The sequence below is a fragment of the Allobosea sp. LjRoot90 genome, from assembly GCF_964254315.1.
Classification (GTDB): domain Bacteria; phylum Pseudomonadota; class Alphaproteobacteria; order Rhizobiales; family Beijerinckiaceae; genus Allobosea.
On sequence record NZ_CAXUTF020000005.1, the window covers coordinates 56,216 to 111,852 of the forward strand.

Consider the following 55,637-nt stretch of genomic DNA (forward strand, 5'->3'; position numbering starts at 1 on the left):
GCCATGAAGGCAACGACGATGCCGTCGAAGCCGTAGCCGGCGCTGAACAGATGGAAGAGCCGGTATTTCAGGCCGATGATCTCGAGCCCGCCGGCGAGGCCGGCGAGGCCGCCCCCAAGCGCCATGGCGACAACGATCTGGCGCTCGACCGCGATGCCGGCATAGCGCGCCGCGCGAGGGTTGCGGCCGACCATGTCGAGCGCGAGGCCGTGGGTAGTGCGGTTGAAATGGACGTGCAGCGCAAGTGCCAGCACGAGGCCGAAGAGCGCACCGAGATGGGCGTCGGTCTGTGGCAGCAGCAGCGGCAGATGCAGGTTGGCCGGCAACTGCTCCGAGAACGGATAAGGTGCGCCTTCCGCCAAAAGCGGGCCGCTCACCGCGTAGCTGACGATGTGGATGGCGACGAAGTTGAGCAGCAAGGTCACGATGACCTCGTTGACGCCGCGATAAGCCTTCAGCGCTCCGGCGATCGCGGCCCAGGCCGCCCCGCCGACCGCGGCGCTGGCCAGGACAAGCGGGATGCCGAGCCAGGGCGAGCAGTCCGGCAGACTAAGCCCGGTCAGCGTGGCGCAGAGGCCGCCGATATAGATCTGGCCTTCTCCGCCGATGTTGTAGAGGCCGGCGCGATAGGGCAGGCAGACGGCGAGTGCCGCGAGCACGATCGGGCTCGTCTTCACCAAGGTGTTGGCGAAGCCCCAATAATCCGCAAAGCCTTCTCGAAAGAGCACGGCATAGGCCGTGAGCGGATCGTGACCGGCGATCCAGATCAACAACGCGCCGAGCAGCAATGCTACCAGCGTTGCCCACAGGCTGCGCAGGCGGATGACGATATCGAGGATCGTGCTCATGCCGCACGCTCCGCGGTGACGCCGGCCATCAGCAGGCCGATGCGCTCGGCACTGGCTTCCTGGGGCGTCAATTCGCCGGTGATGCGGCCTGCGCAGATCACGCCGATGCGATCGGCGACCTCCATGACGTGCTCCAGTTCTGTCGAGATGTAGAGGATGGCGACGCCCTTCTCGCGCTGCGCCAGGATCTGGCGCTGGACGAAGGCGATGGCGCCGAGATCGAGTCCCTTGGTCGCCTGGGCGATGACGAGGATGCGCGGTGCTGCCTCGATCTCGCGCGCCAGGATGATCTTCTGCTGGTTGCCGCCGGAGAGGTCGCGCGCGGGCTGCCGCGGCGAGCGCAGGCGGATGTCGTATTCCGCCGCCAGCCGCTTGCCGATTACCGCGATCACGCTCCGGTCGAGCAGGCCATGACGCGAGACGGGCGCGAGATCGAAGGAACGCAGGATCAGATTGGTCTCGACCGAATGGTCGAGGACGAGGCCGGTACCATGCCGGTCCTCGGGCACGAAGCCGATCCTGGCCTCGCGCTGGCGCGCGCGCGCGTCGAGCGGGCCAAGATTGCAGCCGTCTGCCGCGATGTGGCCGGAGACAAGCGGCCGCAGCCCGGTGATCACCTCGGCGAGCTCGCGCTGGCCGTTGCCGTCGATGCCAACGATGCCCAGCACCTCGCCGGCGCGGACGCTGAGCGAGAGCTCGTCCAGCGCCCGCCCGCCGCGATCATTGCGGGCGACGAGGTCGCGCAGTACCAGCCGTTCAACGCCGGTCTTCGTCGTCCGCGGCGTCGGTTCGACCGAGAGCTCGCGCCCGATCATCAGGCGCGATAGCTCCTGCGGCGATGTCTTGGCGATCGGCCGCCGCGCCACGACCTTGCCGGCGCGCATCACCGAGGCCTCGTCGGCGACCGCCATCACCTCGTCGAGCTTGTGGGTGACGAAGAGGATGGTGGTGCCGTCGGCGCGCAGACGCCGCAGGCTGGCGAGGAAGCCGTCGATCTCGCTCGGTGCCAGCACCGAGGTCGGCTCGTCGAGGACGAGGATGTCCGCGCCGCGATAGAGCGCCTTCAGGATCTCGACACGCTGGCGCATGCCCATCGGCAGGCGCCAGACCTCGGCGGCAGGATCGACCTCGAAGCCGATCTGCCGGCTCATCTCGGCAATGCGCGCCGCGTGATCGGCCAGCCGCAGCCGCGCCAGCGGCCGGCCGAGGCCGAGCATGATGTTCTCGGTGACGGTGAGCGCCTCGGCGAGGTGGAAATGCTGGTGGATCATGCCGATGCGATGGCGGATCGCATCGGCCGGGGAATGCAGCGTGATCGGGTGTCCGGCGATGCGGATCTCGCCCTGGTCCGGCCGGTAGAGGCCGTAAAGCACATTCATCAGGCTGGTCTTGCCGGCGCCGTTCTCGCCGAGAACGGCATGGATGCTGGCCTTCGCGACAGTGAGGTCGACGCCGTCCAGCGCCCGGAAGCGTCCGAACGCCTTCGAGACGCCGTCGACGACGAGATAGCCCTGATCTGGCTCGGCCATGAAATCCTCCCTCGCCGGCCGTCGCACTCTTTCGGCGCGTCCGGCCTTAGCCTTGCTTTGGGTTCAGACGGGCTGGACGGCGAGCTGGCCGGACTTCATCCGCTCGACCAGCGCCGCGATCTCGGCGACGGTCTCGGGCGGAACCTTCGGGCCGAAACGGCCGAGGCGGACCGCCTGCGGCATGGTGATGTCGAACTTGTAGTTCTTGCCGGCGAGCCCCTCGGCCTTCGCCCTGGTCAGCATCGCGAGCAGCAGGCCGCGTACGTCGAGAATGGCCGATTGCAGCATGATGTCCGGCCATCTGGTGATGGCGTCGTAGTAGAGGCCGAAGGCCATCGCGCCCTTCTCGCGCACCGCCTGCAGGCTGCCGGCGGTGGCGCTGTCCATGGTCGGCCAGACGATGTCGATGCCCTGGGAGAGCTGGTTGACCGCCGCCTCCTTGCCTTTGGCTACGTCGTCCCAGTCGCCGGTCCAGGTAGTGACGACCTGGCCGTCGCTGCGCGCGGCGCGAAAGCCCGCCTCGAAGCCGGCGACGCTGTCATTTGTGAACTTGAACTTCTGCGCTGCGATGATCCCGACCTTGCCAGTCTTGCTCATCCGTGCCGCCAGGAAACCGAGCAGATAGGCCGGCTGCGAGAAATGGAAATCCGCCGTGGCGACGTTCGCCGAGGCTCGCAGGCCGTTTGTGACGAGGAAGCTCGTCTTGGGGAAGCGGCCGGCGACGCGATCGACCGCGTCCTGGAACTCGCCGCCATGGCCGATCACCAGATTGTAGCCCCGCCTGGCATAGTCGGAGAGCACCTCGACCTGCTGCGGCTGGTGCACCTTCTCGCTGTAGGCAGTCTCGGCCTGCAGCTCGGTGCGAGCCTGAGCCAGCACCTCGAAGGCCGCCTGGCTCCAGCCGCCATCGGCGATGCTGCCCGGCAGCGCGATCGCCACCTTGAGCGGCTCGCCGGCGGCCTTCGCCGATCGTGGCAGGGCTGCGACACCGACACTCGCCGCAAGTGCGCCGACCATGTCCCTTCGGGTCAAATTCATGCTGATCTCCCGCCTCTGGAAAGGAATGGGCTCCCCTTGGATCGTTCTTGCCCATCTCACGCGATAGCAGCAGTGCTCCTTCCGGCTCGAAAGTGAGATTTGCTCAACCCGGCTTGAGAGATTCTTGGAGACCGGCGCGAAGCCGTCATTTCCCCGTTCTTTCAACGACAGGAGAGCCGCTGCGGCGTGACATGAAAATCTCTCCAGCGCCCTGAAGAAAAACTCGTTGGCACTACCAAGAGCGGCAACACATCTTCCTCGCAACCGACGGGACCAAGCGGTTCCGTGACTTCACGAGGACTTCCAATGACGACGCTTCTCCATCTTGACGCCAGCGCCCGCGGCGAGCGCTCGCTCAGCCGAGCCCTGTCCAGGTCCTTCGTCGACGCCTGGTTGGCGCGCGAGCCCGATGCGAGCGTGATCGCCCGCGATGTCGGGCGCGACCCGCCGCCTTTCCTCAATGAAGCCTGGGTCGCGGCGGCCTTCACGCCGGAGGAGGCTCGCACGCCCGCACAGAAGGCGGAGCTCGCTCTGTCCGACGAACTGATCGGCGAGCTCGCCGCCGCCGATGTCATCGTGATGGGCACGCCGATGTACAATTACGGCATGCCGGCGCAGCTCAAATCCTGGTTCGACAAGATCATCCGGATCGGGAAGACCTTCAGCTTCGATCTGGCGCGCGGTGATTTTCCGCTCGAGCCGATCCTCAGCGGCAAGACTTTGGTGGTGCTGAGTTCGCGCGGCGAGTTCGGCTTCGGGCCGGGGGGCGTGCGCGCCGACATGAACCAGCTCGACCCGCATATCCGGACCTGCTCGCACTATCTCGGCGTCGAGGCGATCCATACGATTGCGATCGACTATCAGGAATTCGGCGACGCCAGGCACAAGCGCTCGATCGCCGAGGCGCATGCCGCGGTGCCTGGGCTGGTCGACGAACTCATCGCCGGCCGCCGCGCCGAAGCGGCATAGAAGCGGGGGAGCGAACGCCTTGATCCAGAATCCGATCCCCTGGCCGAACGGCGCGCGCTGCGCCTGCGCCATCACCTTCGACGTCGATGCCGACAGCCTGATCCATATCGCCAGGCCGAAGGACAGCTGGAACCGGCTCTACCCGATTACCATGGGGCGCTACGGCCCGACCGTCGGCGTGCCGCGCATCCTCGAGACCTATCGCCGGCTGGGATTGAAGCAGTCCTTCTTCATTCCGGGCTGGACGATGGAACGCTACCCCGAGGCCGTCGAGGCGATCCTGAAGGGCGGTCACGAGATCGGCCATCACGGCTATCTGCACGAGGACCCGACCGAGATCTCACCGGAGGCCGAGCGCCGCGCCTTCGAGAAGGCCCTGGCCGTCCACCAGCGGATGACGGGCGGCAAGCCGCGCGGTTATCGCGCACCCGTCTACAATGCGACGCAAGCGACCATCGACCTGCTGATCGAGCACGGCTTCTCCTATGATTCCTCGCTGATGGCCGACGACATCCCCTATCGGATGCGCTCGGGCGGCAAGTATCTCTACGAGGTGCCGCCGCATTGGGGCTCTGACGACTGGCCGCCCTTCGCCCATTATGCCGAGATCGGCTATATGATGCCGGTCCAGCCACCGGAGCAGGGTCTTGCCGCCTCCTTCGCCGAATTCGAAGCGCAGTACGAGGCCGGCGGCTTCTGGATGGGGATCTGGCACCCGTTCCTGACCGGGCGGCTGGCGCGCTGGGCCGTGGTCGAGCGCTGGCTCGAACAGGTGCTGGCGACACGCAAGGTCTGGTTCGCGCCGCTGGAAGAGATCGTCGCTTATGTCGAGCAGCTGGTCGCTGCCGGCGAATATCAGGTTCGGACCGAGGAACTGCCCTATTTCACGCAGCCTGTGGCAGGGTGAGCTCGGGCGCCTCGCGCCGGCGGAAGGCGGCCGCCTCGGCGCGCAGCCAATCGCGGAACAGCACCGTCGAGCGCTTGCGCGGCGTCGCGCCCTCGACCAGGCGGAAGGCGAAACCGGGCAGGCTGCCGCCGTCGAGGCGCACCAGGCTGCCGTCGCGCAGCGCGTCATCGATGAGGACATCGCTGCACAGGAGCGGACCGAGCCCGCGGTCTGCTGCGTGCAGCGCCAGCGTCTCCTCGCTGAACCAGGACTGGCGAAAGTCCGGCGCCGTTCCCGGCAGCGCCTGCGCCAGCCAGGCTGGCCAATCAGGCGCTTCGAGCGAGCGGTTCTTCCAGCGATAGCCGATCAGCGGGCGGCCCAGCATGTCGGCGATGCCGGGGTTGTGGCCGGCCGGACAGAGGCTGCCGGACGCGACGGCGATGTAGCTGTCCTCCAGCAGAACGTTCTGACGCTGGTCGGCCGGCACGGCGCCGTAGCGGATGGCAAGGTCGATGCCCTCGGCGCGCAGGTCCATGACCTCTTCGGAGGCGTCGATGTGGACCATGATCGCCGGGTGGGCGGCGTGGAATGCGCGCAGCCGTGGCATCAGCCAGCGCTCGGCAAAGGCTCGCGTGGTCGAGACGGTGACGGCGTCGGCCGAGCGCGAATCGTCGAGCAGGGCGAAGGCGTCGGCGAGCCGGTCGAAGCCGTCGCGCAGCATCGGAAACAGCGTCTCGCCCGAAGCGGTCAGCGCGAGCGCCCGCGCCTGGCGTTCGAACAGCTTGAGGCCGAGCACGGCTTCCAGATGACGAACCTGGTGGCTGACCGCCGTCACCGTGACGCAGAGCTCGTTGGCGGCCTGGGTGAAGCTGAGATGGCGTGCGGTCGCCTCGAAGGCGCGCACGGCGTTCAGTGAAGGCAGTTTGCGCATGGCCAGCCCCTTCGGGCGATCTGATAGTGTGCGTCGGTCGGATGCATGGCGTTGACCGGGACCATATCCTGCGGGCAGGCCGAGAAGACGACGATCAGGTCCATTTCGGCCCGCAGGGCGATGTGCTGGCCCGGCTCGCTGACCGGTGCCTCGAAGGCGAGGCTGCCATCGGCACGTACCGGCACGTTCATGAACAGGTTGAGCGGGCTCGGCGTCAGCGGCACCGCTATGCCGAGCGTCGCGAGCGCGGCCTTGAGGTTGTCGGTGCAGCTGTCGTGATGGCCGTGAGCGCCGAGCTGGCGATAGCGGTGCTCGTCGCAGGCGGCGATCAGCATGTCGTGGATGCCGGGGGTGGTGTCTTCGACCACGGTCAGCATCGGATTGCGTCGGTTGCTGACCAGCATGTCGCCAATCGCCGGCATCAGCTTCAGGATCGCGGCCCGGCTGTGCTCCATCGACAGATGCTCGTCGACATCGGCGGCATTGAAGGCCCAGGTGTCGACCACCTGCTTGCCATGGGTATTGACGATACGAACGCTCTGGCCGCGCTTGACCCTTGCGGCGACGCCGCTGCGGGCCGGGATCAGTTCGAGCGCCGGCTGGAGCGCTCCGACCTGCTTGTTCATGGCGATCTCCTCACTGGCTCATGCGCTATGCCGGCAAGGAAACGTCAGCTTGTTATGCAAATCCAATAATTTGATTTGGCCTCGTTATTATAAAAACATATGAAGTGATATGCGCCTGCGCCAGCTCGAATGCTTCCGCGCCCTGATGATCCACGGCACGATGACGCGTGTCGCCGAACTGCTCGGCATTTCGCAGCCCGGCGTCAGCACGATGATCGCGGCGCTGGAGCATGATTTCGGCGTGGCGCTGTTCGTACGGCGCGGCACGCGGCTGCAGCCGACGCCGGAGGCGCATCTGATCTATGCCGAAGCGAGCCGGGCGCTCGAGGCGGTCGAGAACACGATGCGGGTCGCGGGCGAGATCCGTGCCGGCCGGCGCGGGCACCTCGCCATCGCCGCCTATCCGAGCATCTCGATCGCCCTGCTGCCGCGGTTGCTCTCCGTCTTCGCCGCCGAGCGGCCCGACCTCCAGATGAAGATCATCACGCGGAATTCCCAGAGCGTGAAGGAGTTGATGTCGACGCGGACCTTCGACTTCGCAATCGCCGAATTGCCGCTCGACTACCCAACCGCGCAGATGGAGGTCTTCAGCTATCAGTGCCAGTGCATGCTGCCGATCGGCCATCCCCTGGCCGATCGCGACGAGATCACCCCGGCTGATCTCGACGGCGTGCCCTTCGTCACCCTGTTCCGCGGCGACCCGGTCTATCAGAAGCTCGCTGCCGCCTTCTCGGAATATGGTGCGCGCTGGAACGTGGTCGCCGAGACGGAGTTCTTCTCCTCAGCCTGTGAGCTCGTCGCCGCCGGCGTCGGCGTCGGGATCGTCGACCCGGTCGTCAGCGCGCCTTTCACGGCCGACGTGGTTCGCCGGCCGTTCCGGCCGGCAATCTCCTACGAGATCGCCATCCTGCACCCGCTGCACGAGGAGCTGTCGCAGCTCGCGCACGAGTTCATGGTGTCGCTGCGCCAGGCACTGACGACCTGACCTCGACGAAACGGCCAGCGGTGCCGAGTTTCTCTCGGATGGATTTATTGCCAGGGCGCGTTCTGATCTGCGAGCCCGCCAAACTCACGAGCCTGCGGACGTCGCTCACCCCCGTTACGCCGATCGAGCCGATTGCGTCGGCAACGGGGGATCGCCTTCAGGTAGAAACTCCCCCTATTTGACCTGCCCAGATTTCCCGAAGCGGCTCTCCTGTCGCCCAGGTCATCCAGGCGTCATCCGCGGCGGATAGCTCGGCCCGACTTCAAGAGGCCAAGCATGACTCGCAAAAACGTTCTTCTGATCGTCGTCGACCAGTGGCGCGCCGATTTCGTACCGCACCTGCTGCGGGCCCGCGGCCAGGAGCCTTTCCTCAAGACCCCGAACCTCGACAGGCTCTGCGCGGAAGGGGTGACCTTCGCCAACCATGTCACCGCCTGCGTGCCCTGTGGCCCGGCCCGCGCCAGCCTGCTGACCGGCCTTTATCTGATGAACCACCGTGCCGTTCAGAACACTGTCCCGCTCGACCAGCGGCATTTCAACCTCGGCAAAGCGCTGCGCGCCATCGGCTACGACCCGGCGCTGATCGGCTACACCACGACGACGCCGGATCCGCGCTCGACCGCGAAGCAGGACCCGCGCTTCCTCGTGCTCGGCGACCTGATGGACGGTTTCCGTTCGGTCGGCGCCTTCGAGCCGAACATGGACGGCTATTTCGGCTGGGTCGCCCAGAACGGCTTCGAGCTGCCGCCCAACCGCGAGGACATCTGGCTGCCCGAGGGCGAGGATGCCGTGCCCGGCGCCACCGAGCGGCCGGCGCGCATCCCCAAGGAACTGTCCGACTCGTCCTTCTTCACCGAGCGCGCGCTGACCTATCTCAAGGGCCGCGCCGGCAAGCCGTTCTTCCTGCATCTCGGCTATTACCGGCCCCATCCCCCCTTCGTCGCGCCGGCGCCCTATCACGAGATGTATCGGGCGCAGGACATGCCGGCGCCGATCCGGGCTGAATCGCCCGAGATCGAGGGCGCCCAGCATCCGCTGGTCAAATATTATGTCGACGCGATCAAGCGCGGCTCGTTCTTCCACGGCGCGGAAGGTTCTGGCGCGACGCTCGACGAGGCGGAGATCCGCCAGATGCGCGCGACCTATTGCGGGCTGATCAGCGAGATCGACGACTGCCTCGGCGAGGTCTTCGCCTATCTCGACGAGACCGGGCAGTGGGACGATACGCTGGTTGTCTTCACCAGCGACCATGGTGAGCAGCTCGGCGACCATCATTTGCTCGGCAAGATCGGCTTCCACGACGAGAGCTTCCGCATTCCGCTCGTCGTCAAGGACCCGCAAGGCGCCGCGGGCCGGCGCGGCGCGATCGAGGAGGCCTTCACCGAGAGCGTCGACGTGATGCCGACGATCCTCGATTGGCTCGGCGGCGAAGCGCCGCGCGCCTGCGACGGGCACTCGGTGATGCCGTTCACGCAAGGGATTCATCCGGCGGACTGGCGCACCGAGCTGCACTACGAATACGATTTCCGCGACGTGCATTATTCCGAGCCGGAGAAAGTGCTCGGGCTCGGCATGGATGAATCCAGCCTCTGCGTCGTGCAGGACGAAAACTACAAGTACGTCCATTTCGCCGCATTGCCGGCGCTGTTCTTCGACCTGCGCAGCGACCCCAACCAGTTCGTCAACCTGGCGGACGATCCGGCTTATGCGGCGCTCGTGCGCGACTACGCCCAGAAGGCGCTGTCCTGGCGGCTGACCCATGCCGACCGGACACTGACGCATTTCCGCTCCAGCCCGCGCGGGCTGGAGGAGCGCAATCCCAATGCAACCGAAACAGGAGACCAGTCATGGTCGGCTCCCTCACTCGCCGCAGCGCAATAGCGCTCGGCGGTTCCGCCCTCATCCTGCCCTCGCGCTTCGCGATCGCGCAGGCCGACAACCGGCCCTCGATCACCATCGCGGTTCAGAAGATCTCGAACACGAACCTGCTCGACGTGCTGCGCGAACAGTCCAATGTCGGCGAGCGCATCTTCTTTTCTTCGATCTGGGAGGGCCTGATCGGCAAGAACTGGACCGGCAGTTTCGAGCCGGTGCCCGGCCTCGCGACCGAATGGAAGCGCATCGACGACAAAACCGTCGAGCTCAAGCTGCGCCGGGGCGTGAAGTTCCACAATGGCGATGAGCTGACCGCCGAGGACATCGTTTTTTCCTTCGGTAAGGAGCGCATGTTCGGCGACACCAAGCCGAGCGCCGGCAAGACGATCTCGGCCGATTTCACCGTCGGCGGCGGTCGTGCCTCAAAGGAACTGCCTGCGGAAGTTCCGGCCGTGGCGCGCCGCGCCTGGCCGGCCCTGCTCGGTATCGAAGTCGTCGATAAATACACCGTGCGTTTCGTCAATGGCACGCCCGACGTCACGCTGGAAGGCCGCATCTCGCGTTTCGGTAGCGAGATCATGAACCGTCGCGCCTTCGAGGAAGCCAAGACCTATAGCGACTGGGCCTCGAAGCCCGTCACGACCGGTCCCTATCGCGTCGCTGAATACCGCGCAGACGTGTCGCTGCTGCTCGAAGCCCATGACGAGTATTGGGGCGGCCGTCCGCCGCTGAAGTCGATCCGCTTCGTCGAAGTGCCGGAGACGGCCTCGCGCATCAACGGGTTGCTGTCGGGGCAGTATCAGTTCGCCTGCGACATCCCGCCGGACCAGATCGCCCAGATCGAGAAGAACCCCGCCTTCGAGGTCCAGGGCGGCACGATCCTGAACCACCGCCTGACAGTGTTCGACAAGAACCACCCACAGCTCGCCAACCCGCTGGTGCGCCGCGCGATGACGCATTCGATCGATCGACAGGCCATCGTCGACTCGCTCTGGGCAGGCCGGACCTCGATCCCGAAGGGGCTGCAGTGGCCATATTACGGTGACATGTTCATCGCCGACTGGTCGGTACCGGCCTTCGACCTCAAGGTTGCCAAGGATCTCGTGAAGCAATCGGGCTACAAGGGCGACCCGATTCCCTACCGGCTGCTCAACAACTACTACACCAACCAGACCGCCACCGCGCAGATCCTGGTCGAGATGTGGAAGGAAGCCGGGCTGAACGTCGAGATCCAGGTCAAGGAAAACTGGCAGCAGATCCTCGAGCGGACCCCGACACGGGCGGTGCGCGACTGGTCGAATTCGGCGCCCTTCAACGATCCGGTTTCTTCCCTGGTCAGTCAGCACGGCCCCAACGGCCAGCAGCAGCAAGTCGGCGAATGGACCAATGATGAACTGAACAAGCTCTCCGTCGAGCTGGAAACCTCGACGGACCGGGCCCGCCGCAAGGCAGCCTTCCGCCGGATGCTGGAAATCGCCGAGCGCGAAGATCCGGCCTATACGGTGCTGCACCAGAACGCGACCTTCACGGCCAAGCCGAAAGCGCTCGCCTGGAAAGCCTCGCCCGCCTTCGCCATGGACTTCCGCGCCGAGAACTGGGGCGGACGCAGCTGACGCCGACATCATCGACGGCGCGACCTCACAGGTCGCGCCGTTTTCTTTTTGGATGTTCGAGGAGGTCGCCATGACCGGTCTCACCACCCGTGAGACGAGCCCGCTCGTCGCCATTCGCGACCTTGCGGTCTCGTTCGACGGCGTCAAGGTGCTGCACGGCATCGACCTCACCGTCCATCGCGGCGAGGCTGTCGGCCTCGTCGGCGAGTCCGGCTGCGGCAAGTCCGTGACCTGGCTCGCGGCCCTGGGCCTGTTGCCGAAGAAGGCGACGATCACCGGCAGCGTCATGCTCGATCGGCGCGAGCTGATCGGCGCGGCGCCGGCCATGCTCGACAGCGTGCGTGGCGGGAAAATCGCCATGATCTTTCAGGACCCGGCCAGCGCTCTGAACCCGGTGATCAAGCTCGGCAAGCAGGTCGGCGAGGCGCTGGCGCTGCATGGCGGGCTTTCAGGCAAGGCGATCCGAGCCGAGGCGAAACGCCTCTTCGATCTCGTCGGCATTCCCGACGCTGCCCGCCGGCTCGACGCCTTCCCGCACGAATTGTCCGGCGGCCAGAACCAGCGCGTGATGATCGCGATGGCGCTGGCCGGCAAGCCTGACATCCTGGTCGCCGACGAACCGACGACGGCACTCGATGCGACGATCCAGGCGCAGATCCTCGAATTGCTGACCAGGATCAGGCGCGAAACCAACATGTCGCTGGTCCTGATCAGCCATGATCTCGGCGTGATCTCCAAGACCTGCGACCGCGTCTGCGTGATGTATGCCGGCCGTATCATCGAGACGGCGACATCCGAGGCGCTCTTTGCGCAGCCGCTGCACCCTTACACGCAAGGGCTGCTCGCGGCCCTGCCGCCGCTCGAAGGCGTGCGCCGGCGGCTCCTCCCCGTCGAGGGCAACGTTCCCGAGCCCTGGAACCTGCCGCCCGGCTGCTCCTTTGCGCCTCGCTGTCCGCGCCGGATCGACGCCTGCGACATGCGCGTGCCGTCGCTGGACCCGAAAGCGCCGGATCGGCGGGCCGCCTGCATCATGACGCCGCCTCTGGCGCAGCCGCAGCGCCAGCCGGAGCCCGTCTACGCATGAGCAGTGCCCCTTTGCTTCAGGCGCGCGGCGTTGCCCGCCGCTATGCCATGCGACAGGGGCTGTTCGGCCGCTCGGTCGATGTCCGCGCCGTCGACGGTGTTTCGCTGACGGTGGAGCGCGGCCGGACGCTCGGCCTCGTCGGCGAATCCGGCTCGGGCAAATCGACGACCGGGCGGCTGGCGCTCGGGCTGGAGCCGCCCGACGACGGCGACGTTCTGTTCAAGGGCGCGCCGATCCCACCGGCGGGCACGCTGGCCTGGCGCCAGATGCGTGCCTGCATGCAGATGATCTACCAGGATCCGCTCGGCGCGCTCGACCGGCGCCTGTCCATCCTGGAACAGGTCCGCGAACCCTGCGATGTCCATGGCCTCGGCGAGGCCAAGGAGCGCGATACCATGGCGCTCGCCTTGCTCCAGTCCGTCGGCCTGCGGGCCGATCAGGGCCGGCGCTATCCGCATGAGCTGTCGGGCGGCCAGCGCCAGCGCGCGGTGATCGCGCGGGCGCTCGCAACCAAGCCGGACCTGTTGGTCTGCGACGAGCCGGTCTCGGCGCTCGACGTCTCAATCCAGGCGCAAGTGGTCAACCTGCTGGTCGACATCCAGCAGGAGCTCGGCCTCGGCATGCTGTTCATCAGCCATGATCTCAAGGTGATCCGCCAGGTCAGCCACCGCGTCGCGGTGATGTATCTCGGACGCATCGTCGAGGAAGGCGATGCCGACCTCCTGCTCGCCAGCCCGTCCCACCCCTATACCGAAGCGCTGGTCTCGGCTTCGCCGGTGCCCGGCCGCCGTGCCCGCCCGCGCATCGTGCTGCAGGGCGATCCGCCCAACCCGGCAGCGCGGCCTTCCGGCTGCGCCTTCCATCCACGCTGCCATGCGGTTCGCGAGCGCTGCAAGGTCGAAAGCCCGGCCTTGATGCCGCTACCGGACGGGCGCCTGACGGCCTGCCATGTCGCCCACGACCAGGCCAGCTTCCTGAAGGCGGCAAGCTGATGCTGCGCTTCCTGTTCATACGGCTGTGCCGCGCTGCGCTGACGGTCGCGCTCGTCGTCACCTTCGCCTTCATCGTGCTCAGGATGTCGGGCGATCCGGCGCTGATCATCATGAGCGTCGATGCGCCCCCCGAGGCCATCGCCGCCTTCCGCAAGGCCTGGGGCCTCGATGATCCGATCTGGCTGCAATATCTGCGCTATTTCTCCGCGATCGGCCAAGGCGAGCTCGGCCAATCGATGCGCGATGGGCGCCCGGCGATGCAGCTCGTCCTCGAACGCATCCCGGCCACCCTGGCGCTGACCCTGCCGGCGCTGGCCCTCAAACTCGGCATCGGCATTCCGGCCGGCATCTATGCCGCGCTTCATCGCGACAGCCTGATGGATCGCGTCGTGATGGTGACGGCGGTCGCGGGCTTCACGGTTCCCAGCTTCGTGCTCGGTCTGGTCCTGGTGCTGGTCTTCTCGGTCCAGCTCGGCTGGCTGCCCTCGGGCGGGCAGGAGAGCTGGCGCCACGCCATCTTGCCGGTGCTGACGCTCGGCATCGGCGGCGCAGCCGTGCTGGCGCGCTTCACGCGCAGCGCCATGCTCGAGGTGCTCGGCCAGTCCTATATCCGCACCGCCAGCGCCAAGGGCGTGCCCTGGCCCCGCGTCGTGCGCGGCCACGCCTTGCCCAACGCAGCCGTGCCGACGGTCACGGTCGTCGGCTTCATGGTCGGCAGCCTGATCGCCGGCGCGGTCGTGGTCGAGAGCGTGTTCTCCTGGCCCGGCGTCGGGCGGTTGCTCGTCGTTGCCGTAGCCAACCGCGATCTCGCCGTCGTGCAATGCATCCTGCTGCTGGTCGCCATGACCATGGTCAGCGCCAATCTCATCGTCGACCTGCTCTATGGCGTGCTCGATCCGCGGCTGCGCAGCGGCGCCAAGGCCGGAGGGCACTAAAGATGGCCGATGTCACCGTGACCGCCATGCCCGCCGCCGACGCGGACAGGCCGAAACCGAAGCACCGCATCCCGCTCCTAGTCTGGTGCGGGCTGATCTGGATCGCCTTCATCATCATCGTCGCGCTCTTCGCCGACTGGCTCACGCCCTACCGTTTCACCGCCTACGACCTGCGCAACAGATTGGCCTTGCCCTTCCATCCGCTGCACTGGCTCGGCACCGACGAGCTCGGCCGAGACGTGCTGTCGCGACTGATCATTTCGGTGCGGATCTCGCTGCTGGTGGCGTTCGGCGCGACCATCATCTCGGCCGTGCTGGGAACCTTGATGGGTTTCCTCGCCGCGCATTTTCGCGGGCTCGTCGAGCAACTTGTGCTGATGCTGGCGGACTTCCAGGCGGCAATGCCCTTCCTGATCCTGGCGCTGTCGGTGCTCGCCTTCTTCGGCAATGCGCTGCCGCTCTTCATCGGCCTGATGGGGCTCTATGGCTGGGAGCGCTATGCCCGTATCGCGCGCGGCCTCGCCATATCCGCCGGCGCACAGGGCTATGCCGGCGCGGTGCGCCAGATCGGAGCGTCGCCGGCGCGCGTCTATCTCAAACACATCCTGCCCAACATCGCCTCGACCCTGATCGTCTCGATGACGCTGACCTTCCCGGAAGTGATCCTGCTCGAAAGCGGCCTCTCCTTCCTTGGCCTCGGGGTGCAGCCACCAATGACGAGCCTCGGTAACATGGTGGGCTATGGCCGCGAATACCTGACGCGTGCACCCTGGATCATGCTGGCGCCGGCCTGTACGATCGTGCTGACGACGCTTGCCGTCAGCCTCGTCGGCGACTGGCTGCGCGACAGGCTCGACCCCACGCTGCGCTGAGCGGGCAAGCGACAGGAACGCCGTAGCGGGAGCGCACTAGCGCGTTTCCTATGGTGCCAAGCGTATCTGTAACCACGGGCTTTCGGAGCCGTTCAGAATTTGTCCCGAACCTCCGAGGCCAGAAAAGCAAAAAGCGCCGGAAAATCCGACACTTACTTGCTTCCCAAGCCTTGAAAACATCTGGAGCGGGTGAAGGGACTCGAACCCTCGACCTCAACCTTGGCAAGCGATTTATCGAGGTGTTTCAGCAGCATACCTGTGTTCACATCAATCGCTCGGCGACGAGCTAGTGCATTCCTAAGCAGCCTGAACTGCAGCGATGGACCTGGAGCTGGGCGACAGCTGTGAACGGCCGCGGACAGTGGAGGCTGCAACCACGAAGTACCCGCATTAGCCGAGATTGACCGAGCCCTCCGGTGTCACAAAGAGACCGCCATGGGCGCTCTAGAGCCCGCCAAGTGAAGTTCGTCAGCCTTCGCTACAAATCGCGGAATATGGATTGTGCTCTCCTTATAGGTTGGATATCTCTCGTCAGGGTTGTGATGGGGATGCTGAAGTCCGTGACGCGCCGGGCACCGACAGCATACCGCTCTGGAGCCTCAGCCACGACGACTTCAGCAATTTCTGAACATTCCCAACTGGTGCCGGGCTTTGAGCAGCTGCTTCGCCCGGCGCCTTGTTTGCTCCTGAGCTGTGAGTTCCCGCGTTGAGCCGTCCGGCTTCGTCCTCCGCTTCGGCCTCGATCGTGTCGTTGGCGCTGGCGTCGTGCCGCGGCTCGTTCGTGGTCGTCGGCGTCTTCTCCGGCGTCATCAACCTTCTGATGCTGGGCGGCTCGTTCTACATGCTCCAGGTCTATGACCGGGTGCTGAGCTCGCGCAGCGTCCAGACCCTGATAGGCCTGTCGCTGCTCCTGCTCGCCGCCTATGTGCTGCAAGGCTTCCTCGACGGCATCCGCGTCCGGTTGCTCGCCCGGATCGGCGCGCGCTTCGACGAAGTGGTGTCGCCGGCTGCCTTTGCCGCTGGTCAGAAGCTGCCGCTGCTCGGCTTTCGGCCGGAACAGGCGCTGCAGCCGGTCCGCGATCTCGACCAGGTCCGCGGCTTTTTATCCTCGCTCGGCCCGACCGCGCTGCTCGACATGCCCTGGCTGCCGCTGTTCCTGGCCGGTGCCTTCTTCCTGCATCCCTGGCTCGGCTGGCTGGTCGTCGCCGGCGGCCTCGTCATCGTCGTCCTGACCTGGCTGACTGAGTTGAAGAGCCGCGAGGCGACCAAGGCGCTACTGGCGAGCGGCTCGGCCCGACAGGCGATCGCGGAGGCGAGCCGCCGCAATGCCGAGGCGCTGACCGCGATGGGCATGGCACCCGCCTTCCAGCGCAAATGGCACGAGCTCAATTTGCGCCATGTCCGCGACTGGCTCGCCGGTTCGGATGCGACCAGCGGCATCGGCGCCTTCGCCAAAGTCTTCCGCATGGTGCTGCAATCCGCCGTGCTGGGACTCGGCGCCTATCTTGCCATGCACAACGAGATCTCGGGCGGGGCCATGATCGCAGCCTCGATCATGGCCTCGCGTGCGCTGGCGCCGATCGAGATCGCCGTCGCCCACTGGAAAGGCTTCGTCGGGGCACGCCAGGGCCTGAAGCGGTTGCGGCAGGTGCTGGACTCGCCCGCCTTCGCGATAGCTGAGCGCACAGCCCTGCCGGCACCGCGCCATGAACTTACCGCCGACGGGCTGATCGTCGCCGCGCCCGGTAAGCAGGCTCCGATCCTGCAAGGCGTCTCGCTGTCGCTCAAGGCCGGCCAGGGCCTCGGCATCGTCGGGCCGAGCGCGTCCGGCAAGTCGACGCTGGTCAGGGCGCTGGTCGGGGTCTGGCGCCCGCTCAAGGGCGAGGTCCGGTTGGATGGCGCTGCGCTCGGGCAATGGGAGCCGAGCGAGCTTGGCCGCCATATCGGCTATCTGCCACAGGACATCGAGCTGTTCGAAGGCACGGTCGCGCAAAACATCGGCCGCTTCGACGAGGATGCCAAGGACGAGGCGATCGTCGCGGCGGCGATGGCCGCCGGCGCGCATGAGCTGATCCTGCGGCTCGAGCAAGGCTACGACACCCGCATCGGCGAAGCCGGCATGACCCTGTCGGGCGGCCAGCGCCAGCGCATCGGCCTGGCGCGAGCGCTCTATGGCGAGCCCTTCCTGGTCGTGCTCGACGAGCCAAACTCCAATCTCGACCGTGATGGCGACGAGGCGCTGACCCAGGCGATCCGCAAGACCCGGGAGCGCGGCGGCATCGTCATCGTCGTCACCCACCGTCAGACAGCGATCGCCGGCGTCGACCATGTCGCGATGATGGCGGATGGCCGCATCCAAGCCGTCGGTCCCAAGGAGGAGATCCTGCAGAAGGTGCTGAAGCAGCGCGGCCTGCCAAACGTCCAGCGCCAGCCGATGACAGCGTCATGAGCGAGACGGCCACGACCTCGGACCATCAGGGCTTCGGACGCTCCTTGCGCCGGCTTGCACTCGCCGGCTGCGTCGGGGTGACCTTGTTCGCCGGCACGGTCGGGGTCTGGGCGGTGGCGACGACCTTGTCGGGCGCGGTCATCGCCAGCGGCCAGTTCGTCGTCGACGGCAACGTCAAGAAGGTTCAGCACGCGACCGGCGGCATCGTCGGCGAGCTCAGGGTCCGCGAGGGCGACCGCGTCGAGCAGGACCAGGTGGTGATCCGGCTCGACGATATCGTCACCCGCGCCAACCTCCAGATGGTGGTGAAGCAGCTCGACGAGCTTACCGTCCGGCGCGGCCGGGTCGAAGCCGAGCGCGCGGGCAAGGACGCGATCACCTTCGCCGCCGAACTGCTCACCCGCCGGTCCGAGCCGGAGATCGCCGAGCTGATCGGCGCCGAGCGGAGCCTGTTCGAGGCCAGGCGTGCGGCGCGCGACGGCCAGAAGGCTCAGCTTTCCGCGCGCATCGCCCAGCTCGGCGACGAGATCGCCGGGCTGAAGGCCCAGCAGACGGCGCGCGAACTGCAGGCGGAGCTGATCGAGGAAGAGCTCACGGGTATCCGCTCGCTCTATGCCAAAAACCTGGTCTCGCTCAACCGCAAGACCGCGCTCGAGCGCGAGTCGGCGAATCTGGGAGGCCAACGCGGCCAGCTCATCGCCTTGCTCGCGCAGGCGGAAGGCAAGATCGCCGAGACGCGGCTGCAGATCATCCAGATCGACGCTGCCCTGCGCGAGGAGGCGATGAAGGAGCTGCGCGAGATCCAGGGCAAGAGCGCCGAGCTGGTCGAGCGCCGCGTCGCGGCCGAGGACCAGCTGAAGCGGGTCGAGATCCGCAGCCCGAGCTCAGGCTTCGTGCATCAGCTCGCCGTGCACACGGTCGGCGGCGTGATCACCCCGGCCGAGCCGGTCATGCTGGTCGTGCCGGCCGAGGACGCCCTCCAGGTCGAGGCGCGGATCAACCCGCCCGACATCGATCAGATCGCGCTTGGCCAGGAGGCACGGGTCAAGATCCACGCCTTCAACCAGCGCACCACGCCCGAGCTTGCCGGCAAGATCACGCGTATCTCGGCCGACACCAGCCGCGACCAGCAGACTGGCGCGACCTTCTACACCGTCCGCGTCTCGATGCCGGCCGCCGAGTTCGCCCGCCTCGGCCAAAACCGCGTCAGCGCCGGCATGCAGGCCGAGGTGTTCGTGCGCACCGAAGACCGAACCCCCCTCGAATACATCGTCAAGCCCCTCAAGGATCAGATCGCAAGGGCGTTCCGGGAACGGTGAAGGTGCGCGCCCAGATCGATACGATAGTTAAGCTCGCGCAATGCGAGTGAGTTGCCTGGATTTAAAGCTGTATAGACGGCGACCACCGTTGCTTCTGATGGTGACGCGCACTTAGAAAAGACGATGTCTGTTCTAGGGGCGGAAGCATAATGTCCAAAGATTCAACGGAATTGCTCGAATTGTCGACAATGATCGTCGCGGCTTTCGTTCGCCATAACCGTCTTCCCCAGGCCGAGCTTGCCGGTCTCATTGACCAAACCCACGCGGCGCTGAGCCGCCTCGGCCAGAAGCCCGCAGCCCCGCCGGCCGAAAAGCCTGTCCCGGCGGTCCCGATCAGGAAATCCGTGACGCCCGACGCCATCTACAGCCTCGAAGACGGCAAGCCGTTCAAGTCCCTGAAGCGCCACCTGCGCACGGCCTACGACATGTCGCCGGAGGACTACCGCGCCAAATGGGACCTGCCCGCCGATTATCCGATGGTGGCCCCGAACTACGCCGAAGCGCGCTCGCAGATGGCCAAGAGCCTCGGGCTTGGTCGCAAGAAGGGGCAGGTCGCCCCGCAAAAGCGAAACAGGAAGAGCTGACCTAAGTTCCTGCGACGGCAGCGCCCGCGTCCGAGCCATGACTTCAATGCGGACGTGACCGCGTCCTCTCTAGCTGACATCCCGCCAGCTCACGCGGATCTTCCGCTTTGCCTCCTCGATGTCGTGACAACGGCCGAACTCGGCTACCGACCGGCGTTTGCCCTTTGACATCGCCCAATGCCATCGCAGCGAGCCGTGCGGAGCGTATTTGTAGTGGGTGATGACGGCGATTTTATCACCGGTCTCGTCTTCGACATGGAAGAGATGATCGATGTCCGGCCACGTCCGCCGAACCCAAATTCGCGCCGCCATTGCGTGCCTCCCGCCAATCAGATGTTCTTATTTTGTTCTGGCGTACGGAATCAAGGCATAATCTCGCAAAGCTCCGGGCACTATCGCGGTGTGCGGGGCGCCATCGGCGTAGTGGATATTGTCAGGACGACGGCCTCCCCCCTCAGTCGCTGACGAGCTTGCGTGCCTTCAGCAGCGCGAGCAGCCCTTCATCGCGGCGCCGTTCCAGTTCGGCGATGGAGCGGCCGGCGGCCTCTTCCGCTACGCCCGAGACGATCTTGGCTTGAACCTCCGCATCGAGTGAAGGGCTGCCCAGTGATTGCCAGCGCCGCACCTGGCTCGGCCCGAGATGGGTGAGATAGCCGGCGATACCGCCTTCGCCGCCACCGAGGTGGTAGGTCATGTGCGGCCCCATCAGCGCCCAGCGCAGGCCGGGGCCGTTGCAGAGCGCCGCATCGATATCGGCGACGCTCGCAACACCCTGCTCGACGAGGTGGACCGCCTCGCGATAGAGCGCCGAGGCCAGCCGATTGGCGATGTGCCCGGGCATTTCGCGGTTGAGCACCACCGGGCGCCTGCCGAGCGAGCGATAGAATGCCGCGGTCCGCGCCACGATCTCGGTGTCGGCACCGACGATCTCGACCAGTGGCACGAGATGTGGCGGGTTGAAGGGATGGGCCACGACGATGCGTTCCGGCCGGGCGCAATCGGCGACGATGGCGCTGCGGACGAGCGCCGAGGTCGAGCTGGCGATGATCGCCTCCGGCGCAGATAGCCCGTCGATCTCGGCGAGGAGCTTGCGCTTGACCACCTCGTTCTCCGGCCCGTTCTCCTGGACGAAGCCGGCGCCATCCAGGGCTCTTTCGAGGTCGGTGGAGAAGCTGACCTCAGCAGTGCCCTCTAGACCTAGTTCCGCGAGCTGGTGCCGTGAGCGCGCCACATGGTCGAGGAAACGCTGTTCGGCTTCCGGATTGGGATCGTAGGCACTGACTGGCAGGCCATGGGCGCAGGCGAGCGCGGCCCAGCTCGCACCAATCAGGCCAGCGCCCACAATCGCGAGACGTTCGATTTCCATCGTCACCATCCAAACCGGCTTGCGAGCAGCGTCATTCGGCCTTCAGGCCGGCGGCCCTGATCAGGTCGCCCCACTTCGTGATCTCGCTGTCGATCCGCTTTACCGCTTCGGCAGGGGTGCTCGGCTTTGGGTCGACGCCCTGCAATGCCAGCGCCTCCTTTACCTTTGAGCTCCGCAGAGCCTTGTTCAACTCGACATTGAGCTTGTCGACTATCGCTTGCGGAGTGCCTGCCGGAGCAAGCAGGCCGAACCAGGACGAGACCTCGAAGCCGGCGAGGCCCTGCGAGATCGCGGTCGGGGCCTCGGGCATGAACGGAGAAGGTTCGAGGCCGGTGGTTGCGATCGCCCGCAGCGAGCCAGCCTTGACGTGCTGCAGCACCGCCGGGATCGTGTCGAACATGAGCTTGACCTGGCCCGCCACCATGTCGGTCATCGCCGGGCCGGAGCCGCGATACTGGACGACGGGCATCCTGGTGCCGGCCTTGATGTTGAAGAGCTCGCCCGAGAGATGCTGGGGCGAACCTTGCCCGGACGAAGCATAGGAATAGCTGTCCGGGCTCGCCTTGATCAGCGCGACCAGTTCCGGGACCGTCTTGGCGGGGACGGAAGGATGGACGACGAGCGCGAGCCCGACATTGCCGGCGAGGCCGATCGGGATCAGGTCCTTCTTCAGATCGAAGCCGGGCTTGGCCTGCAGGCCCATATTGATCGAATGGCTGGTGAGCGCGCCCAGCAGCAAGGTGTAGCCGTCGGGCTGCGCACGCGCGACAGCTGCTGCCCCGACACTGCCGCCGGCACCGGCCCGGTTCTCCACCACCATGCGCTGTCCAAGGCTGTTCGACATCTCCTCGGCGACGACGCGACCGATGATGTCCGTCGCACCGCCGGGCGCGTAGGGCACGACCAGCGTGATCGGCTTCTGTGGGTAGGTCTGTGCGAAGGATGGGATGGGCAGCGTCAGCGCAAGGCTGGCAAGAACGCTCATGACAAGGCGGCGGTCGAACATGCGTTTCCTCCGGGGATGATCGTAGCGGACTGGTGGCTCCAGTCTCTTGGCGGACGCTTGGACCGAGGTGTCGGCCAACAGGATTCAAAGTGATCGTATGGGATTTCTGGAATTCACGCCGGTGCAAATTACACCGGGTCGACCAGCGTGAAATTGACTGGCATTCCCGAAACGGCGCGTATGGCGGAGACTGCGACCGCGCGGTAACCGCGGAGCTTTTTCGGCGCTCCGATCTCACGAAAATCCGATTGCGGGAGCACGCCCGAGAAGGCCTATGTGCCTCCGAAACGTACATGTAACCGCGGGCTTTCGAAGCCTTCCGGAAATCGGCCCCAGCCGCTGAAGCCCAAAAAGCAAAAAGCGCCGGAAAATCCGACGCTTACGTGCCTCTCAAGCCTTGAGATTGTCTGGAGCGGGCGAAGGGCTTCGAACCCTCGACCCCAACCTTGGCAAGCGATTTATCGAGGCGTTTCAGGAGTATACGCAGCTTCGCGCGCATCGCTTGGTGGCGTGCCAGTGCGCAGCGGTTCAATTTGTATTGTCGCGACCGTGACGAAGCCGATCGACCTCGGTGAACTCCAATCGACAATGGAAACTGCAACCGCATGGTAACCGCCAGTCGGAGCAGCGCGAGGGTAAAGTCCGTGCGCGTCGCAAGCTGCAACTGCTCGCGCTCAGCGGGAGGTTTCATTTCCGTTCGAAATGGATGCGACGGCAAAGCTTGCGACCGTCCAGCCGGAGGCCATCGTCAAAGTTTATTGCGAATTCTCAGGACGAGAAGGTCGCCAGCATCATTCTTTGACGCTTGTCACCCCAGCCTCCCGGCCGCCGCCTGTTGCCTCACGCATGCCCTGCCTGAGGGCCTGGACGCTTCTGTTGAGCTCGATCATCTGGGGGATTTCGAATCCGGAATGGCGCAGGAGGGCGTCGGTGAGGCAGCCGGTCTTCGGATGCAGCTCGTGGCCCTTGGCCGTCAGATAGACCTCGACCAGGCGCTCATCCACCGTGCTGCGCCGGCGGCTGAGGAAGCCGGCCGCCTCGAGGCGCTTGACCGCCGGGGTGATCGTGCTCGGCTCGAGTGCGAGGCGCTCGCCGATCGCGCCGATCGTCAGCCCGTCCCGCTCCCAGAGCGCGCTCAGCACGAGATACTGCGTGTAGGTGACGCCGAGGCCGTCCAGCATCGGCTTGTAGACGCGCTGGATCGCCAGCGAGGCTGAGTAGATCGAAAAGCAGAGCTGGCCGTCGAGCGGCAGCGTCGGGGTGTCGGCAGCGAGCTGGTCGGGCTTGGGCGCATTGGTCATCGGGGTGCTCTCCGGAATCGGTCGATGTCGAGAAAAATGATATCGCGATAAAGAAAGCGCTTTACAAGCCCAATGTGGGCCTGTACGATAATATATATCGCGATAATGATTGTCGCGAACCAAACAACAGGAGCCCATCATGACCAAGTCCCTGATCGCCGCCGCTTTCTCCCTCGCTGCTTCTCTCGCCGGCACGCCCGCTCTGGCCGCCCCCGCCGCCCGGAACGTCGTCCTCGTCCATGGCGGCTTCGTCGATGGCTCGGGCTGGCAGGGCGTCTACGACGTCCTCAAGGCCAAGGGCTACACCGTCACCATCGTCCAGAACCCGACCACCTCGCTCGCCGACGACGTCGCCTTCACCAGGCGGGCGATCGCCCAGCAGGACGGCCCGGTCGTCCTCGTCGGTCATTCCTATGGCGGCGTCGTGGTCAGCGAGGCCGGCACCGATCCCAAGGTCAAGTCGGTGGTCTACATCGCCGCCTTCGCCCCCGATACGGGCGAATCCGTCTCCTCGCTGATCGCCAACCCGCCTCCGGGCGCGTCCGTCCCGCCGATCCTGCCGCCGGTCGACGGCTTCCTCCTGCTCGACAAGGCGAAGTTCGCCGCCTCCTTCGCCGCTGATGTCGACGCCAAGACCGCCGCCTTCATGGCCAACTCGCAGGTACCCTGGGGCGTTGCGGCCCTGACCGGCGCCGTCACAAGCCCGGCCTGGAAGGTCAAGCCCTCCTTCTACCTCGTTGCCAGCGACGACCGCATGATCCCGCCCCCGGCCCAGCGCCAGATGGCAAAGCGCGCCGGTGCAACCATCACCGAGACCAAGGGCAGCCACGCACTCTACGTCTCAAAGCCAAAGGTCGTCGCCGACATCATCGAACAGGCCGCAGCGGCCAAGTAAACGACAACCAGGCGACCGAGCAGAGGCGTTCGCCATCGATAATCACAGCGGGCCCAGTACGGGGCCCGCTCTTGTCGTTGAGAGGGACGTCGACTGCATGCCGACTTCAAGTCGGACGATCGCGATCCGGTCTCGCTTTTCGGCGGTGCCGACCCGGAGCTACAAGCCCAGATAGGCGGCACGAATCCGCTCATCGGCGATCAATTCGGCCGCGGGCCCCGCCATGGTGATTCGGCCGGTCTCCATGACATAGCCGCGATCGGCGATCTGCAGGGCCGCATAGGCGTTCTGCTCGACCAGCAGGACGGTGACACCGAGCGATTTTAGCGTTTTCACCACGTCGAGGATCTGCGCCACCAAGATCGGCGCCAGCCCCATGCTCGGTTCGTCGAGCAGCAGGCAGGCGGGCCGTGCCATCAGCGCGCGGCCGATCGCCAGCATCTGCTGCTGGCCGCCGGAGAGGCCGCCAGCCGGCAGATTGCGCTTCTCCTTCAGGATCGGGAACATGGCGAAGGCATCGGCCATGTCGCGCTCGACGCGTTCGTCGGCGAAGAGATAGGCGCCGAGCCGCAGATTCTCCTCCACGCTCAGATTGGTGAAGATCAGCCGGCCTTCCGGTGAATGCGAGAGGCCCAGGCCCACGCGGCGATGGGCCGGAATCGACTTCAGCGCCTCGCCCCTAAAGATGATCGCGCCGCCGCTCGCCGGCTGCACGCCGGAGATGCAGCGCAGCAGCGTCGTCTTGCCGGCGCCGTTGGCGCCGACGACCGTCACGATCTCGCCCGAGCCGACCTCGAGGTCGACGCCGTGCAGGACCTCGATGCGGCCATAGCGCGAGCGCAGCCCTTCAACCGAGAGCATGGCCGGTCTCCGTGACCTGCGTGCCGAGATAGGCTTCGATCACTCTGGGATCGCGCGACACCGTCGCTGGCGAGCCTTCGGCGATCTTCTCGCCACGGTCGAGAACGACGATGTGGTTGGAAATGCGCATCACCAGCTTCATGTCGTGCTCGACCAGCAGGACGGCGACGCCGGACTTGGCGACCTCGGCGATCAGATGGTCGATATCCTCGGTCTCGACCGCGTTGCAGCCGGCGGCAGGTTCGTCGAGCAGCAGGATGCGCGGCTCGAGCGCCAGCGCCCGGGCGATCTCGAGGCGCTTGAGCGCGCCATAGGAGAGCGAGGAGGCCTCGTGCTCGGCGGCGCGCGCCAGGCCGACGCGCTCCAGCAGCTCGCTCGCGCGCGCCTTCGTCACGGCGCTGCGACGACGCGAGGAGGGCAGGCAGAGAAGATCGCTGAGGATCGCGCCGCGCTCCTTCAGATGGCAGCCCGTCATGGCGTTCTCGAGCACGCTCATGCGCTGGAAGATCTGCAGGTTCTGGAAGGTGCGCGACAGGCCGCGTTCGGCCAGCCGGTTGGGCGCCATCCCCGTCACGTCACGGCCATCCAGCGTGATCTTGCCGCGCGCCGGCAGGTAGACGCCGGAGATCATGTTGAACAGCGTGGTCTTGCCGGCGCCGTTGGGGCCGATCACCGAGACGATCTCGCCGGGCGCGACCGCAAAGTCGACATCGTTGACGGCACGAAGGCCGCCGAAATCGATGCCGAGGCCTTCAACCTGGAGAAGCGTCATCAGCCCCTCCCTTTCAGGCGACGCATGAGCGAGGGCAGGAGCCCGTCGCGCATGAAGATCATCACCAGCATCATGATCAGGCCGAGGATGAGGTTCTCGTATTGTTGCAGCACGGTGAGCGCCTGCGGCAGCAGCGTCAGCGTCGCCGCACCGAGGATCGCGCCCGGCACCGAGCCGACACCGCCGAACACCGTCATCGTCACCAGCTCGACCGAATGCAGGAAGCCGGCGACATCAGGCGTGATGAAGCGGTTCATCAGCGCCAGCAGCGAGCCCGAAAGCGAGGCATAGACGGCCGAGATCACGAAGGCCGACAGCTTCAGCCTGGCGACGTCGACGCCGACCGTAAGCGCCGCGACCTCGGAATCGTGCAACGCGCGCAAGGCCCGGCCGGTCGGGCTGTCCTGGAGGTTGAGCGCGACCCAGGCGCCCAGCAGCATGGCGAGGCCGGTCGCAGCATACCAGAACTGCGCGTTGCTCAGCCCGATGCCGATCGCCGAGAGCGCGCCACGCAGGCCGAGTTCGGCGACCTCGCGCCCGTCCGGCCCACCGGTGATCTTCGCCTCGTTGGCGAGCACCATCGAGACGAGGATGCCGAAGCCGAGGGTGGCGACGGCGAGGTAATAGCCCTTGAGCCGCAGGATCGGTCGGCCGATCAGCCAGGCGACGCCGCCGGAGAGCATAGCGCCGAGCAACATGGCGAGGCCGGGATGCAAGCCGAGATAGCCGGGGGCCAGCGCGCAGGCATAGGCGCCGATCCCGGCGAAGCCGGCATGGCCGAGGCTGATCTGACCGGCAAAGCCGATCAGCACGACGAGGCCGGTGACCGCGAGCCCGTTGACGAAGATCAGCGCGCCGATGCGGTAATAGAAATTGGACGGGAAGAGCGCCGGCGCCAGCGCGATCAGCAGCGTCAGCACGAACAGTGTCAGATGCTTGCGGGACAGGCGCATCGTCAGACCCGGTCCATCGCCTTGCGGCCGAACAGGCCTTGCGGCATGGCGAACAGGACCGCGAGGATGACCACGAAGGCGACGGCGTCCTTGTAGACGGAGCTGACATAGCCGGCCGTGAACGCCTCGATCAGCCCGAGCAGCAGGCCGCCGGCCAGCGCGCCGGCCGGGATGCCCATGCCGCCGAGCATGGCTGCGGCGAAGCCCTTCAGCGCGATCGCCACGCCAAGATCATAGCTCGTCAGGGTGATCGGCGTGACGAGCACGCCGGCCAGCGCGCCGATGGCGGCCGAGACCGCGAAACTCAGCGTCATCATATGGTTCGGGTTGATGCCGACCAGGCTCGCGGCGATGCGGTTGTTGGCGGTGGCGAGCACGGCCTTGCCGGTCAGCGTATGGGCGAAGAACAGCCAGAGGGCGAGGAAGATCGCGACCGCGCCGGCAATGACCCAGAGGCTCTGCGGCAGGATCGTCGCGCCGAGGATCCGGATCGGATCGTCGCCGGAGAAGCTCGGAAAGCGGTGCAACTGCTTGTCGAAGACGAGCTGCGCGCCGCCGCGCAGGAAGATCGAGGCGCCGATCGTGATGATGATCAAGCTGGCGACGGGCGCGCCCCGAGCCGGCTCGATCGCCAGCTTGTTGAGCAGCACGCCGACGCTCGCAGTGGCGATGATGGCCAGGATCGCGGCCAGCGGCAGCGGAATACCGGCCTGCCAGGCGAAGAAGCTGATCATGCCGCCCAGCATGACGAATTCGCCCTGGGCGAAATTCACCACATCGGAGGCGTTGTAGATCAGCGTGAAGCCGAGCGCGACGAGCGCATAGACCGCGCCGACCGTCACACCCGACAACAGGTACTGGAGAAGTTCCGCCACTTTCTGCTCCCCGCGGCCCGGTCAGACACTGAAGGCCGTTCCAGCTCGTCATGCTCGCCCTCGTGGCGAGCATCCACGTCTTGAACACCGCCTTGCCCGAAGGAAGACGTGGATGGTCGGGACAAGCCCGACCATGACGGAAAGGGCGCTTCTCAACGGCCGCAGGCCGCAGCCTTGTAGGCGCCCCCGTGCCTTCCGCCTACTGGATCAGCGCCCAGTCGCCGCGCTTGATCTCGAGCATCCGGAAGGCGGACAGATCGAGGCCGAGATGGTCGGTTGCGGCCATGTTGAAGGTGCCGGTCACGCCGACGAAGCCCTTGGTACCCTCGATCGCATCGCGGATCGCTTTCGGGTCGGCCTTGCCGGCGCGCTTGATGGCATCGACCAGCAGTCGCAGGCCGTCATGGGCGTAGCCGCCGAAGGTCGAGGGCGGCTGATTGAACTTCGCCTCGTAGCTGGTCTTGTAGGCCGAAACGATCGCCTTCTGCGGGTCGCCGGCCGGCAAGAGATTGGCGACAAGGACGGCGGTGCCGGGCAGGCGCACGCCTTCCGAAGCCGGGCCGGCGAGGTCGATAAAGCTCTTCGAGGCGACGCCATGCGACTGATAGAGCGGCGTCTTGATGCCGAGCTGGCCGTAATTGCGGGTCACGATCGCCGGCCCCTGGCCAAAGCCCGGATTGAGGATCGCCTGCACCTCCGCCTTGGAGCGGATATTGGTGAGCTGCGGGGTCATGTCGGCGTCGTTCGGGCCGTAAGTCTCCTCGGCGAGCACCGTGATGCCGAATTCGCTGACGACTTGGAGGCACTGCTTGCGCATCGAGGCGCCGAAGCCGTCGGAACCGGAGATCAGCGCGATCTTGGTGAAGGCCTTGGCCTTCATGTCCTCGAAGATCTTGCGGCAGGCCATGCGGTCGGTATGCGGTGTCTTGAAGACGAAAGGCTTGGGCGGATCGATGATCTCGACCGCGCCAGCCAGCGAGATGAACGGGATCTTCGCATTCTCGACGACCGAGATGATCGACATGGTGGTGCCGGTGGTCGAGCCGCCGACGATGGCGACGACCCCGTCATCCTCGACCAGGCGGGTAGCGAAGGTGCGCGCCTTGTTCGGATCGCCGCCATCGTCATAGAGGAAGAGCTTGAGCTTCTGGCCGAGCACGCCGCCGGCGGCGTTGATCTCGTCGACCAGCATCTTGAGGGTCTTGGCCTCGGGGTCGCCAAGCGACGAGGCCGGCCCGGTCTCGGAGACCGAGGCGCCGATCTTGATGTCGGCAAAGGCGGGGCTCGTCAGGGCGAGCGCCAGCGCGAGCGCGCTGCCGAAAACGTTGAGCTTCATTGTTTCCTCCGAGTGCCACGTATTTTTGTGCAGTTCGTCGCCGCGCGGCTGAACGCTCAGAGCGCGGTCGTCGTCGTTCCCCGCATGGCGCGTGGTTGACCTCAGGATCAGGTTCGCAACCCTTGCCTAAGACCAATTCGCGCCCTCGTTGGATTAATAATTGACCGACCGTTCGGACTATGCAAGGGATTTTTTGAAGCGACGGCTCAAAGCCGCGACTGCATGGGAGGAAGCGCATGTCCGATACGGTCAAGATAGCGCTAGCCGACGGCCTGCTCCGGCTGACGCTCAATCGCCCGGACAAGTTGAATTCCTTCAATGAGGAGATGCATCTCGCTTTGCGCGCCGCAATGCAGCGCGCCCATGACGAGAGCGAGATCCGCGCGGTCCTGCTGACCGGCGCCGGTCGCGGCTTCTGCGCCGGCCAGGACCTCGGCGACCGCGACCCGCGCAAGGAAACCGCGCCGGATCTCGGCCGCACGATCGAGACCTTCTACAATCCACTCGTCCGGCTGATCCGCAGCCTCAACAAGCCGGTCATCTGCGCGGTCAACGGCGTCGCCGCCGGCGCCGGCGCCAATATCGCGATCGCCTGCGATATCGTGCTTGCTGCGCGCTCAGCGAAGTTCATCCAGGCCTTCTCCAAGATCGGCCTGGTTCCCGATTCAGGCGGCACCTGGACCCTCGCCCAGCTGCTCGGCGAGGCCCGGGCCAAAGCACTCACCCTGACGGCGGAACCGCTCACGGCAGAAACCGCCGCGGCCTGGGGCCTGATCTGGCGCGTCGTCGACGACACCGAGCTGATGACCGAGGCCGAAGCGCTCGGCAAGAAGCTGGCGGCCGGTCCGACCTTCGGGCTCGGCCTGATCAAGCAGGCGATCCAGGCCTCGGCCGGCAATACGCTCGATCAACAGCTCGATCTCGAGCGCGACCTGCAACGGCAGGCCGGGCGCAGCGCCGACTATGCCGAAGGCGTCCTCGCCTTCCTCGACAAGCGCCAGCCTGAGTTCACCGGACGATGAGCCTCGACGTTTCCGATCCGGATACGCTCGCCCGCGCCGTGGCCCAGGCGATGTGGGACAAGGATCTGGCGTCCCGCAGCCTCGGCATGAGCCTCGATGCGGCCGGCCCGGGTAAGGCGACGCTGTCCCTGACCATCACGGCGGTCATGACCAACGGCCACAAGACCTGCCATGGCGGCTATATATTCACATTGGCGGACTCTGCCTTCGCCTTCGCCTGCAACAGCTACAACCAGAACACCGTGGCGCAGCACTGCTCGGTGACCTTCCTGCGTCCCGCCTTCGAGGGCGATCGGCTGACCGCCAGCGCCCGCGAGGTCTCGCGGATCGGCCGCGGCGGCATCTACGACATCAAGGTGACCAACCAGAACGGCGAGCATGTCGCGGAATTCCGTGGCCACTCCCGTACCATCAAGGGCGCGCCGATCGCCGAACCAGGCTGAACGCTCCAGCCGAAAAAGACAAAGCGGAGGAAGCATATGGAAGATCTTTCGCCCCGTCCGGGCGATCTCGACCCCATCGAAACTGCCTCGCGCGACGAGATTTCGTCGCTCCAGCTGACGCGATTGAAGACGACGATCGAGCACGCCTATCGCAACTCGCCGCATTACAGCGCGCAGTTCGACAAGGCCGGCGTGCATCCGGGCGACCTGAAGACGCTGTCCGACCTGTCGAAATTCCCGTTCACGGTGAAGCAGGATCTGCGCGACACCTACCCATTCGGCATGTTCGCGGTCCCCCGCGAGAAGATCGCCCGTATCCATGCTTCCTCCGGCACCACCGGCAAGCCGACGGTCGTCGGCTATACGCAGAACGACATCGAGATGTGGGCGACCTGCGTCGCGCGCTCGATCCGGGCGGCGGGCGGCCGCGCCGGCGACATCTGCCATGTCGCCTATGGCTATGGTCTGTTCACCGGTGGGCTCGGCGCGCATTACGGCGCCGAAAAGCTCGGCTGCACGGTCGTTCCGATCTCCGGCGGCATGACCGAGCGCCAGGTGACGCTGATCCAGGACTTCAAGCCGCGCATCATCATGGTGACGCCGTCCTACATGCTGTCGATCCTGGACGAGTTCCGCCGTCAGGGCATCGACCCGCGTAAGTCCTCGCTGGCGGTCGGCATCTTCGGCGCCGAGCCCTGGACCAACGCGATGCGCGAGGAAATCCAGCAGGATTTCGACATGCATGCCGTCGACATCTACGGCCTGTCGGAGGTGATCGGCCCGGGCGTCGCCTGCGAGTGCGTCGAGACCAAGGACGGGCTGCACATCTGGGAAGACCATTTCTATCCGGAGATCATCGATCCGGAGACCGGCGACGTCCTTCCCGATGGCGAGCTCGGCGAACTCGTCTTCACCTCGCTGACCAAGGAAGCGCTACCGATCATCCGCTATCGCACCCGCGATCTGACGCGGCTTTTGCCCGGCACGGCGCGCGCCATGCGCCGGATCGAAAAGATCACCGGCCGTTGCGACGACATGATCATCCTGCGCGGCGTCAACATCTTCCCGACGCAGGTCGAGGAGCAGCTGCTGAAATGCGCTGGGCTGGCCCCGCATTTCCAGATCGAGCTCGTGCGCGCCGGCCGCATGGACGACATGATCGTACATGTCGAGGCCATGCCATCCGCCACGGATGCGGCAGCGCGCACCGCCTCCGGCAGGGAACTTGCACACCACATCAAAAGCGTGGTGGGAGTCAGCACCAAGGTGATGGTGGGCGATCCTGATTCGGTCGAGCGTTCGGCTGGAAAGGCGAGGCGCGTCGTCGACAACAGGCCGAAAGGGTAGCAGGCGATGGCCCGGACCAGGGCTGCCGACTTCGACGAGAAGCGGCGCAGCATTCTCGACAGCGCCGCAGCCGTCTTCACCAAGCTCGGCATGGAGCGCGCCTCGATGGCGCAGATCGCTCAGGAGAACAACGTCTCCAAGGCGCTGCTCTATCATTACTATCCGAGCAAGGACCTGCTGATCTTCGATATCGGCCGCACCCATCTCGTCGAGCTGGAAGAGGCGATCATCGCGGCTGACCGGCCCGATCTCGAGCCTCGGGCTAGGCTGCGCCACCTGATCGGCGGCGTGCTCGAGAACTACCGCACCGCCTCGAATTTCCATCAGGTTCTGCTCAACGGCACGGGCTCGCTCACCGAGGCGCAGAGGCTGGAACTTCGCGAGATGGAGCGCAGGATCGTCAAGGCGTTCTCGGATGTGCTGATCGACATCAACCCGGCGCTGGCACAGAGCCGCGCCGGCGTGACGCCGGTCACCATGTCGCTGTTCGGCATCCTGAACTGGGTCTACACATGGTTCCGGCCCAGCGGCGCGCTCAGCCGCGAAGGCTATGCCGACATGGTCACCGCTCTCTTCCTCGACGGCGCCGGCGCGATGAAGTAGGCCATCGCAGCGACCGTAAAAGCCCCGGTCAGGCGGCTTCCTTTGCAACCGTCACTGCGGCCTCCTTCAGCAGCCTGTCCACCGTCGCCTTGACCTGCGTGACGGCGGCTTCCTTCACCGGGCCGTAGCCGCGGATATCCATCGGCGCCTTTGCGAGCGCCACCAGCGCGTCCGGTGCCTGCGCGGGCAGCCGCGCCACGATGTCGTCGATGAGGCCTTCGTACCAACCGATCAGCGCGCGCTCCATCTTGCGCTCCGCCGTGTAGCCGAAGATGTCGAAGGCCGTGCCGCGCAGGCCCTTGAGCCTGGCCATGAACCGCAGCGGCGTCTGGATCCATTGGCCGAAACGGCGTTTCAGCGGCCGTCCGCGCGGATCCTTTTCGCCACCGAGGAAAGGCGGGGCGAAATGATAGTTCACTTTGAAATCGCCGGCGAAGCTGCGCTTCAGCTCATCAAGGAAGCCGGTTTGCATATGCAGGCGCGCAACCTCGTATTCGTCCTTGTAGGACATCAGCTTGAACAGCGAGCGGGCGACCGCGTCGGTGAGCACCTCAGAGTCGAACGGTTTTTCCGCCGCGCGGACCTTGTCGACACCAGCCCGGTAACGTCGCGCCCAGGCCGCATCCTGATAATCCACGAGGAAGCGCTCGCGCCGGGCGATCACCTCGTCCAGGCTCTCCGTTTCGAACGCAACTGGGGCAGGCGCAAACGCAGCCGGATCGGCGGCCGCGAGCCGCCCGGCGGCAAAAGCCTGCCGATTGCGCTCGACCGCGACGCCATTGAGTTCGATGGCGCGGTTGAGGGCCTCCAGCCCGACGGGAACCAGCCCCTGCTGCCAGGCATGGCCGAGCATGACGATGTTGGCGAAGACGGCGTCGCCGAACAGGTTCTCGGCCAGCGCATTGGCGTCGATGGCACGGACATTCCCGGCGCCGGCCACGCGTTCGATTTCCTTCAGTCGGCGGCGTGTCGCGAGGTCCGCATCGCGCAGGCGAACGATGTCGCCGGTCGGCATCTCCGCCATGTTGACCAGCGCGCGCATGCCGGCCCGATAAGTTGCAGATGCCTTGGGCGAGGACGATACGACGATGTCGCAGCCGATGAGCGCATCCGCCGAGCCGTTGTCGAGGCGGACCTGGTAGATCGCCTCGGGCGTTTCGGCAAGCCGCAGGAAGGACAGCACCGGCCCGAACTTCTGGGCGAAGCCGGTGAAGTCGAGCACCGAACTGCCCTTGCCTTCGAGATGGGCCGCCATGGCGATCAACGCGCCGACCGTGACGACGCCGGTGCCGCCGACGCCGGTCACGAGGAGGTCGTAGGGGCGGTCGAGTGACGGCAGAGCCGGCACCGGCAGCAGCGCAGCGCGGCCGGCAAAGTCGTCGCCGCTTCCCTGCCGCTTCCGGCGGACAGCGCCCTCCACCGTCACGAAGCTCGGGCAGAAGCCGTCGAGACAGGAGAAATCCTTGTTGCAATTGGAGAGGTTGATCTGCCGCTTGCGGCCGAACGGCGTCTCCTTCGGCTCGACGCTGAGGCAGTTCGACGCCACCGAGCAATCGCCGCAGCCCTCGCAGACGAGATCGTTGATGTAGGCGAAGCGCTGCGGGTCGACCATCGTGCCGCGCTTGCGCCGGCGGCGCTTCTCGGTGGCGCAGGCCTGCTCGTAGATCAGCACCGAGACGCCCTTGATCTCGCGCAGTTCGCGTTGGACCGCATCGAGCTCACGGCGGTGGTGGATGGTCACGCCATGCGGCAGGCTGGCGGGCGCGAATTTCTCCGGCTGGTCGGAGACCAGGGCGATGCGCAGGACGCCCTCGGCGCGGACCTCCTGCGTGATGGCGTGCACGCTGATTGGCCCGTCGACGGGCTGGCCACCGGTCATGGCGACGGCGTCGTTGTACAGGATCTTGTAGGTGATGTTCGCCTTGGCGGCGATCGCCTGGCGGATCGCCATCGAGCCGGAATGGTAATAGGTGCCTTCGCCGAGATTCTGGAAGATGTGGCCCCTGCCGGTGAACAGGGAGGACGCCGCCCAGTTGACGCCTTCGCCGCCCATCTGGATCAGCGAGCTGGTCTCGCGGTCCATCCAACTCGCCATGAAATGGCAGCCGATCCCCGCCAGCGCCTTCGAGCCCTCCGGCACCTTGGTCGAGCTGTTGTGCGGGCAGCCGGAGCAGAAATAGGGCGTTCGCGTCGCGCCGGCCACCTGGATCAGCCTGCTGGCCTCGGGGGCGAGCGCCGCGGCCCGCTCGGTGAGGCGAAGGTCCGGAAACAGCGCGTCCAATCGCTTCGCCACGATCGGCGCGAGCAGGCGCGGCGACAACTCCCCGATCCAGGAGATCAGGCGGTTGCCGTCCTCGTCGCGCTTGCCGACCATGGAATGCGGCTTATGGCCGGGATAGTCGTAGAAGTACTCCTTGAGCTGGCTCTCGATGATGCCGCGCTTCTCCTCGACGACGAGAATCTCCGCCTTGCCGCGCACGAATTCGAGCGCGGAGCGGCGGGCCAGCGGCCAGACCATGCCAACCTTGTAGATGTCGATGCCGTGGCTGCGGCAGGCCGCTTCGTCGAGGCCGAGCAGACGCAGCGCCTCCATCAGGTCGAGATGCGCCTTGCCGGTGGTGACGATGCCGAAGGATGCGCCTGGAATGTCGTAGATGCGCCGGTCGATCGGGTTCGCCTCCGCGAAGGCGAAGACGGCCATCTTCTTGGCCTCCATGCGCTCTTCGATCTGCGGTCCGGGCAAGTCCGGCCAGCGGTAATGCAGCCCGGTGGCTGGCGGCGTGTAGTCCGGCTCCTCGAACAAACGCGGCGCCGGCAGCGCGACCGACTGGCCGCTCTCCACCGTTTCCGAGATCGCCTTGAAACCGACCCACATGCCGGAATAGCGCGACAGCGCGTAGCCGTACTCGCCGAAGGCGAGATATTCGCCGACCGAAGCAGGATTCAGCGTCGGCATGAACCAGGCCATGAAGGCGACATCGGACTGGTGCGGCATCGACGACGAGACGCAGCCATGGTCGTCGCCAGCGACCACCAGCACACCGCCATGCGGCGACGAGCCATAGGCATTGCCGTGCTTCAGCGCATCCCCGGCCCGGTCGACGCCCGGACCCTTGCCGTACCAGAGGCCGAAGACGCCCTGGACCGTCCTGTCCGGATTGGTCTCGACCTGCTGCGAGCCGAGCACGGCGGTGGCGGCAAGGTCCTCGTTGACCGCTGGCAGGAACTCGATGCCGTGCTGCTTCACCAGCTCCGCCGCGCGCCACAATTCGAGGTCGACGCCGCCGAGCGGCGAGCCGCGATAGCCGGAGATGAAGCCGGCGGTGGCAAGGCCTGCGGCGCGGTCTCGCCGGGCCTGGTCGAGCGCGATCCTGACCAGCGCCTGGGTGCCGGTCAGGAAAGCGCGCCCGGAGGTCCTGGTGTAGCGATCACTCAACGCATAGTCGGAAAGCGGGCTGGTCGACGCGATACCGGCCATGGCATGGGCCTCCCGACAGGTTTCATTCGGACGATTCTAAACTCGGCCGGCTGGAAAGATTTGCCTGGTTTGCCGTTTCCTGTTGCCACTTCGGTACAACTGACCGAACATCACCGCTATTCTGGATAATCCTTTCAGGACGAGGCGATGGAACTCACTGAGCAGGACCGCAAGCTGATCACCCTGCTGCAGGCGGACGCCCGCATCTCCAATCAAGAGCTGGCCGAGGGCGCGGGCATGTCGGCTTCCGCCTGCTGGCGGCGGGTGCGGGCCCTGGAGGAAGCCGGCGTGATTGCGAGCTATCGCGCGGTCGTCGATCCGGCCAAGGCTGGGCTTGCCTTCAGCGCAGTGGTGCATGTCGCGCTGGTGCGCCATGAGGCCGACCATGTGACGACCTTCATCTCACGCGTGGCGGCGCGGCCGGAGGTGCTGGAATGCTTCGCGACCACCGGCGAGGCCGACTACCACCTGCATGTCGTCTGCCGTGACAAGGATGCCTACAACGATTTCCTGGAGCATTTCCTGTTCAGGCTGCCGGGCATCGCCAATGTCCGTACCAATCTCGTCCTGAGGGAGATCAAGGTGCACGGGCCGGTGCCGGTCTGACCGGCACCGCTTTTCTTGGCGTCGACGCTATTGCGGCCAGCGCTTCGCCACCATGGTCAGCACGTCGTACTGCGCGACGAGCTGGGCATCCTGGTTGCTGACCGTGCAGTCCCAACGGACCTCGCCGTACTCCTCGGTCTCGCGCGGATTGATCTGCTTGCAGGTCAGCGTCACCTGCAAAGCGTCACCCGGATTGACCGGCGTCAGGAAGCGCAACGCGTCGACGCCGTAATTGGCGAGCACCGGGCCTGGCGCCGGATCGACGAACAGGCCGGCCGCAAACGACACGATCAGATAGCCATGCGCGACACGGCCGTCGAAGAACGGGTTCGCCTTGGCCGCCTCCTCGTCCATATGGGCGTAGAAGGTGTCGCCGGTGAAATGGGCGAAATGCTCGATGTCCTCCAGCGTCACCGTGCGCGAGGCCGTGACGAGCTGATCGCCGATCTCCAACTCGGCCAGCGACTTGCGGAAGGGATGGATGCCGTCCTGCCGCGCCTTCGCGCCCTGCATCCAGCGGCCTGTGACCTCTGACAGGAGCCATGGCGCGCCCTGCACCGCGGTGCGCTGCATGTAGTGCTTGACGGCGCGCATGCCGCCGAGCTCCTCGCCGCCGCCGGCGCGGCCGGGACCACCATGGACCAGCACCGGCAAGGGCGAGCCATGGCCGGTCGAGGATTTGGCGCTGACGCGGTTGCCGAGCATGACGCGGCCATGCCACGGCCCGAGTGCCTCCACGGCCTCGCGGGCGAAAGCGGCGTCATTGGTGAAGACCGAGGCGACGAGGCTGCCCTTGCCGCGCCGCGCGAGTTCCGCGGCCTCGTCGGCGCTGTCATAGGGGATGATCGTGCTGACCGGCCCGAAGGCCTCAACATCGTGCACCGCCCTGGCGGCGCCGGGCTTATCGCAATAGAGCAGCACGGGACCGAGGAAGGCGCCGGCCTCCGCATCGCCCGACGTCAGATTGGTTTGGCTGGGATCGCCGGCGACGATCTCGGCCTCGCCGCGCAGTTCCGCGATGCGGGCGCGGACCTCGTCGCGCTGGGCGAAGCTGGCGAGCGGGCCCATCCGCGTCGCTTCCTCCCCGGGGTTGCCGAGCGCGGTCTTGGCGAGCCGGTCGCCGAGCGCCTTGATCAGCGGCTCGACCGTGGCCCGCGGCGCGATCACGCGGCGGATCGCCGTGCATTTCTGCCCGGCCTTCACGGTCATTTCGCGGGCGACTTCCTTGACGAAGAGGTCGAACTCCTCGGTCCCCGCCACCGCATCCGGCCCGAGGATGGCCGCGTTGAGCGAGTCCGCCTCCATGGTGAAGCGGACCGAGTGCTCGACGATCGCCTTGTGGGTCTTGAGCTTGCGGCCGGTTGCGGCCGAGCCGGTGAAGGTCACGACGTCCTGGCAGTCGACATGGTCGAGCAGATCGCCGACCGAGCCGCTGATCAGCTGCAGCGCCCCCTTCGGCAGGATGCCGGTCGCGATGATCCTGCGCACCATCAGCTCGGTCAGATAGGCGGTCTGGCTCGCCGGCTTCACGATCGCCGGCATGCCTGCGAGCAGCGTCGGCGCCAGCTTCTCCAGCATGCCCCAGCACGGGAAGTTGAAGGCGTTGATGTGGATCGCGACGCCTTCGAGCGGCGTCAGAATGTGCTGGCCGGAGAAGCTGTTGTCGCGCGACAGGAGTTCGACATCGCCATCGACGAGGGTGCGCGTATTCGGCAATTCGCGCCGACCCTTCGAGGCGAAGGACAGCAAGGTGCCGATGCCGCCCTCGATGTCGATCCAGCTGTCGGTGCGCGTCGCGCCGGTAGCGGTGGAGAGGGCGTAGAACCCCTCCTTCGCCTCCATCAGCGCCTGGCCGAGCGCCTTCAGCATCAGGGCCCGTTCATGGAAGCTCAGCTTGCGCAATGCTGGCCCGCCGGCCTCGCGGCCATGATGCAGCGCGCGCGTCATGTCGATGCCGCCGGCATCGATCGTTGCGACCTCCGCCCCGGTCGCTGCATCGAGCAATGCCACGGCCTTGCCGGCGCCGCGGACCCATTCTCCGGCGATGAAGGATTCGAGCTGGCGGACGGTCTTCACTGGCGCATTCATCCCTTGGAATCCCCTGTCGATCGCGGTCAGCGGCTTGTCGCCGTCATCGGTTGGTGCAGGTCAGGCCATGCCGACGGCACGCAGCACGTCATCCACCTGCCGCTGCCAGGCGGCGGCGAGCTCGGCATTGCCGGTCTGGCGCAGGCCGAACTTCTTCTGCGTCTCGAAATGAGCCGAGCTGCCACTGCCGAAGCTCGCCGCGACGCGTGGGCGCCAATAGGCGATGGAGGTGGCGGCCAGCGGCCGGTTGCCGGCATCCTCCAGCAGCTTCCGCAAGCCCTCCTCGCCGAGCTCCATATGCCGGCGCTCGCGCGGCAGGATGGCGCGGAAGATCTCGCCGAGCGGCTGGTAGGAGAGCTTGGTGAATTCGTCGATCTGGATGGTGACCGCGTGACCCATCAGCACGTTCATCACAACCGCGTCGAGCCAGCCCTGCAGCGGGTAATGCAGCACGGCGAGCCGCATGTCGGCGCCATGGCGAGCAGCACCGAGATCGCTGTCGCGTGCGACACGGTCGGTCCAGGGGTGGTGGTTGGCGTAGCGCGAGATGTCGGCGCCGAACTCGCCCATCACGGCGAGCACGCGCTCGGCATGGTCGAGCTTCTCCAGCACGATGCGGGAAGCGGCGATGCGCTCCTTGATGCCGGGTCCCTGGTTGATGATGTCGGCGAAGCCGGCAGCACCGGCGAGTTCGCTGTCGACGAAGGTCGCCATCAGCCTGAGCAGTTCGCCGCGATAGCGCGGCGGCGCGTTCTCGGGCGTGGTCAGCTTGCCGCCTTGCGCGAGATATTCATCGAGCGGCATGGAGCCGGTCGAATCTGCGGCCGTGCCGGCGGATTCACTGGTCATAGGTCACCACCACGCGGTCGGAGAGCGGGTAGCACTGGCAGGTCAGCACATAGCCTTGCCGGACCTCGTAATCCTCGAGGGCGTGATTGGTCTCCATCTCGACCTCGCCCTCGACGACCATGGCGCGGCAGGTCGAGCAGACGCCTGCCTTGCAGGCATAGGGCGCATCGAGGCTGGCACCGAGCGCGGCCTCCAGGATGGTCTCGCCGGTCTTGGCCATCTCGATCACCCGCGTCATGCCGTCGAGCGTGATCGTCGCGGTGCAGGTCGCGGCCTTGCCATTGTCGGCAGCGGCCTTGACGACATGCTTGGCGCGGCGCGGCGCGGATGCGAACAATTCGAACTTGATCTGGTCGTCGCGCAGGCCGTGCTCGCGCAGCGCCGCAGCGATCGCCAGCATCATCGGCTCGGGCCCGCAGATGAAGGCCATGTCGATGGCGGCGATGTTGATCCAGCCCTTGAACAGCTTCGCGCATTTCTCGGCGTCGATGCGGCCGGAGAAGAGTTCGACGTCCTGCGCCTCGCTCTCCAGCACATGGACCACGTTGAAGCGGCCGAGATGGACGTTCTTGATGTCCTCCAGCTCCTCGCGGAACATGATCGAATGGATCGAACGGTTGCCGTAGACCAGCGTGAACCGCGATTTCGGCTCGCGCGCCAGCGTCGTCTTGATCAGCGAGAGCACGGGCGTGATGCCACTGCCGCCGGCAAAGCCGAGATAGTGCCGTCCCTCCTCCGGCTTCAGCGGCACATGGAAGGCGCCCATCGGCGGCATGGCTTCGAGCAAGTCGCCGGCCTTCAGCTCCTCGTTCGCCCAGGTCGAGAAGGCGCCGCCGTCGACGCGCTTGATGCCGACCTTGAGCACGCCTTCGTCCCTGCCGGCGCAGATCGAATAAGACCGGCGCAGCTCTTCGCCCTCAAAGCTCCGACGGAAGGTCAGGTACTGGCCTTGCGTGAAGTCGAAGGCGGCGCAGTCCTCGCTGCGCGGCGCGAGCGTGACGACCACCGCATCGCGGGTTTCGCGACGGACTTCGGCGACCTCCAAAGGAAAGAAGCGGGCCATCGGTCCCTCAGATGCTCTTGAAGTAGTCGAACGGTTCCAGGCACTCAGTGCAGCGGAAATGCGCCTTGCACGGTGTCGAGCCGAACTGGCTGACGCGCTCGGTGCTGGCCGAGCCGCAGCGCGGACACGAGACATCGAACGGGCGCAGCGCGCCAGCGCAGGCGGCCGTGCCCTCGACCGGCGGCGCAATGCCGTAGTCGCGCAGCTTGGCGCGGCCGTCGGCGCTGATCCAGGCGGTGGTCCAGGCCGGCGACAATTGCCGCTTGAGCGAAATCTTCTCGATGCCGTGCTCGCGCAAGCCGCGATCGATCTCGAAATTGATCACGCCGGTCGCCGGGCAGCCGGAATAGGTTGGCGTCACCGTCACCTCCAGCACGTCGCCCACCCAGGAGACGTCGCGGATGATGCCGAGATCGACCAGCGAGATCACCGGGATCTCCGGGTCCGGGATCTCGCCCAACCAGGACCAGATTTCGGCGATGGCCGGGCGCGAGATGGTGGCGGCATCCATCAGCGTCCCCTCACCAGCGTGCGCCGGGATAGGCGCGCTGCAGGAACTGCATCTGCGCCAGTATGAAGCCGAGATGCTCGGAATGCACGCCGCGCCGGCCGCCCTTCTGCGCGAAGCTCTTCTCCGGCGCCTTCAAGGTCGCATCGGCGAAGGTGCGCGTGATATGCTCCTGCCAGGCAGCTTTGAGCGCGCCGGGCTCCGGCGCGAGGCCCGACGCCGCCAGTTCCTCGTCGACCGCATCGGCGATGAACATCTCGCCCGTATAGGGCCAGAGGAAATCCACAGCCGCCTGCATGCGGGCGTGGCTCTCCTTGGTGCCGTCGCCGAGGCGGATCACCAGATCGGCGCTGCGCTCGAGATGATAGGCGGCCTCCTTGGCGGCCTTCTCGGCGATCGCGGCGATGCGCTTGTCAGTCGAGCCCATGAGAGCCTTCAGCAGCGGCAGATGCCAGGCGTCGAACAGATATTGCCGCATCACCGTGCGGCCGAAATCGCCGTTGGGCTGCTCGACCAAGAGGAGATTGCGGTAGCCGGAGACGTCGCGCAGGAAGGCGAGTTCGTCGGATGTCCGGCCCTTGCCCTCGGCCTCGCAGGCGAGCTCCAGCCAGAGCTGGGTCTGGCCGATCAGGTCGAGCGCGGTGTTGGCGAGCGCGATGTCCTCTTCCAGCGCCGGGGCATGGCCGCACCATTCCGAATTGCGATGGCCGAGAATGAGGCAGCTGTCGCCCATGCGCAGCGCGAACTCGGCGACGGCGGGCAATGGGGCCAGGGCGGTCATCACATATGCCCCACTTCGTCCGGCACATCGAAGAAGGTCGGGTGCCGGTAGACTTTTGCGTTGGCGGGGTCGAAGAGAGGCCCCTTTTCCGAAGGCGCACTGGCGACGATGTCCGAGGAGCGCACCACCCAGATGCTGACGCCCTCGTTGCGGCGCGTGTAGACGTCGCGCGCATTATGGATCGCCATCTCGGCATCGGGCGCGTGCAGGCTGCCGACATGCCGGTGGTTGAGGCCGTGCTGGCCGCGGATGAAGACCTCCCACAGGGGCCATTCGCTCGACATTGCTTGCTTCCTGTCGCTTCTGAACGCGCTACTCGGCGGCAATCCTGGCGGCGTCCCGGCGGGCCGCCTGCTTGTTCGCGTGGGCGCTCAGCCCGTCGCGGAACCAGGCGCCGTCATCCCAGGCCTTGCGCCGCGCCTCGAGCCGCTCGCGGTTGCATGGCCCCTCGCCGGCGATCACCGCGAAGAATTCGGTCCAGTCCGGTTCGCCGAAATCATGGCCGCCCTTCGCCTCGTTCCAGGCCAAGGCCGGATCGGGAACGGTGAGGCCGAGGAACTTCGCCTGCGGCACGGTCTGGTCGACAAACTTCTGGCGCAGCTCGTCATTGGAATCCTGCTTGATGTTCCAGGCCATCGACTGCGCCGAATGCACCGAGGCGTCGTCGGAGGGGCCGAACATCATCAGCGACGGCCACCACCAGCGGTCCAACGCATCCTGCGCCATCGCCTTCTGCTCGGGTGTGCCCTTGCAGAGCACGCTCATGATGTCGAAGCCCTGGCGCTGGTGGAAACTCTCTTCCTTGCAGATGCGCACCATGGCGCGGGCATAGGGCCCGTAGGAGCAGCGCTGCAGCGGCACCTGGTTCATGATCGCGGCACCGTCGACCAGCCAGCCAATTGCGCCGATATCGGCCCAGCTCAGCGTCGGATAGTTGAAGATCGAGGAATACTTCGCCTTGCCGGAATGGAGCTGCTCGTACATCTGGTCGCGGCTGATGCCGAGCGTCTCCGCCGCGCAGTAGAGATAGAGGCCATGGCCGGCCTCGTCTTGCACCTTGGCGAGCAGGATCGCCTTGCGCTCAAGAGTCGGGGCGCGGGTGATCCAGTTGCCCTCCGGCAGCTGTCCGACGATCTCGGAATGGGCATGCTGGCTGATCTGCCGGATCAGCGTCTTGCGGTAGTCCTCCGGCATCCACTCCTTCGGCTCGATCTTCTGGCCGGCATCGATGCGCTGCTGGAAGGCGCGTTCCTGCGGCTCCATCTCGTCGAGGCTGCGGACCCGCTTCGCCTCGGTCTTGACCATCTGGGCATACATCGGCTCGCCTCCTGTTCCGGTTCGCGCGTCAGACGCGCTCGAGGATCACTGCAATCCCTTGGCCCACGCCGACGCACATCGTGCAGAGGGCGAAACGCCCGCCGGTGCGCTGGAGTTGCCACATCGCCGTCGTTGCCAGCCGGGCACCGCTCGCGCCCAGGGGATGGCCGAGCGCGATCGCGCCGCCATTCGAGTTCACATGCGGCGCATCGTCCGGCAGACCAAGCTCACGCAACACGGCGAGCCCCTGAGCCGCAAAAGCCTCGTTCAGCTCGATCACATCCATCTGCGCGAGCTCCATGCCGGCACGCTCGAGCACCTTGCGCACGGCTGGCACCGGGCCGATGCCCATGACGCGCGGCGCGACACCGGCAGCCGCCATGGCGACGACCCGGGCGCGCGGCGTCAGGCCGTTGGCCTTCGCCGCCTTCTCGCTCGCCACGATCAGCGCCGCAGCACCATCATTGACGCCCGAGGCGTTGCCCGCCGTCACGCTGAGATCGGGTCCGTTCACGCCCTTGAGCCTGGCCAGTTGCTCGAGCGTCACGTCGGAGCGCGGATGCTCGTCACGATCGACGATGAGCGGATCGCCTTTTTTCTGCGGCACGGAGACCGGCGCCAGCTCATCGGCGAAACGGCCGGCGGCCTGGGCGGCGGCCCAGCGCTGCTGGCTGCGCAGCGCGAACGCATCCTGGTCGGCGCGAGAGACGCCAAAATCCGCCGCGACATTGTCGGCCGTCTCGGGCATGGAATCGATGCCGTAGGCCTTCTTCAGCTTCGGGTTGACGAAGCGCCAGCCGATCGTCGTGTCGTAGACCGCGTTCGAGCGCGAGAAGGCGGCGTCGGCCTTCGGCATCACGAAGGGCGCGCGCGACATGCTCTCGACGCCGCCGGCGATCATCAGCTCGCAGTCGCCGGCGCGGATCGAGCGAGCCGCAAGACCCACCGCATCGAGGCCGGAGCCACAGAGCCGGTTGACCGTGCTGCCGGGCACGTCGACCGGCAATCCCGAGAGCAGAACGGCCATGCGCGCGACATTACGGTTATCTTCGCCGGCCTGGTTGGCGCAGCCGAGGATAACGTCGTCGACGCGTGCCCAGTCGACAGAAGGGTTGCGCTGCATCAACGCCGCGAGCGGGATGGCGGCCAGATCATCGGCGCGCACGCTCGCCAACGCCCCGCCATAGCGGCCGACGGGCGTACGAACCGCATCGCAAATGAAAGCGTCCGCCAAAGGTGCTTCTCCCCGCTATCCGCCGCTCTGTTTTTATCAACCGACCGGTCGGTCATTTAATTGCACGAATTCGAGTGGAGATCAATCGGACTCTTCGGCCGCATGTCAGCTTGGGCCGCGCCGCTGCCATGCAGTTACATGCATGCCATGCCCAGTATGCTGCAAATTCGGAAGCGGCGGCGACTACACTAGCGCGTCGGTCAATTAGAGTTCGGGGTGACTCTCGTGAGGCCGGCCGACATTCCCGAAACGGTGCGTGCGCGCGAGACCGCAACCGCGGACCTTCTTCGGCGCTTCGGTCTCACGAAAATCCGATTGCAGTGGCACGCTGACGACGACTCGTCTGCTGCCTTTCGGTTTCGGCATGACTTCCAACCTGACCCGCCGCCAGCTCTATGATCCGATCTGGTCGCACGAACTGTCGCAGGTTTCCGCGCATCTCGGCATCTCCGAATGGCAGATCAGACAAATCTGCGAGAGCCACCGCGTGCCTTTGCCGACGGCTGCGTTTTGGCGCGACAGGGCAGATGGCCGACGGACGAAGCAGGCAGTTTTTATGTCGACGATGGATGCGGCGCTCGAGGTCATTTCTTTCAAAGGGACACAGCCGACCACGCCGCTCCCCGTTTCAGAACCGGCGCCTACCCCCAAAATCGTGGCTCCGAAGCGCGAAGTTGTCGCGCGAGCGCGGTCTAAGCGGGCCGAGTGGGCCAAGGTCGATAAGCCGTATCCAGCGCTGCTTCAGGTCGCCGCCGTTCTTCGCACTGCGAAACCTGACAAAAACGGCGTGGTATTCGCTCGCGGGGCTGACATCCCGTCGACCTCGGTTGGGCAAGCTTCTGTCGAGCGCGCGATTTTCGTTCTCGACGCCATCATCCGCGACCTCGAACGGCGTGGCATCGGCATCAAGCTGTCAGGGCAGTGGTTCAGCGCGACACAGGGAGAGGAATCCGTTGATTTCAAGCTCCCGGAAAAGATCGCGAAGGTGAAGCATGTTCCGACAGCCGCGGACCTGCAGGCGGAGGCACAACGACTTCGGTCTGGGGGCAGCGACTACGGCCGGTATTGGAGCAAGGCCTATCCTGAGTACGATTATCTCCTATCGAAATACGAGACCGAGGAACGGCGGCTCGATGTGGCCGAGTACATCGCGATCGCGCGGGCGATGAGCGTCGATCCTTATGGGCTGGTGCAGATGGCGGAGCGCGCAACACTGCCAGCGTGATCGGTGCGGCAAAATGTGGCCCATTCCCCCCTGGGAAGGTCGGTTTTTGGGCAAGCCGGTTCGCGAACTGCCAACGGCGGCAATCGAGGTTTGTCGGCCTGCCGGAACGCCGCTGGCTGGATCGGCGCCAACGCAAATTCTGATGACACGAACGGTCAGCAGTCGGGATGCCAAGCTCGATCAGGCTTTGGCGGCCGGCAGCGGGCAAGCCGCGCAATAACCGAGATCGGGGATGAGGTAGGGGATGCAGCAGACGCGCCGGAGCCTGTTGGATCACGGGCAAAATCCAGGAGCACGCTACTCCTCATCGGCAATCGAGGCGCGCTGACTATCGCGGACATAGCGCCAGAGCACTTCGGCGATCTCCACCCGGCGCCGGGCCTTTGCTTCGGGTGAGGACATGTCCCAGCGAAACTGCGCCTCGAAGGTATGCCGGTTCGCCACGGAGAAAATGGACAAGGCGTTGAGCGTGGCGTGGAGTTCGTAGGCGTCGACCTCGGGCCTGATCGCGCCGAGGCTCTTGCCTTTGGTCAGCATGCGCTCGATCTGGCCGATGACCGGTCGCGTCATCTGCTTGAGCTTCTCGCTGCTGTTGATGTGCCTGCCGCGATGGATGTTCTCGATCGCAACGAGCCGGACGAATTCGGGATTGGCCTGATGGAAGTCGAAGGTGAATTCGGCGAGCCGGCGGATCGCCGCCTCCGGCTCGAGCGTCTCGAGATGGAGGTCCTCCTCCGCCAGGCGCATCTTGCCGTAGGCCATCTCCAGCACGGCCGTGAATAGCTCTTCCTTCGAGTTGAAATAGTAGAAGATCAGTCGCTTGGTGATCCCGGCCCGCGCGGCGATCGCGTCGGCATTGGCGCCCGAGAGCCCATTCTCGGCGAATTCCTCGAAGGCGATCTGCAGGATTTCGCCCTTCGTCTTCTCGCGGTCTCGGCGGCGCGCCCTGGTCGGTTCCTCATTCGCCGGCATGCGCACGCTCTCAGCTTTCATCCCGCGATCCCGGCTGTCCGTTCCGACGATGGTGCTTGCCTCCTTAGCCGATTTGGCGGTGCTTGACATCAATTATCCATCAGGTTAATTAACCTGCAATTATCCTGTAGGTTAATTGCAGGGAGGAAACATGACGATCACCGCATCTGGCCGATCCGTTCGGGTCCGCCCGTCCCCAGGCGCTGTGCGGCAAGCCGGTGCAAGACAACCGGACCGCCATGTGAAGGCCGCGGCCCGATGAGCGCGCTCGGCCTGGCCCATTTGACGGCGCTCGAGCTCTCGCCGCCGGAACTGGCCCGGGAGGCAGCAAGTGCGGGTTTTGGTTCCATTGGCTTGCGCGTCCATCCGGCGATGGCAGGCGGTGTCGCCTATCCGCTCCGTGTCGGATCCTGGGCCCAGCGGGAACTGTGCACGATCCTGGCGTCGGAAGGCGTGCGCCTGAACGAGATCGAATTCATCCAGCTCACACCCGGCCTCGACATCCGGTCCTTTGCGCCGATGCTCGAAGCCGGAGCCGAACTGGGTGCCTCGGCAGTGACCGTGTCCGGCGACGACGCCGATCGCCTACGCCTCACCGCCAGCTTCGCCGCGCTCTGCGATCTCGCCGGCGAGTTTTGCCTGCGTGTCGACCTGGAGTTCATGCGCTGGCGCGTGGTCGGGACGCTGGCGCAGGCCGAGGCGATCGTACGCCAGGCAGGCAGGCCCAACGGCGCCGTGCTCGTGGACGCACTGCATCTCAGCCGCTCGGGTGGCGATCCCGGCGATCTCGCGGACTTGCCGAGACATTTTCTGTGCGCGGCTCAGCTTTGCGACGCGGCCGCGACCCAGCCGGCGAGCGACGCCGACGCCATCACGGAGGCGCGCGAAGGACGCCTGCCGCCGGGGCAGGGCGCATTGCCGCTCGCTGCGCTGCTGCAGGCGCTGCCGGCCGATGCGGCGCTCAGTGTCGAACTGCCGATGCGCGGACCCGATGCGCGTTCGCGGATCGCGACGGCCTACGCCGCGACGCGTCGATTGCTGGACGGCCTGTCTCCGCACAAGGCGTCCGAAGTCGGCAACGCGCCGAGCCGCCCGACAACACAGGGATCCGTGAGAGCATGACGAACATCGCAATCGGCGTGATCGGCGCAGGCCTGATCGGACGCAAGCACCTGGCGAAGATCGCCGAGCATCCCGATTTCGACTTGGTCGGGATCGCCGATGTCAATGCCGAGCAGGTCGCGGCCCAGAATCCGCAGGCGCGCGTCTTCGCCGATTACCGCACCATGCTCGATGAGGCGCGGCCGAGCGCTGTCATCATCGCCTCGCCCAATCAGCTCCACGCCGAGAACGGCATCGAATGCGCCCGCCGTGGCATCCATATCCTGATCGAGAAGCCGGTCACCGATACGCTGGAGTCGGCGAACACGCTGATCGGCGAGCTCCGGAAAGCCGGCATCCGGTCGCTGGTCGGCCATCACCGCCGCCACCATCGCCAGGTCGCGACCTTGCGGTCGCTGCTGGGCGAGGGCCGGATTGGCAACTTGGTTGGCGTCTCCGCCATCTGGGCAGCGTACAAGCCGGATCCCTATTTCAAGGTCGCGTCGTGGCGGACGCAGGCCGGCGGCGGGCCCGTCCTGATCAACTTGATCCACGAGATCGATTTCCTGCGCTTCAGCGTCGGCGAGATCGTCTCGGTCGGCGCCGTCCTCTCCAACCGCCAGCGCGGCTTTGCAGTCGAGGATACGGCCGGCGTGCTGATCGAGTTCGAGAATGGGGCGATCGGGACCTTCTTCGCCAGCGACAGCGCGGTCTCGCCCTGGACGACGGAGCAGGGTGTCGGAGAGTCGCCTGAGTTCCCGTTCAGCGGCGAGAGCAGCTACCGCTTCATGGGCAGCCAGGGCGCGCTCGAATTCCCCAATCTGGTCGCGTGGACGCAGGCGAACGGCGAACCGAGCTGGAACCAGCCGATCCAGGCGCAGCGGATCCATGCGCCGACGCTCGATCCCTACATCGCCCAGCTCGACCATTTCCGCGACGTGGTCCGCGGCACGGCTGTGTCCCTGCAACCGGTCGAGGACGGCGCACGCACGCTGATCGCGACGCTCGCCGTGGCCGAGGCCGCCGCGACCGGCAAGCGGATCGACCTGCGCGACCGCTACGCGACCCTGCTCACATCCCAACCCGGACAGACGCAGCGGAGAGCCTCATGAGCCGGAAAGCCCGGCGCTAGCCAGCCGTCGATCCCCGGCACTCGCCGAGCGCGGGCGCCAGCAAGGGCGAGAACGATGACGGAGGATGCCGCGCTACCGCGGCACAGACGGAGCGACTGAACCGCAGGCAAGACAACCGGACCCGCAAGAAGGTCCAGCAGAAGAGGGAAGAAACGTCTTGAACTACAAGTTCGATTTCGGCCCCGTCATCGAGGGGCTTCCGGACCTGCTATGGGGCTGCCTCGGCACACTCGGGCTGGCGCTCGCCGGCATGGTGCTTGCGCTGGTCATCGGCATCGGCGGCGTGGTGCTGCGCGACTCGCCCTATCGCTGGCTGCGCTGGCTGGTGATCGGTTTCGTCGAGCTGATCCGCAACACGCCGTTCCTGGTCCAGATCTACTTCATCTTCTTCGCGCTGCCGCTCGCCGGCATCAGGCTCGATCCGACGCCGACGGCGATCATCGCGCTCGGCGTCAATGGCGGCGCCTATGCGATCGAGATCATCCGCGGCGGCGTTCAGTCGATTGGCAAGGGCCAGATCGAGGCCGGGCTGGCGCTCGGCCTGCACAAGGGCCAGGTTTTCCGCCTGGTCGTGCTGAAGCCGGCGCTGCGCGCGATCTTCCCGTCGCTGACCAGCCAGTTCATCCTGCTGACGCTGACGACCAGCATCGCCTCGGCGATCTCGGCTTACGAGCTGACCTCGGTCGCGCAGAACATCGAGAACAACACCTTCCGCAGCTTCGAGGTCTACGGCGTGGTCACGCTGCTCTACCTCGCCATGTCCTGGCTGATGATGCGGATGTTCGCGCAGATCACGGCGCGCCATTTCAGCTACCCGGTGAAGTGAGGCGCGCCATGAACGGAAGTGAACTCCTCTTCCTGCTGACCGGGCTGAAATGGACGATTCTTCTGTCCGCGATCGGCTTCGCCTGCGGCGCAGTGAGTGGGCTCGGCATCGCGCTCGCCCGCACCTCCGGCAACGTTCCGCTGGAGCGGGCGACGGCCGGCTACATCGCCCTGTTCCAGGGCACGCCGCTCCTGATGCAGCTCTTCGTGGTCTATTACGGCCTGGCCCTGGTCGGCCTGAAGCTCGACGCCTGGCTCTCCGTCGCCATCGGCTTCACGCTGCATGCCAGCGCCTTCCTGGGCGAGATCTGGCGTGGCTCGATCGAGGCCGTGCCGAAGGGGCAGACCGAGGCGGCGAAGGCGCTGAGCCTCGGCTATGTCTCGCGCATGCGGGACGTGATCCTGCCGCAGGCGCTGCGGATCTCGCTGCCGGCGACGATCGGTTTCCTCGTCCAGCTGATCAAGGGCACCTCGCTCGCCGCCATCGTCGGCTTCACCGAGCTCGCCCGGGCCGGGACGATCATCTCCAACCAGATCTTCAAGCCCCTGCTCGTCTTCGGCGTGGTGGGCGCTCTCTACTTCCTCATCTGCTGGCCGCTCTCGCTCTATGGCGCGCGGCTGGAGCGCAGGCTTGCCGCGGCCTCGCACTGATATCGGCGGCATCACCAAGACCAAGAATGCAGGAGGGAACGATGACCCATACGACCAGAACAGGCCTCAATCGCCGCCAGCTCATCGCCGTCGGCGCTGCCACATTGGCCGCGCCGATGCTGATCACCAGACCAGCCGTGGCGGCGACGCCGGCCGAGATCAAGAGCCGCGGCAAGGTCATCATCGGCATTCAGGGCGACAACCCGCCCTGGGGCTTCGTCAACTCCGCGGGCAAGCAGGAGGGGCTCGACGCCGATATCTCGGAACTCTTCTCCAAGGAGCTCGGCGTGCCGGCCGAGTTCGTGCAGCTCGCCGTCGCCAACCGCATTCCGGCGCTGACCTCCGGCCGCGTCGATGTGCTGTTCGCGACCATGGCGATGCTGCCCGAGCGCGCCAAGGCCGTGCAGTTCAGCAAGCCTTACGCCGCCAACATCATCACCTTTATCGCACCCAAGGACGTGGTGGTGAAGACGCATGCCGATATGGGCAAGTACACGATCGGCGTTGCCCGCGGCAGCGTGCAGGATGCCGACGTCACCAAGACCGCGCCTCCCGGCACCACGATCCGGCGCTTCGACGGCGACGCGCCGACGATCCAGGCGCTGCTCTCCGGCCAGGTCCAGGCCGTCGGCGGCAACATCTTCTACGTTCCGCGCCTCGAGGAGGCGAAACCGGGCGTCTACGAGAACAAGCTCGAGTTCACCAAGCTCTACAACGGCGCCTGCACGCGGCTCGGCGAGAAGGAGATCAACGCCTTCATCAATGGCTTCATCGACAAGATCAAAGCCAATGGCGAGCTGGCGAAGATCTACCCGAAGTGGATGAAGAACCCGCTGCCGCCCTTCCCGGACAGCGTGCCGGAGATTCCGTTCGTCGCCAGCTGACACAATGACGATTTGAAAGGCTTCGCCATGACTGACAGAGCCGCCGCATCGCCCGCGTCGATGATCACGATGCAAGGCGTGAACAAGTGGTTCGGCAGCTTCCAGGTCCTAACGGACATCAACCTTTCGGTCCGCACCGGCGAGAAAATCGTCCTGTGCGGGCCGTCGGGCTCTGGCAAGTCGACGCTGATCCGCTGCATCAATCATCTTGAGCCCTATCAGGACGGGCAGATCGTCGTCGACGGCACTCGCCTGATCGAGAATGCTGGCGTGATCGACGCCATCCGCCGCGAGGTCGGCATGGTGTTCCAGCAGTTCAATCTCTTCCCGCATCTGACCGTGCTGGAGAACTGCGTGCTCGCGCCGATGCGCTCGCGCGGGGTATCCCGCGCGGAGGCGGATGCAACCGCTCGCCGGCTGCTCGACCGGGTCAAGATCCTCAACCAGGCCGACAAGTTTCCGGCGCAGCTCTCGGGCGGACAGCAGCAGCGCGTCGCCATCGCCAGGGCGCTGTGCATGGAGCCGAAGGTGATGCTGTTCGACGAGCCGACCTCGGCCCTCGACCCGGAAATGGTCAAGGAGGTGCTCGACACGATGGTGGGCCTCGCCGAGGACGGCATGACGATGATCTGCGTCACCCATGAGATGGGCTTTGCGCGCCAGGTCGCGGACCGCGTGATCTTCATGGCCAGCGGCGCCATCGTCGAGGAGGGCGCGCCGCAGGACTTCTTCGGCAATCCCAGGCACGAGCGCACGCGGAAGTTCCTCGGCGAGATCCTGCCGCGGCATTGAAACAAGCGTCGAGCGCAACCGCGGCGATGACCAGCCTCAACGGGTCGCGGTGACCGCGACATCACCACCATCTGCGATTTTTAGCGCCAGGATTCGAGCCGCAGTTGCCGGTCATCGAGCGGACGCACCTGAGGACCTGGAATGTCCGGTTCCCGGAACCAGCCCAATGTCCGCTCCTGGCGCACTGCCGACGTATGCGCTTGGCGTTCAACCAGCGGACAGATTGAGCACTACCGCCGGGAACTGTCAGGAATTTCGTGTGCGGGCGGCCATAATGAACCCGAAGGAGGTTCCCGATGGCACGACGCAAAGCTCCCCGCATTCCTGACGCACTCCTGGATCATCATCTGGCGGGCGAGGAAGGCGGCAACAGCTGCAACGGCTACGGCCGCAAGACAGTGACGACCGAGATCGGCCGGATCGCGCTCGGCCAGGAGGCGCGGGTCAAGATCCACGCCTTCAACCAGCGCACCACGCCAGAGCTTGCCGGCACGGTCACCCGCATCTCGGCCGACACCAGCCGCGACCAGCAGATTGGCGCGACCTTCTACACCATCCGCGTCTCGTTTGCCCCGGCCGAGTTCGCTCGCCTCGGCCAAAACCGCGTCAACGCCGGCATGCAGGCCGAGGTGTTCGTCAAGACTGAGGACCGGACTCCCCTCGAATACATCGTCAAACCTCTGAAAGATCAGATCGCAAAAGCCTTCAGGGAACGGTGACGCCCGAAATCTGAGTGGCTTGCCCGCCTCGCGTCGACCATCTCAACGGTAGGATGTCTAAAAATTTAGTCGATGCCTTGTCCTTCATGCGCTGCTGATCCGCTGCAGCCTGGGCGACGGCGAGCGGACCTACTTCACGACGTGGTGCCCGGCCGACACGCCGGTCGAGACCCTGGTCGCGGTCGAGGGGCGGCGCTGGGCGATCGAGGACGCGTTCGAGACCGCCAAGACCGAACTCGGGCTCGATCACAAGGAGACCCGTTCCTGGCACGGTTGGCACCGGCGCGCCTCGTTTGTGATGATGACCTTCGCCATGCTGGCGGTGATCCGCCATCGTGCCAATACGCCGCTCCCAAAAAGCCGGGTGCGGCCGAGACCGCGCTCCGCTGATCCGCTGGTCGGTGCAGGAGATTCGCCGGCGCAGCTCTCTCCTGTCGCGGCCATCATGTCGCGTTCAGGCAGAAGCTCCACTTATCCGACCGGTTCAATTTTCCCGAGCCGGCTCTCAACAGACTGGCGAACACCTACGCTTGCAGCACCGCTAGCTCGCCGCATAACATCAACCCTCGGACAAGGCCGACGCTCCGCTAATCCACGCCGCGACCTGCGCCAATTGTTCTGACGACGGATAGGGGCAGATCAACAATGTAAGCGTGACAGCGCCTATTACCGCAGTGATCGCGAAACCCGAGACCTACTCCATGTCCCTTCGTCTTGCCATTGGCGGTTTTCAGCATGAAACCCATTCCTTCGCCCCTAAGGCGACGGTCTTTTCGGATTTCCTGAATCCCGCGGGCTTTCCCCCGCTGACGCGGGGAGCGGCGTTAATGGCGGAGATCGCCGGTACGGCGACAGCGCTTGCCGGCGCGATTCCCGTCTTCGAGGCGCACGGAGCTACGCTCCTGCCGCTGCTCTGGTGTCTCGGCATGCCGGCGGGGCCGATCGAGGATGGGGCCTTCGAGCGGATTGCGGCGATGCTCTGCGCCGATGTCTCCGACGCGCTGCTGGCGGGCCCGCTCGACGGTGTGTATCTCGACTTGCATGGCGCAGCTCTGACCGACAGCATCCCTGACGCGGAGGGTGAGTTGCTGTTGCGGTTGCGGCGTATCCTCGGCCCCGATGTGCCGGTGGTGATCAGCCTCGACCCGCATGCCAACCTGACGGCGGAAATGGTCGCCTGCAGCGACGGTATCGCGCCCTATTTAACCTATCCACATGTCGACAAGCGCGAGACCGGCGCCCGTGCTGCGAAGCTGCTGCTGGCGCGGGTCGCGCGCGGCGTACCTTTCGCCAAGGCGTTCCGGCAGCTCGATTACTGGTTCACGCTGAGCGGCCAATGCACGATGACCGAACCGATGCGCAGCGTGATGGCGGAACGCGCGGCGATCAGCGCGCAGTTCGAGGTCGCCGAACTTGGCTTCTGCTTTGGCTTTCCCTACGCCGATTTTGCCGATTGCGGCGCCGCGGTCTCCTGCCACGCCGACACCCAGGGACAGGCCGACGCGGCGGCGGATGCCTTTCTGGCCTATCTGAACGCGCGCGAGAACGATTTCCGCCCTGACGCCATACCCGGCGCCGCGGCGGTAGCCGAGGCCCTGAAGACCGCCAAGGACGCACATCGCCCGGTGATCCTGGCCGATACGCAAGATAATCCCGGCGGCGGCGGCCATTGCGACACGACCGGCCTACTGGCTGAACTGGTCGGACAGGGCGCCCAAGGAGCGGTGGTCTGCCTGATCAACGACGCGGACTCCGCCCGCGCTTGTCACGCCGCTGGAGAGGGCGCGACCTTGCAGCTCGATCTCGGCGGCAAGTCCGACGGTGTGCCGTTTTCAGGCCTCGCTCGGGTGCTCAAGCTCGGCGATGGCAATTTCACGCTGACCGGCCCGATGGGCCAAGGCAATCGCGCGAAGCTGGGAGCGACGGCGCTGGTCGCGTTTGAGCCAGGCGTCAGGGTGATGATTGCGAGTCGCAAGACGCAGGCCTACGATCAGGCGATCCTGCGCCATCTGGGTGTCGAGCCCACCGAGTGCCCGATCATCGTGCTGAAGTCATCGGTGCATTTTCGGGCCGATTACGAGCCGATCGCCGAGCGCATCATCGTCGCCGCGTCGCCGGGACCGGTGATCGTCGATCCATCCACGTTGCCCTTCCGTCATGTCCGGCCTGGCATCCGCAAGTGCGCCGGCCGGCCGGTTCAATGAGCATCACCGGAGATCGTCCTTCCATGCCTCGTCGTCCATTGCATCGTCGCACCTTTCTGAAGGGCGTCGCTGCGACCGCCGCGCTGCCGGCACTGGCACGCCCGGCGCTTGCCCAACCGGTCAGCACATTACGCTATGTTCCACAATCCAATCTGGTCTCGCTGGATCCGGTTTGGACGGGCGCAACGGTAACGACCAACCATGCCTATTACGTCTATGACACACTGTTTGCCTTCGATCGCAACTTCCAGATCAAGCCGCAGATGGCGGAAGGCTACGAGGTCACGGCCGATGGTCTCGCCTGGCGCATTCGGCTGCGCGAGGGGCTGAAGTTCCACGACAACACGCCGGTCCGCAGCATCGATTGCGCTGTAAGCATAGAGCGCTGGGCAAAGCGCGATCCCTTCGGCCAATTGATGGCCAAGGTGGTCGAGAAATACGAGACACCGGACGACCGCACGTTGGTCATTCGGCTGACGCGGCCATTCCCATTGATGCTGAACGCGCTCGCCAAGCCCGATACCTCGGGGCTGTTCATCATGCCCGAGCGGGTCGCACGGACGGATGCCTTCAAGGCGATCACGGACACCACGGGTTCAGGCCCCTATCGCTTCCTGAAGGAGGACTGGGTCGAGGGCAGCAGGCTGGCCTATGCCAAGTTCGACGACTATGTGCCGCGCCCGGAGGCGCCGGAATGGGGCAGCGGTGGCAAGGTCGCGCATTTCCGGCGCATCGAATGGCATATCATTGGCGACGCCTCCACTGTTGCCGCCGCAATGAAGAGAAATGAGATCGACTGGTGGGCGCAGCCCCTCCCGGATCTTTATGCCAGTCTCGCGCAGGACGGCATGCAGTTGCAAATCGACCAGCCGGCAGGCCGGCTCGCTATGCT

The 55,637-nt window shown here is 65.8% G+C and carries 52 protein-coding genes and 2 pseudogenes (2 of these 54 running past the window's edge); 29 read left to right on the plus strand and 25 right to left on the minus strand.

What is annotated here, in order from left to right; genetic code table 11:
* The 3 genes from ACSQ3M_RS18810 to ACSQ3M_RS18820 form a co-directional block, all read right to left on the minus strand.
* On the minus strand, window positions 1–848 hold the 5' portion of the coding sequence (locus tag ACSQ3M_RS18810) for an ABC transporter permease (protein WP_436151605.1). 250 nt of this gene lie to the left of the window's left edge; only the first 848 of its 1,098 coding nucleotides appear in the window; its start codon is at window positions 846–848; its stop codon lies off the left edge, out of view.
* Window positions 845–2,377 (minus strand): ABC transporter ATP-binding protein, encoded by a 1,533-nt coding sequence (locus ACSQ3M_RS18815; RefSeq protein ID WP_436151606.1) that lies wholly within the window; start codon window positions 2,375–2,377, stop codon window positions 845–847. The genes ACSQ3M_RS18810 and ACSQ3M_RS18815 overlap by 4 nt, the downstream gene beginning before the upstream one ends.
* Before the next feature lie 63 nt (window positions 2,378–2,440).
* Window positions 2,441–3,415 (minus strand): BMP family protein, encoded by a 975-nt coding sequence (locus ACSQ3M_RS18820; protein WP_436151607.1) that lies wholly within the window; start codon window positions 3,413–3,415, stop codon window positions 2,441–2,443.
* A gap of 306 nt (window positions 3,416–3,721) precedes the next feature.
* Here ACSQ3M_RS18820 and ACSQ3M_RS18825 point away from each other — a divergent pair, with 306 nt between their 5' ends.
* A complete protein-coding gene (locus tag ACSQ3M_RS18825) occupies window positions 3,722–4,384 on the plus strand; it encodes an FMN-dependent NADH-azoreductase (protein WP_436151608.1) in 663 nt (220 codons plus the stop codon).
* Between the two features lie 19 nt (window positions 4,385–4,403).
* Window positions 4,404–5,291 carry a polysaccharide deacetylase family protein gene (locus ACSQ3M_RS18830; protein ID WP_436151609.1) on the plus strand — a complete coding sequence of 296 codons (888 nt, stop codon included), beginning with the start codon at window positions 4,404–4,406 and terminating at the stop codon, window positions 5,289–5,291.
* Here the strand turns inward: ACSQ3M_RS18830 and ACSQ3M_RS18835 are convergent.
* Together ACSQ3M_RS18835 and ACSQ3M_RS18840 are read right to left on the minus strand one after the other, a co-directional pair.
* Window positions 5,269–6,201 carry a LysR family transcriptional regulator gene (locus ACSQ3M_RS18835; RefSeq protein ID WP_436151610.1) on the minus strand — a complete coding sequence of 311 codons (933 nt, stop codon included), beginning with the start codon at window positions 6,199–6,201 and terminating at the stop codon, window positions 5,269–5,271. The genes ACSQ3M_RS18830 and ACSQ3M_RS18835 overlap by 23 nt on opposite strands.
* Complete coding sequence (locus ACSQ3M_RS18840) at window positions 6,180–6,827, minus strand: DUF1989 domain-containing protein (RefSeq protein ID WP_436151611.1); 648 nt, start codon at window positions 6,825–6,827, stop codon at window positions 6,180–6,182. Before ACSQ3M_RS18840 ends, ACSQ3M_RS18835 begins: the two co-directional genes overlap by 22 nt.
* Window positions 6,828–6,936: 109 nt before the next feature.
* Between ACSQ3M_RS18840 and ACSQ3M_RS18845 the strand changes: the two genes are divergently transcribed.
* The 10 genes from ACSQ3M_RS18845 to ACSQ3M_RS18890 all read left to right on the plus strand — a co-directional run bounded on the left by ACSQ3M_RS18845 (window position 6,937) and on the right by ACSQ3M_RS18890 (window position 19,535).
* Window positions 6,937–7,812 carry a LysR substrate-binding domain-containing protein gene (locus ACSQ3M_RS18845; RefSeq protein ID WP_436151612.1) on the plus strand — a complete coding sequence of 292 codons (876 nt, stop codon included), beginning with the start codon at window positions 6,937–6,939 and terminating at the stop codon, window positions 7,810–7,812.
* Window positions 7,813–8,088: 276 nt separating this feature from the next.
* A complete protein-coding gene (pehA, locus tag ACSQ3M_RS18850; protein WP_436151613.1) occupies window positions 8,089–9,693 on the plus strand; it encodes a phosphoric/sulfuric ester hydrolase PehA in 1,605 nt (534 codons plus the stop codon).
* Entirely contained in the window at window positions 9,660–11,300 is a 1,641-nt protein-coding gene (locus tag ACSQ3M_RS18855; RefSeq protein WP_436151614.1) for an ABC transporter substrate-binding protein, read from the plus strand. The genes pehA and ACSQ3M_RS18855 overlap by 34 nt, the downstream gene beginning before the upstream one ends.
* A gap of 70 nt (window positions 11,301–11,370) precedes the next feature.
* Complete coding sequence (locus ACSQ3M_RS18860; RefSeq protein WP_436151615.1) at window positions 11,371–12,384, plus strand: ABC transporter ATP-binding protein; 1,014 nt, start codon at window positions 11,371–11,373, stop codon at window positions 12,382–12,384.
* A complete protein-coding gene (locus ACSQ3M_RS18865; protein WP_436151616.1) occupies window positions 12,381–13,376 on the plus strand; it encodes an ABC transporter ATP-binding protein in 996 nt (331 codons plus the stop codon). Before ACSQ3M_RS18860 ends, ACSQ3M_RS18865 begins: the two co-directional genes overlap by 4 nt.
* Window positions 13,376–14,311 (plus strand): ABC transporter permease, encoded by a 936-nt coding sequence (locus tag ACSQ3M_RS18870; RefSeq protein WP_436151617.1) that lies wholly within the window; start codon window positions 13,376–13,378, stop codon window positions 14,309–14,311. Before ACSQ3M_RS18865 ends, ACSQ3M_RS18870 begins: the two co-directional genes overlap by 1 nt.
* A gap of 2 nt (window positions 14,312–14,313) precedes the next feature.
* Window positions 14,314–15,183, plus strand: a complete 870-nt coding sequence (locus ACSQ3M_RS18875; RefSeq protein WP_436151618.1) for an ABC transporter permease — start codon at window positions 14,314–14,316, stop codon at window positions 15,181–15,183.
* Window positions 15,184–15,889: 706 nt separating this feature from the next.
* Entirely contained in the window at window positions 15,890–17,632 is a 1,743-nt protein-coding gene (locus tag ACSQ3M_RS18880; protein ID WP_436151619.1) for a type I secretion system permease/ATPase, read from the plus strand.
* Entirely contained in the window at window positions 17,629–18,951 is a 1,323-nt protein-coding gene (locus ACSQ3M_RS18885; protein ID WP_436151620.1) for an HlyD family type I secretion periplasmic adaptor subunit, read from the plus strand. The genes ACSQ3M_RS18880 and ACSQ3M_RS18885 overlap by 4 nt, the downstream gene beginning before the upstream one ends.
* A gap of 149 nt (window positions 18,952–19,100) precedes the next feature.
* Window positions 19,101–19,535: a MucR family transcriptional regulator gene (locus ACSQ3M_RS18890; RefSeq protein ID WP_436151621.1), complete on the plus strand. Its 435-nt coding sequence runs from the start codon at window positions 19,101–19,103 to the stop codon at window positions 19,533–19,535.
* Between the two features lie 69 nt (window positions 19,536–19,604).
* Here ACSQ3M_RS18890 and ACSQ3M_RS18895 read toward each other — a convergent pair whose 3' ends face one another.
* The 4 genes from ACSQ3M_RS18895 to ACSQ3M_RS18910 form a co-directional block, all read right to left on the minus strand.
* Window positions 19,605–19,847, minus strand: coding sequence for a hypothetical protein (locus ACSQ3M_RS18895; RefSeq protein ID WP_436151622.1), 243 nt, complete (start codon window positions 19,845–19,847; stop codon window positions 19,605–19,607).
* Between the two features lie 142 nt (window positions 19,848–19,989).
* Complete coding sequence (locus ACSQ3M_RS18900) at window positions 19,990–20,901, minus strand: 3-hydroxyacyl-CoA dehydrogenase NAD-binding domain-containing protein (RefSeq protein ID WP_436151623.1); 912 nt, start codon at window positions 20,899–20,901, stop codon at window positions 19,990–19,992.
* Window positions 20,902–20,932: 31 nt separating this feature from the next.
* Window positions 20,933–21,907, minus strand: a complete 975-nt coding sequence (locus ACSQ3M_RS18905) for a Bug family tripartite tricarboxylate transporter substrate binding protein (RefSeq protein WP_436151624.1) — start codon at window positions 21,905–21,907, stop codon at window positions 20,933–20,935.
* A gap of 791 nt (window positions 21,908–22,698) precedes the next feature.
* Complete coding sequence (locus ACSQ3M_RS18910; RefSeq protein ID WP_436151625.1) at window positions 22,699–23,208, minus strand: MarR family winged helix-turn-helix transcriptional regulator; 510 nt, start codon at window positions 23,206–23,208, stop codon at window positions 22,699–22,701.
* Window positions 23,209–23,347: 139 nt separating this feature from the next.
* On the opposite strand from ACSQ3M_RS18910, the gene ACSQ3M_RS18915 reads away from it, so the two are divergent.
* Window positions 23,348–24,103: an alpha/beta fold hydrolase gene (locus tag ACSQ3M_RS18915; protein WP_436151626.1), complete on the plus strand. Its 756-nt coding sequence runs from the start codon at window positions 23,348–23,350 to the stop codon at window positions 24,101–24,103.
* A 159-nt stretch (window positions 24,104–24,262) separates the two neighbouring features.
* Here ACSQ3M_RS18915 and ACSQ3M_RS18920 read toward each other — a convergent pair whose 3' ends face one another.
* The 5 genes from ACSQ3M_RS18920 to ACSQ3M_RS18940 form a co-directional block, all read right to left on the minus strand.
* The gene (locus tag ACSQ3M_RS18920) at window positions 24,263–24,964 is read right to left on the minus strand and encodes an ABC transporter ATP-binding protein (protein ID WP_436151627.1); all 702 of its coding nucleotides are present in this window, start codon (window positions 24,962–24,964) and stop codon (window positions 24,263–24,265) included.
* The gene (locus tag ACSQ3M_RS18925; RefSeq protein WP_436151628.1) at window positions 24,951–25,736 is read right to left on the minus strand and encodes an ABC transporter ATP-binding protein; all 786 of its coding nucleotides are present in this window, start codon (window positions 25,734–25,736) and stop codon (window positions 24,951–24,953) included. Before ACSQ3M_RS18925 ends, ACSQ3M_RS18920 begins: the two co-directional genes overlap by 14 nt.
* A complete protein-coding gene (locus tag ACSQ3M_RS18930) occupies window positions 25,736–26,689 on the minus strand; it encodes a branched-chain amino acid ABC transporter permease (protein ID WP_436151629.1) in 954 nt (317 codons plus the stop codon). Before ACSQ3M_RS18930 ends, ACSQ3M_RS18925 begins: the two co-directional genes overlap by 1 nt.
* 2 nt (window positions 26,690–26,691) lie before the next feature.
* Complete coding sequence (locus ACSQ3M_RS18935; protein ID WP_284171914.1) at window positions 26,692–27,564, minus strand: branched-chain amino acid ABC transporter permease; 873 nt, start codon at window positions 27,562–27,564, stop codon at window positions 26,692–26,694.
* 199 nt (window positions 27,565–27,763) lie between these two features.
* On the minus strand, window positions 27,764–28,900 hold the full coding sequence (locus ACSQ3M_RS18940; RefSeq protein WP_436151630.1) for an ABC transporter substrate-binding protein: 1,137 nt from the start codon (window positions 28,898–28,900) through the stop codon (window positions 27,764–27,766).
* A 236-nt stretch (window positions 28,901–29,136) separates the two neighbouring features.
* On the opposite strand from ACSQ3M_RS18940, the gene paaG reads away from it, so the two are divergent.
* The 4 genes from paaG to ACSQ3M_RS18960 are packed head-to-tail and all read left to right on the plus strand — an operon-like array spanning window position 29,137 to window position 32,315.
* Entirely contained in the window at window positions 29,137–29,922 is a 786-nt protein-coding gene (paaG, locus tag ACSQ3M_RS18945) for a 2-(1,2-epoxy-1,2-dihydrophenyl)acetyl-CoA isomerase PaaG (RefSeq protein ID WP_436151631.1), read from the plus strand.
* The gene (paaI, locus tag ACSQ3M_RS18950) at window positions 29,919–30,365 is read left to right on the plus strand and encodes a hydroxyphenylacetyl-CoA thioesterase PaaI (protein WP_436151632.1); all 447 of its coding nucleotides are present in this window, start codon (window positions 29,919–29,921) and stop codon (window positions 30,363–30,365) included. Before paaG ends, paaI begins: the two co-directional genes overlap by 4 nt.
* 36 nt (window positions 30,366–30,401) lie before the next feature.
* Complete coding sequence (gene paaK, locus ACSQ3M_RS18955; RefSeq protein ID WP_436151633.1) at window positions 30,402–31,712, plus strand: phenylacetate--CoA ligase PaaK; 1,311 nt, start codon at window positions 30,402–30,404, stop codon at window positions 31,710–31,712.
* A gap of 6 nt (window positions 31,713–31,718) precedes the next feature.
* Entirely contained in the window at window positions 31,719–32,315 is a 597-nt protein-coding gene (locus ACSQ3M_RS18960) for a TetR/AcrR family transcriptional regulator (protein ID WP_436151634.1), read from the plus strand.
* A gap of 28 nt (window positions 32,316–32,343) precedes the next feature.
* Here ACSQ3M_RS18960 and ACSQ3M_RS18965 read toward each other — a convergent pair whose 3' ends face one another.
* Window positions 32,344–35,793, minus strand: a complete 3,450-nt coding sequence (locus ACSQ3M_RS18965; protein ID WP_436151635.1) for an indolepyruvate ferredoxin oxidoreductase family protein — start codon at window positions 35,791–35,793, stop codon at window positions 32,344–32,346.
* Window positions 35,794–35,940: 147 nt separating this feature from the next.
* On the opposite strand from ACSQ3M_RS18965, the gene ACSQ3M_RS18970 reads away from it, so the two are divergent.
* Window positions 35,941–36,399: an Lrp/AsnC family transcriptional regulator gene (locus ACSQ3M_RS18970; protein WP_436151636.1), complete on the plus strand. Its 459-nt coding sequence runs from the start codon at window positions 35,941–35,943 to the stop codon at window positions 36,397–36,399.
* A gap of 27 nt (window positions 36,400–36,426) precedes the next feature.
* Here the strand turns inward: ACSQ3M_RS18970 and paaZ are convergent, their stop codons facing one another.
* From paaZ to pcaF, 8 genes are read right to left on the minus strand one after another with little or no spacing between them, the layout of a single operon-like run.
* On the minus strand, window positions 36,427–38,487 hold the full coding sequence (gene paaZ, locus ACSQ3M_RS18975; RefSeq protein WP_436151637.1) for a phenylacetic acid degradation bifunctional protein PaaZ: 2,061 nt from the start codon (window positions 38,485–38,487) through the stop codon (window positions 36,427–36,429).
* A gap of 60 nt (window positions 38,488–38,547) precedes the next feature.
* The gene (locus ACSQ3M_RS18980; RefSeq protein ID WP_436151638.1) at window positions 38,548–39,336 is read right to left on the minus strand and encodes a Phenylacetic acid catabolic protein; all 789 of its coding nucleotides are present in this window, start codon (window positions 39,334–39,336) and stop codon (window positions 38,548–38,550) included.
* The gene (gene paaE, locus ACSQ3M_RS18985; RefSeq protein WP_436151639.1) at window positions 39,326–40,399 is read right to left on the minus strand and encodes a 1,2-phenylacetyl-CoA epoxidase subunit PaaE; all 1,074 of its coding nucleotides are present in this window, start codon (window positions 40,397–40,399) and stop codon (window positions 39,326–39,328) included. Before paaE ends, ACSQ3M_RS18980 begins: the two co-directional genes overlap by 11 nt.
* Before the next feature lie 7 nt (window positions 40,400–40,406).
* Entirely contained in the window at window positions 40,407–40,910 is a 504-nt protein-coding gene (gene paaD / locus ACSQ3M_RS18990; protein ID WP_436151640.1) for a 1,2-phenylacetyl-CoA epoxidase subunit PaaD, read from the minus strand.
* A 10-nt stretch (window positions 40,911–40,920) separates the two neighbouring features.
* Window positions 40,921–41,688 carry a 1,2-phenylacetyl-CoA epoxidase subunit PaaC gene (gene paaC / locus ACSQ3M_RS18995; protein ID WP_436151641.1) on the minus strand — a complete coding sequence of 256 codons (768 nt, stop codon included), beginning with the start codon at window positions 41,686–41,688 and terminating at the stop codon, window positions 40,921–40,923.
* Entirely contained in the window at window positions 41,688–41,972 is a 285-nt protein-coding gene (gene paaB, locus ACSQ3M_RS19000) for a 1,2-phenylacetyl-CoA epoxidase subunit PaaB (protein ID WP_129156722.1), read from the minus strand. Before paaB ends, paaC begins: the two co-directional genes overlap by 1 nt.
* 28 nt (window positions 41,973–42,000) lie before the next feature.
* A complete protein-coding gene (paaA, locus tag ACSQ3M_RS19005; protein WP_436151642.1) occupies window positions 42,001–43,005 on the minus strand; it encodes a 1,2-phenylacetyl-CoA epoxidase subunit PaaA in 1,005 nt (334 codons plus the stop codon).
* Between the two features lie 28 nt (window positions 43,006–43,033).
* The gene (pcaF, locus tag ACSQ3M_RS19010) at window positions 43,034–44,239 is read right to left on the minus strand and encodes a 3-oxoadipyl-CoA thiolase (RefSeq protein ID WP_436151643.1); all 1,206 of its coding nucleotides are present in this window, start codon (window positions 44,237–44,239) and stop codon (window positions 43,034–43,036) included.
* A 256-nt stretch (window positions 44,240–44,495) separates the two neighbouring features.
* Here pcaF and ACSQ3M_RS19015 point away from each other — a divergent pair, with 256 nt between their 5' ends.
* Window positions 44,496–45,464: a hypothetical protein gene (locus ACSQ3M_RS19015; protein ID WP_436151644.1), complete on the plus strand. Its 969-nt coding sequence runs from the start codon at window positions 44,496–44,498 to the stop codon at window positions 45,462–45,464.
* Window positions 45,465–45,644: 180 nt separating this feature from the next.
* On the opposite strand, the pseudogene ACSQ3M_RS19020 reads toward ACSQ3M_RS19015, so the two are convergent.
* Window positions 45,645–45,722, minus strand: a pseudogene (locus ACSQ3M_RS19020) ((2Fe-2S)-binding protein); the annotation flags it as partial.
* Window positions 45,723–45,761: 39 nt separating this feature from the next.
* Window positions 45,762–46,457, minus strand: coding sequence for a TetR family transcriptional regulator (locus ACSQ3M_RS19025; protein WP_436151645.1), 696 nt, complete (start codon window positions 46,455–46,457; stop codon window positions 45,762–45,764).
* 237 nt (window positions 46,458–46,694) lie between these two features.
* On the opposite strand from ACSQ3M_RS19025, the gene ACSQ3M_RS19030 reads away from it, so the two are divergent.
* The 10 genes and pseudogenes from ACSQ3M_RS19030 to ACSQ3M_RS19075 all read left to right on the plus strand — a co-directional run.
* A complete protein-coding gene (locus ACSQ3M_RS19030) occupies window positions 46,695–47,558 on the plus strand; it encodes a sugar phosphate isomerase/epimerase family protein (RefSeq protein WP_436151646.1) in 864 nt (287 codons plus the stop codon).
* A complete protein-coding gene (locus ACSQ3M_RS19035; RefSeq protein WP_436151647.1) occupies window positions 47,555–48,649 on the plus strand; it encodes a Gfo/Idh/MocA family protein in 1,095 nt (364 codons plus the stop codon). The genes ACSQ3M_RS19030 and ACSQ3M_RS19035 overlap by 4 nt, the downstream gene beginning before the upstream one ends.
* A 178-nt stretch (window positions 48,650–48,827) precedes the next feature.
* Entirely contained in the window at window positions 48,828–49,496 is a 669-nt protein-coding gene (locus ACSQ3M_RS19040; RefSeq protein ID WP_436151648.1) for an amino acid ABC transporter permease, read from the plus strand.
* 8 nt (window positions 49,497–49,504) lie between these two features.
* On the plus strand, window positions 49,505–50,146 hold the full coding sequence (locus ACSQ3M_RS19045) for an amino acid ABC transporter permease (protein WP_436151649.1): 642 nt from the start codon (window positions 49,505–49,507) through the stop codon (window positions 50,144–50,146).
* Window positions 50,147–50,187: 41 nt separating this feature from the next.
* Window positions 50,188–51,030 (plus strand): transporter substrate-binding domain-containing protein, encoded by an 843-nt coding sequence (locus ACSQ3M_RS19050; protein WP_436151650.1) that lies wholly within the window; start codon window positions 50,188–50,190, stop codon window positions 51,028–51,030.
* Window positions 51,031–51,057: 27 nt separating this feature from the next.
* A complete protein-coding gene (locus tag ACSQ3M_RS19055) occupies window positions 51,058–51,822 on the plus strand; it encodes an amino acid ABC transporter ATP-binding protein (protein WP_436151651.1) in 765 nt (254 codons plus the stop codon).
* A 296-nt stretch (window positions 51,823–52,118) separates the two neighbouring features.
* Window positions 52,119–52,541, plus strand: coding sequence for a hypothetical protein (locus ACSQ3M_RS19060; RefSeq protein WP_436151952.1), 423 nt, complete (start codon window positions 52,119–52,121; stop codon window positions 52,539–52,541).
* Window positions 52,542–52,632: 91 nt separating this feature from the next.
* Window positions 52,633–52,926, plus strand: a pseudogene (locus tag ACSQ3M_RS19065) (transposase); the annotation flags it as partial.
* Between the two features lie 316 nt (window positions 52,927–53,242).
* Window positions 53,243–54,745: a M81 family metallopeptidase gene (locus ACSQ3M_RS19070; RefSeq protein ID WP_436151652.1), complete on the plus strand. Its 1,503-nt coding sequence runs from the start codon at window positions 53,243–53,245 to the stop codon at window positions 54,743–54,745.
* On the plus strand, window positions 54,721–55,637 hold the 5' portion of the coding sequence (locus ACSQ3M_RS19075) for an ABC transporter substrate-binding protein (RefSeq protein WP_436151653.1). Its footprint extends 727 nt past the window's final position; 917 of the gene's 1,644 nt are visible here — the first part of the coding sequence; the start codon lies at window positions 54,721–54,723; its stop codon lies off the right edge, out of view. Before ACSQ3M_RS19070 ends, ACSQ3M_RS19075 begins: the two co-directional genes overlap by 25 nt.

Coding starts and splice junctions, on each gene's coding strand:
- paaK (WP_436151633.1), top strand. CDS start 30,402: ATGGAAGATCTTTCGCCCCGTCCGGGCGATCTCGACCCCATCGAAACT.
- ACSQ3M_RS19025 (WP_436151645.1), bottom strand. CDS start 46,457: ATGAAAGCTGAGAGCGTGCGCATGCCGGCGAATGAGGAACCGACCAGG.
- paaD (WP_436151640.1), bottom strand. CDS start 40,910: ATGGATGCCGCCACCATCTCGCGCCCGGCCATCGCCGAAATCTGGTCC.
- ACSQ3M_RS18905 (WP_436151624.1), bottom strand. CDS start 21,907: ATGTTCGACCGCCGCCTTGTCATGAGCGTTCTTGCCAGCCTTGCGCTG.
- ACSQ3M_RS19055 (WP_436151651.1), top strand. CDS start 51,058: ATGACTGACAGAGCCGCCGCATCGCCCGCGTCGATGATCACGATGCAA.
- ACSQ3M_RS18845 (WP_436151612.1), top strand. CDS start 6,937: ATGCGCCTGCGCCAGCTCGAATGCTTCCGCGCCCTGATGATCCACGGC.
- ACSQ3M_RS18930 (WP_436151629.1), bottom strand. CDS start 26,689: ATGCGCCTGTCCCGCAAGCATCTGACACTGTTCGTGCTGACGCTGCTG.
- ACSQ3M_RS18925 (WP_436151628.1), bottom strand. CDS start 25,736: ATGACGCTTCTCCAGGTTGAAGGCCTCGGCATCGATTTCGGCGGCCTT.
- ACSQ3M_RS18840 (WP_436151611.1), bottom strand. CDS start 6,827: ATGAACAAGCAGGTCGGAGCGCTCCAGCCGGCGCTCGAACTGATCCCG.
- ACSQ3M_RS18940 (WP_436151630.1), bottom strand. CDS start 28,900: ATGAAGCTCAACGTTTTCGGCAGCGCGCTCGCGCTGGCGCTCGCCCTG.
- ACSQ3M_RS18855 (WP_436151614.1), top strand. CDS start 9,660: ATGGTCGGCTCCCTCACTCGCCGCAGCGCAATAGCGCTCGGCGGTTCC.
- ACSQ3M_RS19045 (WP_436151649.1), top strand. CDS start 49,505: ATGAACGGAAGTGAACTCCTCTTCCTGCTGACCGGGCTGAAATGGACG.
- paaC (WP_436151641.1), bottom strand. CDS start 41,688: ATGACCGCCCTGGCCCCATTGCCCGCCGTCGCCGAGTTCGCGCTGCGC.
- ACSQ3M_RS19035 (WP_436151647.1), top strand. CDS start 47,555: ATGACGAACATCGCAATCGGCGTGATCGGCGCAGGCCTGATCGGACGC.
- ACSQ3M_RS18920 (WP_436151627.1), bottom strand. CDS start 24,964: ATGCTCTCGGTTGAAGGGCTGCGCTCGCGCTATGGCCGCATCGAGGTC.
- ACSQ3M_RS18815 (WP_436151606.1), bottom strand. CDS start 2,377: ATGGCCGAGCCAGATCAGGGCTATCTCGTCGTCGACGGCGTCTCGAAG.
- paaE (WP_436151639.1), bottom strand. CDS start 40,399: ATGGCCCGCTTCTTTCCTTTGGAGGTCGCCGAAGTCCGTCGCGAAACC.
- ACSQ3M_RS18970 (WP_436151636.1), top strand. CDS start 35,941: ATGGAACTCACTGAGCAGGACCGCAAGCTGATCACCCTGCTGCAGGCG.
- paaA (WP_436151642.1), bottom strand. CDS start 43,005: ATGTATGCCCAGATGGTCAAGACCGAGGCGAAGCGGGTCCGCAGCCTC.
- ACSQ3M_RS18870 (WP_436151617.1), top strand. CDS start 13,376: ATGCTGCGCTTCCTGTTCATACGGCTGTGCCGCGCTGCGCTGACGGTC.
- ACSQ3M_RS18890 (WP_436151621.1), top strand. CDS start 19,101: ATGTCCAAAGATTCAACGGAATTGCTCGAATTGTCGACAATGATCGTC.
- ACSQ3M_RS19060 (WP_436151952.1), top strand. CDS start 52,119: ATGGCACGACGCAAAGCTCCCCGCATTCCTGACGCACTCCTGGATCAT.
- ACSQ3M_RS18915 (WP_436151626.1), top strand. CDS start 23,348: ATGACCAAGTCCCTGATCGCCGCCGCTTTCTCCCTCGCTGCTTCTCTC.
- ACSQ3M_RS19070 (WP_436151652.1), top strand. CDS start 53,243: ATGTCCCTTCGTCTTGCCATTGGCGGTTTTCAGCATGAAACCCATTCC.
- ACSQ3M_RS18835 (WP_436151610.1), bottom strand. CDS start 6,201: ATGCGCAAACTGCCTTCACTGAACGCCGTGCGCGCCTTCGAGGCGACC.
- ACSQ3M_RS18865 (WP_436151616.1), top strand. CDS start 12,381: ATGAGCAGTGCCCCTTTGCTTCAGGCGCGCGGCGTTGCCCGCCGCTAT.
- paaG (WP_436151631.1), top strand. CDS start 29,137: ATGTCCGATACGGTCAAGATAGCGCTAGCCGACGGCCTGCTCCGGCTG.
- paaZ (WP_436151637.1), bottom strand. CDS start 38,487: ATGAATGCGCCAGTGAAGACCGTCCGCCAGCTCGAATCCTTCATCGCC.
- ACSQ3M_RS19030 (WP_436151646.1), top strand. CDS start 46,695: ATGAGCGCGCTCGGCCTGGCCCATTTGACGGCGCTCGAGCTCTCGCCG.
- ACSQ3M_RS18875 (WP_436151618.1), top strand. CDS start 14,314: ATGGCCGATGTCACCGTGACCGCCATGCCCGCCGCCGACGCGGACAGG.
- ACSQ3M_RS18860 (WP_436151615.1), top strand. CDS start 11,371: ATGACCGGTCTCACCACCCGTGAGACGAGCCCGCTCGTCGCCATTCGC.
- ACSQ3M_RS18895 (WP_436151622.1), bottom strand. CDS start 19,847: ATGGCGGCGCGAATTTGGGTTCGGCGGACGTGGCCGGACATCGATCAT.
- ACSQ3M_RS18960 (WP_436151634.1), top strand. CDS start 31,719: ATGGCCCGGACCAGGGCTGCCGACTTCGACGAGAAGCGGCGCAGCATT.
- paaB (WP_129156722.1), bottom strand. CDS start 41,972: ATGTCGAGCGAATGGCCCCTGTGGGAGGTCTTCATCCGCGGCCAGCAC.
- ACSQ3M_RS18885 (WP_436151620.1), top strand. CDS start 17,629: ATGAGCGAGACGGCCACGACCTCGGACCATCAGGGCTTCGGACGCTCC.
- ACSQ3M_RS18965 (WP_436151635.1), bottom strand. CDS start 35,793: ATGGCCGGTATCGCGTCGACCAGCCCGCTTTCCGACTATGCGTTGAGT.
- ACSQ3M_RS18825 (WP_436151608.1), top strand. CDS start 3,722: ATGACGACGCTTCTCCATCTTGACGCCAGCGCCCGCGGCGAGCGCTCG.
- pehA (WP_436151613.1), top strand. CDS start 8,089: ATGACTCGCAAAAACGTTCTTCTGATCGTCGTCGACCAGTGGCGCGCC.
- ACSQ3M_RS18980 (WP_436151638.1), bottom strand. CDS start 39,336: ATGACCAGTGAATCCGCCGGCACGGCCGCAGATTCGACCGGCTCCATG.
- ACSQ3M_RS18910 (WP_436151625.1), bottom strand. CDS start 23,208: ATGACCAATGCGCCCAAGCCCGACCAGCTCGCTGCCGACACCCCGACG.
- paaI (WP_436151632.1), top strand. CDS start 29,919: ATGAGCCTCGACGTTTCCGATCCGGATACGCTCGCCCGCGCCGTGGCC.
- ACSQ3M_RS18820 (WP_436151607.1), bottom strand. CDS start 3,415: ATGAATTTGACCCGAAGGGACATGGTCGGCGCACTTGCGGCGAGTGTC.
- ACSQ3M_RS18900 (WP_436151623.1), bottom strand. CDS start 20,901: ATGGAAATCGAACGTCTCGCGATTGTGGGCGCTGGCCTGATTGGTGCG.
- ACSQ3M_RS19050 (WP_436151650.1), top strand. CDS start 50,188: ATGACCCATACGACCAGAACAGGCCTCAATCGCCGCCAGCTCATCGCC.